The organism is Nocardia sp. CA-290969 (assembly GCF_050936135.1).
GTDB lineage: Bacteria > Actinomycetota > Actinomycetes > Mycobacteriales > Mycobacteriaceae > Nocardia.
Genome location: NZ_JBNJNJ010000001.1, coordinates 2,916,513 through 2,974,183 on the forward strand (window position 1 = coordinate 2,916,513; position 57,671 = coordinate 2,974,183).

Sequence of the window (57,671 nt, forward strand, 5' to 3'; positions counted from 1 at the left end):
CGACGACGATCGCCGTAGCGATCGCAAGTGCCCGCAGCGGTCCGGGTGAAGTACGCGAATCCGATCGAATCGCCGTATCCGGCGACGGAGTGCTCACCACCTGAATATTAATTCAGTTCTCGAGGAGCTCCGGCGATGTCGGGGAAGTCACTCGGCAAACCGGGCCGGCAATGGCCGCCGGCGCGGTGACCAGGCCGGTCACCGGCGCGCAGGCGCGCATGCCTCGTCCGTCGGCAGGAATAGACCCGCGGTTCCGATGGTTGACCCGGCAGCATTCATCGACGTCGACGTGAGGAACCTGCGACAGTGTCCGTGCCACTGAGCATTCTCGATCTGGTCTCCATCCCCGAAGGCTCAACGGCCCGCGACGGCATCGCCGCCTCGATGGACGCGGCCCGCACGGCGGACCGGCTCGGCTACCGGCGGCTCTGGTTCGCCGAGCATCACAACACCGCCAACCTGGCCGCCAGCGCCACAGCGCTGCTGATCGCCCAGGCCGCATCGGTCACCGAGCGGATCCGCGTGGGATCCGGCGGTGTGATGCTCCCCAACCATGCGCCGCTGATGGTTGCCGAGCAGTACGGGACCCTCGCCAGTATGTACGGCGACCGGATCGATCTGGGCCTGGGCCGTGCCCCGGGCACGGATATGATGACCGCTCGTGCGCTGAACAGGTCATCCAGCGAACCGCAGGCCTTCGCCGAGCACATCTTCGATCTGCAGGGCTGGTTCGGCACGGACGGAACGGCCCGCAGCGCCCCGATCGTTTCCGCTGTCTCCGCGGGCACCGAGGTCCCCATCTGGGTCCTGGGTTCGACCGTCAACGGGGCCTCCATCGCCGGGCAGCTCGGCCTGCCTTTCGCCCTCGCCTCGCACTTTGCGCCCGATCAGCTGGACGAGGCCGTCCGGGTCTACCGGGACACGTTTTCCGATTCCGCACCCACCGCACAGATCGCCGAGCCCTACCTGATGGCGGGCATCAATGTCATGGTGGCGCCGACGGACGAGGAAGCCGAGCGCGAGTTCACCACGCTCGGGCAGATGTTCCTCGATATCCGCAGCGGCCGGCGCCGCAAGCTCCAGCCACCGATCGACCCCGAAGAGCTCGCTGCCCAGGGCGGCCGGGATCACTCGATGCTGCGTATCAGGGCAGTCGGCGCGCCGCGGACGGTCGTGCGGGAACTGGCGGAATTCGTCGAGCGCACCGGCGCCGACGAGCTCATCACCGTCACCTACGCCTACGACCCCGCCGTGCGGCAGCGCTCCCTGGAGCTTCTTGCCGGCGAGTGGTTCTGAGCCGTCGGCCGTACCGGAAGTCTCGACAGACCGTCATTTCCCGGGCGCGGGCAAATCACTGCCGCCGCCGGATCATCTCCAGCATGGGGAAGCCGGGCGCCGGGCCACGCGCCCCTGACGTGCCAGGATGAGCGGGCGATACGAGAGGAACGCCGCCGGTCGCCACCGCGGCCGCGCGCCGACGCGTGGAGGCACGATGCGGACACCCGATGACCACGGCGCCCCGGACCTGTCGGTCGGCCCGCTCGTCCGGGCGACGGACCAGGATCCCTGGAAGAAGGTCGCGGCGCAGGCATCGAAAGGCCGGGTGATTTTCCATCCGGCCGCCGCGCAATCCGCGGCCCTGGAATGCGCCGAGGTCATGGGCACGGTGGGCGCGCTGCGGCAGGCGATCAAGGATATGGGCCGCCTGAGCGAACTCAGCCACCTCCCGTCGGGCTGGTATCTGGCGAACCAGCTCAACGGCACGACCAACACCATCGACTCCGTGATGGACAGTTTCCGGACGGTACTGGGCGAAATGCTCGATACCTTCAAATGGGCCGGCCGGAACTACCTCGCTTCCGACGATCGGTCGGCAGCGGAATTCCCCGGCCCGTCCCGGCAGGCCATGCGCGCTGCGCTCGCCGGTATCCGGCCACCGACCGCGTCGGCCGCACCCGAAAAATTTTCCCGGCAACCACCGAACGAGGGTCGCGAACCGGCCACCTTCAGCAAGGGTTCGAATACCGAAGTCACCACCGTGGGGGCCCGTGATGTCACCGATGCCGATGATGCCGGCCAGAAGTCCGGAAAACCGATCGAGGCAAGCGAGCTGGTCCGCCCCGCGAACGTGAACGACAACATGCTCTACTTCGACGATTCCAACCAGGCGCGGCCGAAGTCACTCCAGCAGGAGACGCTGGAAAGTGGTGGCGCCACGGAGAATCCGTATAGTCAGCAGTGGCGTGACCTCTACGATCTGGGTGTCTCGACCCAAAAGGCAGTCAAACCCGTCTACCACCAGGCCGAGATGTGGAAATGGGTGGCCGGTGAAATGGGAAAATCGGTCGAAGGCCTGGCCGTTCGACTGACGAAGGTGCCGGAGGGCGAGTGGGACGGTGCGGGCGCAGAAGCAGCCAAATCGGCTGTGCAGGACTATCACGCACGCGCCCGGGATTTCATCCTCCGGATCGAAGCGTTCAGCGGGAATCTCGATTACGCCTCCCGCTGGCTGAAGAACACCGCCAAGGGAATGCCCGATACTCCGGAACCGCCGGAGAGCTATTACGATCCAGGGCAGTCTTATGCTCATTACGATCCCTATAGTGGCTCGGGTGGATTGACGGGCGGGGGATCGTCGATCCGTACGGCGACCGAGGCAGATATCGCTCGGCAACTCGCCATCCACCGCCAGAACATGGAGAACAACTATGTGGTAGGCGTACAGAACAGCTCGGAATACCTCCCGGCGTTCAACGAACTGCCCGCCGCCACCGCACCCGCTCGGGGTGACACCCCACCTCCTGCGACACTCCCCGCTGGATCGACCACCGGCCCGTCCGGCTCGGGGACCTCCGTCCCGAGCGGCGGCGCGCCGATCGCGCCGGGACGTCCGATGCCGAACGGTGTACCGGATATACCCGCCGGGCCGGCCCCGCTCGGTCCAGGTGCACGAGCCGGCGGTCCTACCGGCGCTTCCGCGGCCCCGCAGACGCCCACGCCCACCGGTGCGCTTCCTCCCACCGGCGGCTCCGCCGCCGGGTCCGCGAATCCTGCCAACCCGTTGGCCGACCTCGCGGGCAAGGGTCTGCAGTCCGCCCGATCAGCCGCGGAAGAGGCGGCAAAGCAGACCTCTCTTCCGGGAGGTATGCCGAGGGTGCCCACGCCCCCTGGCATGCCGCCGGCCGGTGGGCCGCGGCCCGGTGGATTGTCCGCGGGTGGAGCAGCTTCCGGCGGCACCGGAACCGGCGGTTCCAGTCCCGCCGCTCCTGGGTTGCGGAGCAGCCCCGCACTGTTCCCCCGCGCGGCCCTGGAAGGCCCGCTGGCCGGCGCCCGGGCGGCGGCCGCTGGAATGGGACCGACCACACCGATGAACGGCGCCCCCGGCAGTCCCGGCGCGGCCGGCGGGAATCAGGGGCAGCAGGACAAAGATCACGACCGGGCCAAATACCTCAGGTCCAAGAAGCACCTCGACCAGGCACTGGGAGAGGGTCCCACCTTCACCAGATCCATAGTGGGATGACACGTACCTGGAAACTGTCCGACCTCGAATTCGTGGTCGCGTGGGAACGGGATCAGGCCGATCTGCTGCCCGAGCCGTTCGTCTTCACCAGCCGCACCCCGCTCTACGAGGATTTCCTGGCGGAGAAACAGACCGTCCGGGAACAGCTGCGGACCGGTTCGGACCCCGCAGTGGAGCGGGCGCTGGAGATCATTGCCCGGCCCGATATCCGGATCGTCGCGCACGGCTGGACCGGTGATCCCCACGATCCCGCCGGCCGGATCCGGATGCTGGGCGTGCGGCGCGGTAACGCCGGGTACCTGGTCAAACAGTTGCCCGGCGAAACCGTATGGCACAGCAGTGGTTACGTGATCAGCGAAGTGGACCCGCTGGCGTTGTCGGATCTGGTCGCCGCCGAACTTCCGGATTGTGCAGCGGGTGCCCGGGGGGCGACGATACTGTGCTCACCGGCCGCCGATACCACCATGGATTATGACTATGGCCGCTCGGCGGTCACCGGCACCTTCGAGGACTCCGAAGAGGAGCTGGCCGAACAGTTCCGGAACACCCCGGCCACCGGACAGGGCAGGATCACGGTGGTCCAGGGTTGTTCCCGCTTCGGGCCACGGGGGATCTGCCACTATGGGCTCGACTGGCGCGATCTGCGCGAGGACGGGCGCTATGTGATCCCGCTCAGCGATCCGCTCGTCGCCACACCGGCCGACCGCACGCGGCTGTCCGCCGCGATCTCGGACGCGACGGCCGCTGTGGTGGCCGCGATCCGTGACGAACGTCGGTGATCGGGCCCTCGCGATCATCCGCCGGCGACCATGGCGCGCAACTCGGTGAGCACGACATTGCCGTAGTTCCCGCCGACGCCCGCGACGCTGCGGTCGGCGGCCGGCGTAGTTCCTCGGCTTCGTGGCCGGTTGACCATGTCATGGCAGGTCAGTATCTGCTGCGTGGTTTCCCGATGGTCTGCGCAGGAGTTGGTCATCCACGGGGATCCGGGTCGCCGGCCCTCGGTACCCGCGGTAGGGGTTCACCGGCGCCGATGTTTCCGGGGAAGTAGTCCCGGGTGGGGATAGCCTGCGATTTCCCGTCGACCAATGGAGTGCCCGGAGTTCCGCCCGGATGGATGACCATCCCGAAGATCTGCGGGGACCGCCACTTATCCTTTCCGCCGGCCACCCACTGACCGAAACTCATCTCGACGCCGTTATCGACGACCTTCACCTCGGGACCATCCCGGAACACCGCCACCGCATGGGATCCCACCCGGCCGACCCGGTAGGGAGCCCGATAGCCGACCGTGGCCACCACGGCGTCACCGGTTGTCCGCACCCGCTCGAAAAGCGCACCCGGATCGGGCCAGCCGCCGGGCTCCCAATCGGCACCGACGACCTCCGGCGCCCGCTCGCCGTCGATCCCCGAATACCTCGCCACCGGAGCCGGAAGCCCCTCCGGAACCGCCAGCCCCAGCGCCGCATAAGCCACATCCCGAGCCCGGTAGACGCAGAGGAGATCGGTCCGGTCCAAATCGGGTTCCGTATCGGGTGACCGGTATGCGGCGAGGTCGCCGACCGGTTCCGTAGTGGCGAGCAGACGGTCGATATCGCTGTCGAAACCGGCGGCCAAGGCCTTGTCGATCCTGGCGAGGTCGGCCGTCCAGTGTTCTTCCCCGGCGGGCGGAAGGTAAGACCTGGACCGCCGCACATGTTCCGTGGCCCGCAGATCGAGTGTCTCGGCGAGATCGCAAAGCCCGGCTTCGCGGGTCGACCACTGTATCCGGTACTCGGCGAATTCGAGCAGCTTCTCCGGCAGGGTGGGCTGATCGGCCGAACCGCGGCGCGGACGCGCGCCCGCACTCGTGCGGAGCGCCGCCACATCGGTGATCTCCACGCCGGCCAGCTCCGGATATTCGGATTCGGCTGCGGTGTCACGGTATTCGATGAATCGCCGGTCCGCGAGATCGACCTGTGCACGGGCCCAGGCGATGGCGGATCGCAGCCGGCCGATACCGATGATCCGATCCGTGGCCGTGGCGAATCGTGCCAGCACCGCGAGTTCCGGATCCCGATCGCCCAGCATCACCGCGTCGTGGGTATTGGGATCATGGACCTGACCCAACTGGACAACCAGCGCGGCGACTCGTTCCGGCGTCAGCCAGCGCACCGGAACACCGAGTTTCGGTGCCAGCTCGGCGGCGGCCTTGTCCCGGTGGGCCTGCAGCTCACTCCGGGCGGAGAAGACTCGCTCGTCGCGGCTCGATCCGTCGACCGGGAGCGAAACATCGGATCTCAGCCGCAGCAGCGCTGATTCGCGGGCAAGCCCCTCCAGGCCGGATCCCAGTTTCACCGGTTCACCGAGGAAAATGCCGTATTCGGCGGCCAACTCGAGAATCCGCTCCAGCTGCTCGGCGAATTCGGATCGGAGTTCTTTCAGTTCCCCGGCCAGTTCCGCGCGCAGTTCCTGGTGCGCACTGCCCAGCACCCGATACTCGGTCTGTGCCTGATAGATGACTTCGGCACGGTCGGCGAGTTCGTCGAAGCGCCAGGCGATATTCCGCTGAGCAGACCCGGCGAGCGAGTCCGCGGTGACGGGCGGAATCTGATCTTCCGCCGCGATCCACGCGCGCAAGCTTTCTATTTCGTCGAACTGATCGTCCGAGGCGACCGGAAGGCGCAAGTTGCGGGCATCGTCCAGGTCCTCGAGGAAAGTACTGTCGTCGTCGCGAAGAGTGCCGTCCTCGTCGGGACCCGCGTAACGCACCTGGTAGACAGTCCGATTCAGCCACGGCAGCGCCCGGCATGTCGATTCGGTTCGAATCCGATCTGCCGTTCTACGAAACGGCCAGGGCCACTGTCGCGGTCGGCTGCCCGGCGCTGTATCCCGATGCGCAGTCGGTGACGCGGAGGGCGATACCCGGCCGGCCGTCGTGAGCTCTTGTATCTCAACGGTTCCCGGCAGTCGCGAGGCGATGGCCGCCCGCATCGTCGCGCCGTCGGTGCCGCCGGCCACGATCCGCAACCCGGGGTTCTTCCGCACCGGCGTCCCATGTTCGCGGACCGCCTGCACGGCGATCACTCTCCGGGCCACCGTCTCGGCCGCGCGTTGCCTTCCGGCCTCCCCCGCGGCTTCGGGTCCGAAGCGGAACACCAGCACGGTGGCCACCGGCCGGCCGCCGGCATTCCCCTCGCGCGTGAGCTCCGCCGCCCGGCGCACGGCAGTAGCGAGCCCGCCGGTCAGGACTCTTTTGGCGGATTCGGGCACAGCGGCGATGATCTGTTCGGCGGCGAAGGTCGTATCGCCGAATTCGAGCACGAGCAGTCCGGGATTGTCCGGTCCCGGCAGGTTCAGCAGCCGAACCGGGAACCCGCCCGCCGCGGATTCGGTGGCGACCACCGTATCGAGAAGTCGCTGAATCGCCTGTAGTTCACTCAACCGCGACTGATCCGCGGCGGCGGCCCGCCTCCCTTCCCGACCGATACGACTGCGCAACTCCGCTATTTCCTGTCGCAAGAACCGGCGATTGTGCCGATCGCGATTGGCCGGCGGCACGATATCGAGTTCCCCGAACAATTCGGGACGGGTACGGGCCAGCTCCAGTTGCACAGTGATATCGGCACCCGCCCAGAACGCGGCCACTCGACCCAGCCGGCCCCACGGTCCATCGCTCGCATCCGACTCCGCGGCAGGGGAATCGAAAGCACCTCCCATGACGTTGCGGGCGTCGATCGGGGCACGGTCCGGCTCCCTCCGCGACGCGCCATCGCCGTCGGCGCGGAATTCGGCCGCCCGACCCGGTGGTTGTTCGGTCGACGAGTTGGGACCGGCAGGAATCCGCAGGTCGTCGATATCGTTCAGGCCGAACGCGGTCAGGGCTGCACGCAGCCGGGCCGCGGGATCGGCGGGGTCGGATATCGTATCGCCGGTTTCTCCGCCCAAGCGATGGCGCGGGAAGTCGTACCCCTCGACCCCCACCGGGTAGTCGCCGGCGATGATCGGATGCTCCGGGGTGTAGGCGGGTGCACCGTCCGCGTCGGATTCGGCCGCGAAGACGATCCCGTACAGCCTGCCCTCGCCCGGCATCCAATCCTGCGCCAGCGGCATATCGGTCCGGATGCCGTTGACGAGGGTGTGCACCCAGACCTCGCCGCCGATCCCCGGGTGCAGGACGAACACGTGGGCGTCGGTATCGGTGTCGACCGCACCTGCCACCACGGAGCCCGTCTCGGCGCGGGCGCGCATCTCCGCGAAGTTGCCGAAACCGCCGGTACGCCAGTTCGCCCCGAGATTCGCGGCGAATTCGACTGGACTCGTTCCTTTTTCGCGGACCTGCCGCCCGGCAGCGGTGGCCCCGGAAATCGACGGTATCGATGGTGTGCCGATTCCCAACAGGAGGGATATGAACGCCGTGGCGTCCACCGCGCAGATCTTCGGAATATCCTTCGCTCGGGGGCCCGGTACCGCGCTGCCGTCACCGACGGCGGGGATAGATGGTTCCGCGTCGGCCGGTTCGGCCGCGATGCCCGGGGTGCCCGGATGTTCGGCGATCCGGATCAGTTCGGCCAATCCGGCAGCGATAGCGCGATCCAGCGCGGCGATCTCATCCCGGCGATCGGTCTGCTGGTCCGTTCCGGCGAGGGCGTTACGTTCCTCGGCAAGCCGCTCGAGGTCGCTCGCCTGCTCGTCCAGGCGAGCGAGCAGCAGCTGCGCGACCGCGAAGACATCGGCCGCCGCGGCGGCGGCGTCCAGCCGGGCCTCGTGCGCGTCATCGAGGTCATCCGGGGCATCCTCCGCGCGGAGGTCGGCGAAATAGGCCAACCGGCCGGGTTCGGGGTTGTCGGGGTACCCCCGCAATTCCTTCCAGGCATCGTGGGAATGTTGTTTGGCTTCGGTCCAATGCCGGTGTGCGGTCTCCAGTACTTCGGTAGCTCGTTCGAAGGCCGCGTCCTCGATGGGGGGCGGTAGCGGATCGCCGGGCGCCGCGAAGCGCTGCCGCAACTCTCGCAATGCCTGGCCCAGGCCCGGCGGCTCGGGCAGGGTCGCGATGATCCGCTCGACGGCGGCCAGGCTCGCGTCCATCAGGGCGGTGCGCTGTTCGAACATCAGATCCGCGGCTTCGGCCCGGCGGGCCATAGCGAGCAGTTCGGACGCCTGCAGGTAGGCCACGGCCGGATCACGGAACCGGCGCGGACGTCCGGCGTCGAGGTCCCCGCGCACGTCGCGCGCGGCGACCCGGGCCGCCAGCTCGTCGTCCGAGATCGCATGCCCGAGATAGACGGACATCATTTCGCGGTTCAGCTCGACCGCCTGTTCGAGAGCGGCCAGCCGGGCACTGGTCTGGCGCCGGGCATGGGGGTCGAGACCGAAAACCTCCGGCTGGAGGGGCCGGCCGGCCACCGTCCCGGGATCCGGTGGGCGCTGCAGCTCCCGGCTCGCGGTGAACCAATCCCCGGCTTGCCGATCCAGTTCCGCGGCCAGGTCGCCGAGCATCTCCAGTTCTGCGCGGGTATAGAACCCGGCGGTGTAGTGCGCTTGGGCGGTCGCGAGCGCCCGGCTCAGGGTGATCACCTGCTCGGCCCTGGTGCGCCACCGCTCGAGCTCCGCCACCGCAGTGCGCAGGTTGTCCAACGCGAAGAAATCCAGCTGATCGGGTGAGACGCCGGCGGGGTTGTCCGCGGCATCGCGACGCAACTGGTCCATCCGTACCGGATCGCGCAGATCGCTCTCGGAAACTCCCAGCTGCCGGGCGATTTCGGGGAGCAGCTCACCGTGGAGGCGATCCCATTCCGAACGCCGCAACGATCCCAGCTCCGGGTTGGCGTCCAGGTACGACCCCAGCTGAAATCCCAGCCGCAGCTGCTCCCGCAGACCGGCGGTGAAGAGCTGGAACAGCCCGGGTTCCGGAAAATCGCCGGGCAGTGGCCGGGATCTGTCGACCGAGAACCGCAGGTCGCCCGGCACACCCGGGCCGTCGGCGCCGTCGTCGAGCGCGTCGACCGCCCGGGCCTCCAGAATCGCCGACAGCTCCTCGTACAGGATGCCGATATCGGTTCCCACCCAGAACACCACGGCAGGCGACGGCCCGTCACCGGGATCGGCGGCCATCCTGTCGTAGTGCTCCAGTCCACGCCGCGACGCCGCCGCGAAAACGGACGGATCCGTGGCGCCGGGCGAGATATCGACGACGATCGTGTCCGCCCGTTCGATATTTCCGATAACCACCAGGTCGGAGCCGTCTCCGTGCAAGTCCAGCGAGAGCACCCGGACCGCCGAATCACCGGGCAGCCACGCCGCGGCCCGGTCCATTCGCCGCAACTCGTGCGCCCGCCCACCGGCCCGTTCCGGGTCGGCGGCCGCTTCGGCAGCCAGCTCCCGGTGCAGCAGTATCCGATTCGCCCGGTCGCGGAGATCGCCGGGTATACCGGCCCTTGCGGCGATCAGGTCGGGCTGGGCCTCGGCGACGAGCGCCAGGTCCGGTACGTGGGTGTGCCGCAGCGGCAACACCGGCCCGGTCCCGCCGAGCAGGCGCCGAACTTCGGCTACCTGCGACTGCTCGTCGGCGTTCAGGGGTGCCGGCGCGTAACCCTCCATCACCGTCCAGGGGTCGCCGATATCGGCTGGACGCTCCTGCGGCCCCTCGGCATCCCCGGTGTCCCACGGACTTTCCGCCGCCGGAGGCAGGTCGCCGGGAGCGACACCGGCCGCCGCACGGCGATCCTCCGGCATCGGCCGGATCCGTGCACCGCCCTCCGGCATCGGAAGGCCGAACGCGTCGAATACCGCCCGATACAGCGAATCCACGGGATCGGCCGTCTCGAACACCGCCGGGTCCACCACCTGCAGACCGAACCGCTGCATCGCCCGCACCAGCTCGTACAGCGAATGATGCTCCGGCATCAGGAAACCCAGCACCGCACCCAGGTAGGCGGTATCCGAAACCCCCGGCGGCTTCAACCACACGAAACGCGAAGCGAACCGGCCCGCCGTCCCCGAAATCGCCGAGACCACCGGGAACCCCCGTTCGACCGCGGTCGAGCGGAACCATTCCCCGTCCCGGGCAATATCCACCGCGAGCGAGCCGACAGTCGCCCTGTCCGCCGGTAGCGGCACGGCATACTTGTTCGGATCCAGCCGTTGCGCCTCCTCCGGAGTGACCTCCCGATCCTCGCAGTAGACCCGCACCAAGGCCACCACCGCGTTCCCGTTCGCATCCCGCACCCGGCGGCCGGTCTGGTCGTCGAACTCGTAGAGCGGTAGCGCGAAACGGAACTTCTTGCCGACGGCCTCGAATTCGGCGCGGAGGGCATCCTCGAGCGCGTCCTCGTCGACCCGCCCGTCGGCAGTTCGTGGCAACTCCAGGTCGCCCGGCTCCAGCCGAGTCACTTCGAGCGCGATCAGGGGGCCCGGGATCGCCGCGAACTCTCTGGACGACAACGGCATCCCCAGCAGCTGCCAATCCTGGACCGTCCATACTCGGCGTCCCTGCCAGCGCTCACTGGGAACTCGTTCGTCCGCCTCGCTCGCCGTACGCTCCTCCTGGAATGGCAGTTCCTTGTCGTCGTGCACCGCTTTGTGGGATTCGGAAACCTCGAGCCATTCCACCGTTCCCAGCGGGTCTGCCCCGACGATCCGCGCGCGTATCGCACCCAGCGCGTCGATATCGAGTCCCAGCCGGGCAGCCGTTTCCGCCCAGTCGGCCCGGTTCAGCAGCTCGGTCACACCGTGGTCGAGCGTCGGTCCCGCCGGTGGATCGATCTCCGCGCTGTACCACATCGCATACTGCACGGCGCACATCAGTTCCCGGACATTGCCGGTCGCCACCAGCTCGTCCAACGACACCGACCGCGGCACCTGCCCGTGCCCCTTGGTTCCCCCGACCGCGTAGAACGCGTCCTCGACCCGCTCGATCTGCTCCGGCGTCCGGTCCGGCGCATGCATCTCGATCAGCACCGCACGCAGGCGCTCCAGCACGGCCACCGCGGCCTGCCTGACCTCCGGATCGTGATACAACGCCCGCGCGAGCTCGACCTCTTCACGCACCCGCCGAACCCGCCACCCGGGCTCACCGGAATTCGGCGCAGCAGAATCGGCCGGCAGCTCGCTCCCACCATCGTCGGCGAGCCGGATCTCCTTTCCGGCGGCGCGGTCCGGTCGAGTCGATACCGGGCGCCGCGGAGCATCGGCCACCGGTCGTGGAACCGAAGGCACGGTGTTCTCGGAGGGCGTTGCCGGCGGCAGCTTCAGCGGCTGTCCGGCGGTACGCACGGCCTCGAGCACCGGCCCGAGCAGGTGGTCCAAGCCCGCTTCTATCCCGGCCGACCGCCCGTCCTCGCCGTGTTCGATACCCGAAGCGTCCGCGGCGCGCGCCTGGAAGTACCGCCCTGCCAGGTCCTCCACCTGCCCGGCGAGCTCCACCAGGGCGGTTTCGCGGGCAGCCAGGATCTGCCGGGTTTCGGCGTAACCGATCAGCAGATCGAGTTGCCCCGAAATCGCTCTGTGTTCGTCTGCCGCGAGCCCGGGGACAGATTTCGGATCCAGTCGCCCGCGTAGTTCCCGCAGCCGGTCCAGGTCGGTCGGCTCCTGGGTGAAGTCGTAGTCACCGACACCCCACGCGTCGCGTGCCAAATCCCGGAAACCACGGGATTGCTTATCCAGCACAGCCAACTGGGCCCGGGTCCAGACCGTGGCGCCGTGCAGCAGTGCGAGGCCTTCGGCGCGTGTCGTATCGGCCAGGTGGGCCGCACCGGCGGCCAGCTCACGGTCGAGGCGACGCAACCGGTCGGCTTCGAGATGCCCGGCGCCGGCCGGACGACTCAGCCGCTCGGCGAGCACCGCGACATGCTCCGGCGTCAGCAGTTCCGGCGGATAGCCGATAAGCGCGGCGAGTTGCCCGGCCAGGAGGTCACGGTCCCGGCGGAGTTGCTCCAGCCGATCGGCGAATGCGGCCACGTTCCGGTGCGCCCACCCGTCCGGCGGCATATCCGGAGGCGCGAAATCCGCGAGCCGCCGCGTGAACTCATGGGCGAGCCGCTGGGTTACCGGCCCGAGCACCCGGCCCGGCGCGAAATCGCCGAGCTGCCAGATGTATCCGCGTTCAGCGGCCCACTCCAAGGTCTCGCGGGCTCGGTTCGCGAGTTCGTCTCGAAGCCCATCCACCTCGTGGGGCCGGGACACCCGCCCCGCCGAGTTGTGCCCACGAAGGGTGGCCGCCTCGGCCTCGAAGATCCTGGCGGCGAGCGTCTCCAGCTCGACGACACGGCGCATGAGAACGGGATCGTCACCCAGTTTGCCCGCGCGGCCGCCCCAGTATTCCATCAGCGCCTGCGCCACGGCCTTCAGCGCCTCGATCTTGTCCAGATCCGCCACGAGTTCGGCTGATTGCGTGTCATCTTCGGACCCGAGGGAAGGTACCGGGGTCGTGCCTGTCACGAGGACCGCGTCCCGCAGGAAGATGAGGTCGAGTTCGAACGTCCGGCCGCCGTGACTTCCGATCGGCCCCGGTGATTCTTGCTTGCGAACGAACGGACGAAACTCCGGCTGTTTTCGTGGCGACCGTTTCTGCGCCGGTACGGTATTCCGATCTTCGGCCGACCGGCTCACCACGGCCGGTTCGGTGAATCGGCGGGCGACTTCCACCCCGATCTCGCGTCCGTCACCCCGATGCACGATCGCGAACCGGGGCTGCGGCAGCTCCGGCGACCGCAGGCCACGGGCCGCGGCGACGGTGGCGATCCGGCCCACCACCTGCTCGACAACCATTTCCGTGTCGGCAGATCCGGGGCGCAGGACGACCGTGACACCGGTCGGGCGCCCACCGGCATTGGCTTCGAGGGTGAATGCCGCCGCCGCACGCACCGCACGCCGCGCCGCCGCCGAGTCCACGGTATGGCCGGGCACGTAGGTGATCACCTGTTCGGCGGCGATATCGGCCGCGACCCCGAATTCGAGCATCAGCGGGCCGCGCTGCCCGGGCTGCGGGAAGGCCAGCAGCCGCGCCCGGAAACCCGACTTGCGCATGAGCGGATCGGCGAGGTCGCGGACCAGGTCACGGACAGTCAGCAATTCGGCGATATGCGCCTCGATTTCCGCACGCCCGTCGGCGGCGAGCGACAGTGCCCGGAGCTCGGCCAGCTGCTCGGTGAGGATCCGCCGATTGCACAGATCGCGGGTGTGCGCCGGGACGATATCGGACTGCCCTGCCACTTCGGGGAATTCGGTGGACAGCGCCTCACGGAACTCCGCCGACGCACCGTCGAGAAACGTGACAGTCCGCCGAATCCGGTTCCGGACCTCGGCGGAATCGGTGGTATCCGTCGATACCCGCAGATCCGCGAGATCGAGCCCCGCCGCGGCGAGCTCTTCGTGGACCAGGCGGCGCCGAGCCTGGCTTCCGGCATCGCGGTCCCATCCGGCCGATTCGCCGGCCAGCCGATGCCGGGGATAATTCTCACCGGCGACACCGGCGGGCTGGTCACCCTCGCGGATCCGGTGCCGTGGCGTATAGGACACCACACCGTCCGGGCCCACCTCGGTATCCAGCACGATCCCGTAGAGCCGGCCCGGCGGGGGTGTCCATTCGCCTACCGGCGCATCGAGGCGGACCCCGTTCTCGAGGATGTGTACCCAGACCCGATCGTCGGCCCAACGGTGCAGGACGAACGCGTGGGCCGCGGAATCGGTATCGACCCCGCCCAGCACCACCGCGCCCTCCGCGGCCACATCGCGCATCTCGTCGATATCGGCGAAACCGCCGGGGCTCCAATTCGCCCGGTATCGCGCGGCGATAGCGCGGGGATCGGTGCCGTTGGCACGGATACCGCGGCTTGCGGCATTGGTGCCGAATACCGAGGGCAGTGGCGGACCGGCGCGGTTCAGCAGCAGATCGACGAAGGACTGTGCGTCCACCGCGCAGATCTTCGGGAAGGCCGCGGTGGGAGGTGCGGGGGTGGCGCTGCCGTCACCGACCGCCGGAGCCGGCCCGGCCGGCGGTGGTGGCGGCGGCGGCGGTGTGCGCCGAACGATCCCGTCCGTGGGGCCGGTCGGTGCCGGTCGGTAACCACCCTGGTCACCGGCCATCTCCAGCAGTTCGCTGAGCCCTTGATGCACTGTGCTGTCGGCAACGGCGCTGCGATCGTGGATATCGGCCAGCTCCGCGACAGCCTCCACCAGCCGGTGGGCGGCCAGGAAATCGCGGCCGATGAGCAGGTTCTCCAGCTCCGGTGCCAGTGCGGCGACTTCCTCGGTGGTGGGATCGTCCGGGAGCGTATCCGGTGAGACGGCGTGCAACCGCTGTGTTCGCTCGGCAAGCAGACATTCGGACGCCACCACCTGGTCGGCCGGATCACGCAGCCGCATTGATGACATACCGGCCGCGGCCCACAATTGCCCGACTACCGCCGACTGCGCGGTCAGCGCGTCACCGAGCTCCTGGCGGGTGCGCGCCCACGGCTCGAGTGCCGCGGCCCGGGCCTGCATCCGGCGGCGCATGCCCTGGTATCGGCCGAACTCGTCGGCGGCCGCGACCAGCCGGTCCAAGAGTTGATTTCGTGAATCGTCGAGACCGTCCGGGCCCCGTAGTTCGCGCAGCACGGCGGGTTCGGACAATCGGCCGACCCGTTCGGCCTCGGCAGGATAGGCCCGGGCCAGTGCGGTCCAGGCGTCGAGGTAGCGCTGTTTGGCTGCCACCCATTGCTCCTGGATATCGCGCTCCACGCCGAGAATCCGGTTGAACTCGGCGGCGGTGGCGAGCCGCTCCGGCGTTTCCCCGGTCGCGGACTCCGGATCGGGTACCTGCAGGTGCAGCCGCCGCAACTGCGGACCCAGCACCTGGACCGGCGCCGCTTGCCGGGCTTGCGCGAGCGCGACCAGCGCGGCCAGGCTCGCATCGTTGAAATCGCCGAGCTGCGCAAGTTGCAAATCCTCGGTGTCGATCCGATCGGCCAGCGCGCGCAGGCGGGTCGTTTGCAGATAGTCGAGGGCGACCTTCGTGAACTGGTAGGTCTCCCCCGGATCCGCGACGTCGGCCGTGTCCTGCGATCCCAGCAGGCCGAGTCCGACCGCGAATTCCAAATCCTCGTCCGAATAGCCTGCCGACTTTTCGTCCAGGTAGAAGGCCAGCTCTGCCTTGGCTCGGGCCGCCCGGGCATCGAGCTCGTTCAGCTGCGTGCCGGTCCAGCGGCGAACTCCCGGATCCAAACCGAAATCGGGCGGGGAAATCCGTTGTCCGGCTATGGTTCCGGGGTCGGATACCGCGGAATCGAATTGTTCGGCACGCGCCATCCACGCCCCGACCGCCTCGTCCAGCCGCCGGGACAGCCCCGACAACAGATCGAACTCTGCCCTGATATCGGCACCGATCTCGAATTGCTCCCACGCCTGGCCGAGCGCCGCGCTCAGCGCACTCACCTGAGAGATCCGGGTATCCCACTGGTCGTACTCGGCAAGCGCCCTGTGCACATTGCGCAGCACCACGAACTGTTGCTGGTCGGCGGGAACGACGGTCTCGCCGGAGGTATCGGCAAGCCACTGTTTGTGCAGGAGCGGATCATCGAGATCGGCCTCGGTGACACCGCGCTGCCGAGCCACCCGGCGCAGCTCCCTGGTGTATGCCGCCGCCAGCGCCTCCCGCATCTCCCCGTCCGGGAGTTCACCGTACAGGCGACTCAAGGTACCCGCGATCTGCATGCGCTGCTCGAGGCCGAGGTAGATCAACCGGGCCAGATGAGACCCCGGGTCCGACGGCAACGGTTCCAGCTTCTCGCGGGCGAACTCCTGAGGACCGAACAGAACATGGTCGATTTCCGGGATATTCGGGCCACCAGCACTCTGGGCATGGACCCGGCTGTCGCATATACCGGCCAGCTGCGCACGCCACACCTCGAGATCGGCGCCCACCCAGAACAGCGTGGCGACCGGTTCGGTGCGACCGGGACCGGCGATCAACTTCTCGTGCTCATGTAGGGCGCGCCCGGCCATAGCCGTGAACGCCGCCGGATCGGCCCGCGTGTGCCGAGACACCACGCGGATCCGCGCCGCGTTCTCGATATCACCGATCGCGACGATATCGGCGCCGTCCATCCCGTGGTCGGTCCGGTCCAGGGAGAGCACGGCGACCCGCGGAGCTTCGGGCAGTCGCTGCGCCGCCCGGGTCAGCCGCCGCAGTTCGGCACTCTTGCCGACGGCCGCCTCAGGGAAGGGAGTATCCGCGCCCGTACCCGAGTCACGCTGCAACAGAAGGATATTCGCCAGGTGCCGGATGTCGGCGGACACACCGGAGAGGCCGGCGATCAGGCCGGGTTCGGTGTCGGCGAGCTGCACGAGCACCCCCTGTCCGTACCGCTGCACCAGCGTCCGCACCGCATCGGCATCCGGGGCCGGCCAGAGTTGCCCGAACTCCACCAGAGCGGCGGCCACCGACCCCTCCGCGACCGTCTCGAGCGACCCATCCGGTCGCCAGGTGGCGGTCGAGAGCGGGTCCCCGATATCCGGATCACCGTCGACATAGTCGCCGACTCCCGGGACCGACCCGACAGCCTCGGCCGCGTCCACCGCCGCACCCCGGCCCACCAGCAGCACCCGGGGCCGCTGCCCGGACCCCGGCTCGCCGGCCCCCATCATGTGTCGAACCACGCCCGCCCGCATGATCCGTTCGGCCATATCGTCGGCATCGGCCCGCGCCCGGCCACCGTCGACGCGGTAGCGGAGGTCGAGGGTGAGGTGATCCTCCGACGGGGCGCAATCCAGGACGACGATCATCGCGGCGGAGTCGTCCGGCTCCAGACCGCGCAAGTACTCCCCGATATCACCGGCGATTTCACCGCTGCCGGCACCGGGGTCGACCCGCGACCGATACCAGATCACCGTCTCCGCCGATACCGGATCGCCCAGCGCCCACGATATCTGCGCCTGTCCGCGCGAGGTCCATCCCGGCACCTCGAACACATCGGGCCTGTGCCGCGCCGCGAGGAATCGCGCCCCAGGGGTGAACCCGTGGTTGCGGGCCATGACATCGAGCAGGCCGGTGACATCGTCGGCCAATCCCTCGGCAAACCGGAGACCGCCCAGTTCGGCCTGATCCTCCGGATCACCCGCCGACAGCTCATGGATCCTGTCCCGCAGAATCCTCCGTGCCGCTGCCGCATCCAGCCAGCCGATTTCTGCAAGCCCGCGACCGATACCCGGATAGTGCCGGACAAGTTCGTCGACCCGACCGTGTTCACCGGCCCATGCCCACAGCGCGGCCAGCGCGGTACCGCGCTCCCGGGCGAGCCGTTCCGGCGTCATCCGGTCCGGCCCGACGGGCTCGAGATCGATATCCAGCCCCTGATGACGGGCCAGCACCACCGAGACCGCTCGATGCAATTCCGGTGGAAGACCGTCCGCTGCGGAACTTCCCGCAACAGCGCCCTCGGCACCGGCGGGGAAATCTTTGCCCCTGACCTCGTCCAGATCACCCACCGGCACCCTGGACTCGTGAGCCACCTCGGCCGACGCCGCGCCGGACTCCGCCGCCGCACCGGCCGAATCAGCGGGTCCCCGCCCCTCCGGAACCGGAGATGTGCCTGCCGAGGATTCCGGCTCCTTCGCATCGCCGACATCCCGGCGGCGCTCGCCACCACCCCCCGGGTCCTCGGGCAAGGTGATCGTGACAACCTGACGCGAACCGGAATCGATCATCGGCCGTGACGTGCGACGGGCTCGGTCCGGATCTGTGGCGGGCTGTGCCGAGCCGGTAGCCGACACCGTGGCCGAGTTCCCGAGGAATGCCGCGATGCGCGCGGTCAGTTCCTCGGGGGTCGAAGCTGTCATGCCCTCGAAGTAGCCGGCGAGCGTATCGGAGGTGTTTCCGATCGGCTCTCCCTGATACTCGCGATCGGTGTGGTTCTCGTAGGCCTCGACCACCGCGTCGTCGGCATCGGCGATATCGGCCAGGCTGCCGGCACCGACCGGAGCGGGTACCCGCCAGCCGCCGGCGCTGTCGGGTTCGAGGTGGATCGACAGATATGCCGGGCCGACGGCGAACACTTCCAGGCGATGGTGTTCCGGGCGATGTGCCCCGGCCGGATCGACCGGCAGCGGCACCTTGCGGGTGTGCAGGTCATAGGCCATTGTCACCGGATGGGTATCGTCGAATACCTCGCCGCGCAGCGTCTGCTCCGCGCGCGCCCGCCGGAAACCGATTTCGACAAACCCTCGGCGCAGGGTGCCCGCGGGCAGCGGGTTCCCGTCATCCTCGGTATGGAACGCGTCCGGTCCGAGTTGGTGCAGCCACTCACCGAAACCGAGGTCCGTGCGCTGATCCCGGCGCAGGCGCAGGTAATGCTCCACGAGCCGGTCGACCGCGGCGAACCCGGTCGGCTCCCGGTACCGCCCCTCGGCCTCGGCCGCGGACAGTGGCCGCAGATTCAGCTCGCTGCCGGCACCGAGGGTGGCTTCCCAATATCCGATCTCGTGGGACCCGTCCCACAGCACATCGGCGTAGTCGCCGCCCGACAATGACAACTCACGGAGTACCCGGTAATGCTCGCCAGGCCGCGCGATCACACGCAGATAGGGCAGCGAGTCCGGGCGATGGTGCTCCACCAGGATGTTGTCGGAGGCGATCTGCGGCCCGCCACCGGCCCGGCCGGGCCGCGCATCCGGTCCGATATCGTTGCGGATCTCCTTGAACCGATCCTGCACAGCGCGCCAGATGTGGTGATCGCCCGCTCCACGCACGGCTGCTGAACCCTCGGAAACGGCAGCCGGCTCGACGGTCTGCGCGCGGGGCCCACCCCACGCGGGGTCGTCGAGCTGATCGACCGCATCCGCCACGTCCAGCAATACCGCGGCCAGCTCCGATTCCGGGATATCCGAGCTTTCCTTGCTCAGGAAATCCTGCACCGCTCGATACGCAAGGATCTCCGGTGCCGGAAGGTCCGGGTTCTGCGGTTGTGCCTGCACGGCCTCCGCATGCGCCGCGGTATAGATCTCCTCCAGAACGCCTTCGACCACGAACACGCCGCGCGCCCGCTTGGCCTGCAGACCGGCGACGGCGTCGGCAAGCCACTCGGGAGAGCCCTGAATTGCGGCGTCCGAGCTGTCGGCTCGCGATTCCGGAGTCGCGGGCTCCCCTGTGGGGTGTCCGTGTTCGCTTTCCCGGAGTGCCACGTAATGAGCGCTGAGATCGCGGCCATCGATGCGCGGCCCCAGTATGTCGAGCGACAGCCGCACCGCACGCATACCGGCACGGTGCGCGGCCGCGTGGCACATCGGGCGACATCGACTCCACTGTTCGTAGAACTTCCACGCGACGGCGAAGGCGCGTTCGTACGCTTCGGTGTAGGCCTGTGCGAGCGGATCGTAGGGGTCGGCAGCTGCCTCGATCGTGCGGTAGGACGGGAGACCGAGTCTCTCGTACTCGACGTCGGCGATCAGGTCCGCGCGATACGACAATGCATACGCGTCGGCCAGCAGATCCAGCATCCGGTCGACGGATCCGGCACGATCGGCGCTCGACGGATCCAGTGCGAGTTGTCCACCGGCAAGCTGATCGGCCATCCGCGCCGCGACGATGAGGATTCGGCCGTGCCGATGAGGGTCACCACCGGCATCCAGGGTGACCGTGTTGCGCACCGGGTCGTATCCGACCGCCGGCCCCTGCTCGATTCGGCGCCCCTCGGCATACTCCACCCGGGCGTCGGGTCCGGAGCCGAGTTCGATGGCCACACCGTGCCGCCCGAGGATTTCGATCGCCCAGGCTCCGATACCGGTTTCCTTCTCTCGCCACGGCATCGACGTCGAGTACTGGTCGAGCTGAGGGGGGATCGTCAGGCGGGAGACAGCGGGCTGCTGCGGAGGTGCCTGAGGGTGCACCGGGAGACCGCCGCGGCCTGGGTCGCCGCCCTCATCAGAGCCCTGGGTAGCGTCGGGCTCCGGACGTTCTTCCGCCCGCAATTCCGGCGGCAGTTCCCCGGCCAAGCGATAGACGAACGGCGTGCCCAGCGAGGTGCTTCGCCCGGCAACTTCCACAACCCCCTTCTCGCCCAATACTTTCAGTCCCAGCCGGACAGTGTCATCCGATACCCCGAGTACGGAACACAGTTCGGACACAGTCATCGGACGATCGGCCAGAAGACGGGCGATCCGGGCCTGCCGGTCTGCCGGCCGGTTCGACAGCGGCACCTCGGCGTGCTCTGTCAGCCCGCCGGCGACAAGGGGTGCCTTGTCCCAGGCGTCCGATAGCAGGCGGTAGCGGGTCCGCGCACCGTCCGCTACCGTCTCCACGATTCTCAGATCCAGCAGTATTCGAAGCGGTTCGTGAAGTCTTTGGGACGCGGCGCGGGTCAGGCGCTTCAAATCCGAGAGAGTACATTCCCCGTGCTCATCCAAAGCCGCGACGATTCGCCTCTGCAATGTGGTGAGCGGCCGATCGGTTGCCTCGGCCTCGGTTTTCCCGGAATAATGGACGGGCTCGGGAGTCTGTGCTGCCGGAGCGATATCGCGCTCGTCGAATCGACGATCCTCCTGAGACTCCGTGCGAGTTGACGGCTGATTGTCTTCCTGGCCCGGCGGCCTCTCGGGCGCCGAATCTCGGAGGATCCGATCGGCCACCGAATCGGTGATCCGGTCGAGCCATTCCCCGACCGTCATTCCATCGGGCGCGGCCGCGATGCCCTTCTCGGCCTGGGCATAGACCTGCTCGCGGGCGGGGCGAAGGACGACTACCCGCGTGGTATCCAGCTTCAGCTTCAGCCGCCGGCGGATTCGCTCGTCGAAGAGAGACATCTGCCGAGCGAGCCGGGCGGTGAACTGCGCCGTCGTGTCCTGACCGATACGCCCCTTCACCAGGGCCATATCCGGGCCGGATTCGAACAGCCTTTCCGCTGCTTCCCAATCGGCTTCGGCTATACCGAGAGCCCGGTACAGGGCTTCGCGAAACTCAGGGCGGACCGCGGCCTGCGCCCTCTTGGTGGCTTCTTCCAGTGTCCGGATCGTGCGGGCCGCGACGCCGAGCAGATCTGCGAGTTCCTGCTGGGACATCGGTCGCGAATTATCGCTGGGCAACCGAGCCGCCCAGCGACAGGCGGCGCTATAGCTGCCGAAGGAGGTATGTGCCGCGGAAGATGTGCTGAACGAATCCGGTTGTCCACCCGCGAACTTCCATACAATCAGATCCCACAGTGGTCGTGGCAGCGACACCAGCTCGAATATCCCGGCGACAACATCGATCCGACCGCGGCTCGTGTTCTCGAGCATGTGTGTCGCGTCCGCATGGAAACCGGCCAGGAGATCCACTTGGGTCTGTGTGGTGAAACCGCTGGCCCGGCGCAGGTCGGCGACGAGAGTTCCCAGGTTGGGGTAGGTAGATAAATCGGTGCGGAGGCTGCGGTGCGTGGACCCGAAGCTCCGGATGTGCTCGAGCAGCGCTTCGAGCTGTGTGATGTCCAGGCCCACATCACTTTGGTCGGTGATCCCGCGGATCGCCCGCGCGACGATATGGGGCGGGGAGCTCTCGATGCGCTCACGGAGATCTGCCCGGCCCGCGAACGCAGCGCGGCTATCGCGCAGCAGGCGCGCCTTCAGGGCTGCTGCGGCCGGGGTGGTGCGGATGGCCTCGGCGCACGCCATGTCGAAGTCCTGTTCCGGATCCGCACCGAGTTCGCGACCGAGAGCAGCATCGAGGGCACTGTGCAGGGTGTCGATGGTGAGGACGTAGGCGAGCCACGGATCACCCTCGGGGTAATTGCGCTCGAACTTCCCGTAGACCTCCGGGACGAAATGGGCCAGCAACCGCGCGAGGGCGAGCTGATCGCCCTGATGCGCCGCCCGCAGCAGTTCGCCCACATCGACGGCCGCTTCTGGTTGTCCGCCGGTGGACTCCACTGCCGGCACGTCACGAGCACGTCGGTCGCCGAGGGCATCGTCAGCTGCCGAGTCGCCGCCGCGGCCGGCGCTGTCTGCGGTTGCGCTCCGACGGCCTGCCTCGACGACAACCCGTGGCGCCAGCCGGCCCGTCCGGACGCAAGCCAGTGCCAAGAGGCTGATAACGGCTGGGCCGTCCTCGATTTCGCCGCGCAATGCCATGGCGAGCGCTTCGTCCACGGGAACGCGTATCTGCCCCATCCCGATCTCATCGGATTCGCCCGCATCCAGACGGGGGATCCCGTACAGGTTCCGGGCCAGGTAGATGCGGTGATGCTCGTCGGTGACTCCAGGAAGCGGCTCCACAGTCAGGAGCTCGCTCCACTGCAGGGCGGCGAGCCCGGCTTCCTCGGCAAGTTCGCGCCGGGCACCCGTCAGCGGGTCCTCACCCGCTTTGTCGAGCATGCCGGCAGGCAGCTGGTAGATCCAGCGACCCAGCGGCGCCCGATACTGGCGGACCAGGACAACCTCATCGGTACGTTCATCCCACGGCATCGCGAGCACCGTTTGATGACGGGTGATGACGTCCTGGGTCACCACGTCCCCGTCCGGTGTGTGCAGTTCCAGCCGGCGCACCTCGTTGAACGGGCTCGACCACACCGTCTCCTCGGCGCCGCGCTGCAGCGGCTGCGCACCGAAGATCCGGGTGCTGTCGACCGGCGGCGCGCCCGATGCTGCGGGCAGCGGATTCAGCGGCGGGTCCGTGGCCGGGCGCAGCCGGATATCGCCCGATATCTCACCCACCAAGGCCAAGACCCCTACCGCTGCCGCGGTGTCCACGAGCGCCGCGCCCGCAATCAGGGAGACGGCCTCTGTCAGTGGGATCCGCAGCATCTCCGGTCGCGGGTCACCACCCTCGAGATCATCGACGTCCCGGGCCACCAGGACGCGGGTGACAGCATTCGAACTGCCACCGCTGCGCACTACATCCGACACCAACGACAAGGCCGCGCCGGTCTCCAGCCCGTACTCGGCAAGGACACGACGTGCAATCACCGACACATCACCGTCGGCGGCGACCACGCCGTTGGGCAGTTCGAGGACCACATCGTCGACCGCCGCCCGGAAGCGGGGGCTGAGCACAACACGACCCTGCCGGTCGACCGGAAGGACGGCCACCGTGGCAGGCACATCCAGCACATCGCGGGGATGGACGGTCCCATCGGGCATGCGAACCCGATATTTCATCATGCGGAACCCGGACCCGCGGTGAGCCACCGCGGTCGACACCACGTCGAACTCCGCCGCTTCACCGGCCGACTCGGAGGTAGCTGCGACGTGTGGGCCGGGCCGAATGCCGGGGTCGTTCTCCGGCCGCTCCTCGCTGCGGCCCGCGCCCGAACGTATCGCACCGAATCGGTGCACATAGTCCTCGCGTTGACCACGCATCGGCACCAAGCCTGTCACCGTCATCAGGCCGTATTCCCAATCGGAATGCCCGCTCTTCAGGCGCGAATTGGCGCGGCGGTGCCGCTCTTCCCATGGCTCGTGCGGATACTGTTCGGCGAACGCTATTTCGCCGATCTCGTGCTCGATCAGCCGTATATCGCCGGCCTTCAGTACGGCAGGGTCCACCTCGTCGGAGTTCCAGTCACCGAGGATCATTCGGTAAATACCCTCGACGATCTGGAAATCGCAGTCGAAATGACCGTAGTGGGCGGCTCCGTCAGCGGTCTCGAACCGATGCTGGTCCACGAAAACATACGTCAGGACCTGTTCGATATCCGCACGTGTGAACGGCGGCTGCCCCTCCTTGCGCTTCACGCCGGCGAGGTTCGCGACGATTTCTTGGAGCTCGGCCTCCGGACTCCCCGCCATCCAGAGGCGAATCAGCCGGTACTGCTCTTGGGACCAGGCGTACCACAGGGACGGATCGGAGGGTTTCTTGCTGATCACCTCCGCGAGGCGGCCGATATCGCCCGGATCCACCAGGTGCGCGGTTTTCGGTGTCCACTCCACATCGTCGGGCCGTGCGGGCACCCAGGGCTCCTCAGCCGCCCCGTCGTCGGCCGTACTGTCATCGGCCGCTCCGACGTCAACTGCACCGTCACCGGCCGACGCGGCATTGTCCGCTACGGTGTCGGCCGCCGCACTGTCGCCCGCTCCGGTCTCGACCGGGAGAAGGCTATCGGACAAGTCCGGTCGCTCCCGGAAGAATCTCGCGGCGACCGCGGCGAGGTCCTCGGGCTTCGCGAGCACCCGGACCAGGTCGGCAACCCAGGGTTCGAGATCCCTCGGCCGCCAGCTCTGCCTGGTCAGTGCGCGTGCGAATTTGCGGGGCGGAATGCCGATCAGCTCGGCCACCTGATGCTGGGCGATTCCCCGGTCGAGACGGCAGGCAAGGAGGTAGCTGCCGAGCGTATTGTGCGCGCCGTGGGTGGCGCTGAAGGATTCCAGCCCGTCGATGAATCTCCGTGCGAAAAGATTTCGATCCGACTGCGGGACATCCAGCGCGAGCAGTATTTTCCGCCAGCGCCCGGCAGTGATTTCTCGACTGCTCATTTGCGCCGCCACGATGAGGGCTTCCGAAATTTCCGGGTCGGCGACCATGTCGGCGAAGACTTTCGCGGACAATCCCCTGGCGGTGAGCAGTGCGACGAGGACGTCGCCGGGCGAATTGTGTGCCGCCACCTTCGTACTGCGAGTCCGGGGAACGAGGGAGTCGACTACGCGAACTCCGGGCGGCGGCTCGGCCAGGCCGTATGTGCTCGACGACCCGCCGCTCCTGTGTTCGACGAAGCCCTGGGTTTCCAGCCGTCGCAGCGCTTTCAGCGTCAGGTTTTTCGACGCACCGGTCTGCGCCGCCGCGTCTTCTACACTTCTCGGTCCATGGCGCAGGAGCTCCAGCAGATTCCATTCGGCAGACGTCACAAGCAGGTCGACCGCGGGGGCTTCACGTCCGTGGCGACCCGATACGGCGCCGCCCGGCTCCGAGGCTTCGCCGGCGGGTCCGGAGTCGTCGGCACCCGAGCGGATCGGGCCGTAGGTGGCCAAACCCAGTTCGCGGTCGCGGCGTTCTTGAACGGACAGTGCGGCGATCCAATCGGATCCATTGTTCGGAAGCGCATTCTCTGCGCCGCGATGAATATCGCGCCAGGGCGCGGTGGGACGCGCGAGCTGGTCCGTCCGTGGGTCCCGCTCGATCTCGAACAGTTCGTGCTCGAGTAATGCCGCCGTGCTCGGATTCCAGCGCCCCGCGATGAGCTCATACAACGCTTCGAGAAGCTGGAAATCGGGGTCGAGATGGTCCTCGTACAGTTCGTCGTCATCGTTGTGCAGCAGATGCTTCGACAGGAAAATGTGAGTGAAGATGCTCGAGATCTGCTCGTGCGTGTACGAGGTGCCGTCGTGGCGTACCACCGCGGCCGCGGTGAGGGTGCCGACGATCGCGTCGATATCGGCCCGGTCGTCCGGGTTCGCGCGCATCCGGTCGCGGATGAGCTCGTACTGCCGCTCCGCCCAGGCCTGCCACAGGTGCGGCTCCTCCGGTTTCACCCGATCGTCGAGTGCGAAGTCGAGCCATCCCCGCTGCGGCGGTGGCTCGACGCCGGGGCGGGACAGCAGTTCACCCAGTTCCGCTTCGGCCGCGCGGAGAGTGTCCATATCGGCCCGCAGATAGGCCGAATCAGCCTTGGCTTGCGTGGAATAGCAGGACAGCCAGTGCGCACCGAGACCAGTCGGCGTCTGATGGTGGTCCAGATCCAGCGTGCGCCGGTATTTCGCCGCGAATTCTGCCGCGCGCATCCTGATTTCGCCGGCCAATGTCATCGCGTGATCATGGAGGGACTTACCCGGCTCGGGGCCGATCCGATCCTTGTTCACCTGGCTGTCTGCCAAGGCCACCAGATAGTCGATACCGGCACGGCAGGCACGCTGATACGTCTCATACACCTGCTGCCGCCGGGCGATCGACACCAGCGGATCCCGGGCGGGATCGGCACGGAGCCGCTCGGCCCTATCGGCCGCGGACTCCAGTGTGCCGAGGACCTGCATCAGCGGATTCACGATCCGGGCCGGGCCGCCGCGGCCGGTGAGGTCATCGATCCGGATCTCCGCGCCGATGGACAGCACCGTGTCCAGCGCGGCGTTCATCCGGGTCGTGGAGAACTCCGACACCGTATCGTTCGCGTCGTCGATCTCCTTGTCGGTCAGGCTGCCCGGAGTGGTCCTGAGCGCGCCGGAATCCCCTCCGGCCAGCATCATCTCGGCGCGAAGCCGCGCCATATCCTGTTCGGCGGCGCGATACTCGAACCGGGCATGCGCGGTATCGATCCGGTCCTTCGCTATCCGATTGCCGTGCAGCCGATCGGCGAGCCCGGGGCCGAGCAGGTCGTGTTCCTCGGTCAAGTGCTCCTGAATGACCGCAGCCAAGGCTGGAACGCTTTGCTGTTCCCCCTGAATCGCGCCTCGTTCGATGGCGATCCGCCGCAGCGTCTCCTCGGCCGCCGCCTTCCGGGACTCGGCCTGCGCCAGTGCGTCCAGCCAGGCGGACCGGAACTTGTCCATCGCCGGGCCGGGGTCGCGTCCCAGCCGCACCATTTCGGACGCTCCGGCAACCAGGTAATCGCGCTCGGCGCGGGCGGCCAGGCGTCCTACCTCATCGCTGAGGGCGTGGCGGTGCAGTTCGGTGCGGGCGTTCCAGCCGGGTGGGGCTGCCTCGTCCGGGCTGCTGCCCTCTTCCCGGTGCAGGGGCCAGATCGCTCGCCAGTCCGCCAGCCGCGACAGCAGCTCGGGTAAGGTTCCCGAGTCGTCCAATCGGAGCGCTGCGGCGATATTCCCCACATCGCGAAGGGCCAGGCCACGACGCACGGCTGTAACCGATCCCGCCTCCTGCTCCAAGGACTCCACCTGGTCGAGCGAGGACCGTAGCACCAGCCGATCCACACTCCACCCCACATCAGGCTGGGGGATGTCACCGTCGGAGCCTTCGGCCATCGGGCGGGCGAGATCGGCCCAGCCTCGGTGGTATTCGATCGCGGCACCGAGCATCGTCTGGCGGATCGCAGTCAGCACCGCGGGCTGCCACAGGGGGTGACCATAGTGGGCCATTCCCGCCAACTCGTCCAAGGCCTTCTCGATCTCCGCCCGGAGAACAAGCATATTGTCGCGCAGAGCTTTCGCCTGCTCCGGCTCCGGCTTCATCAGATGGAGGTCTTGCAGCTGATCCGCTATTCGCAGCAGGTCACCGCGAGCGCCCTCGAGCCTTTGCCAGGCCACCTGCCGGGCGACCTCACGCACGTTGCGCAGAGTGCTCTCGGCCGCGGTGAGCGCGACGTCATCACCGCGCGACCTGGCCAGTTTCGCTTCGGCCGTCGCGTATTCGAGCGCGGAATTGATCGCTGTACGACGTATCCGGCGAAAGTCCGCGAGTTTGCGATGGGTCTGCAGCTCGATCAATCCAGTGGGGATCTCGGCCTCGGGATCGTCGAGGCAGCGCAGTTCATCGACTATCCGGAACCCACAGTCATCGATATCCAGACTCACCTCGTCGACAAGGCGCTTCACCCCCGACGGTTCCGATCCGTCGACCTCGGCTCCCAGCTCCCGGGCGCGGCGGACGCTCTCACGGTAGGCGTCCAGTGCCCGCCGCCGCTGTGCATTCAGGATTTCTTCGTTCGCGGCGGTGACCGCGGCGAAGGCATTACCGGGTTCCGATGAGTCATGATCGACTCCCAGTTCCCGCGCCCGGCGCGCGTTCGCGCGATAAGCGTCCAGAGCCTGCCGCCGATGCGCGTGCTGGGCTTCTTCGTCGGCGGCGATGTTCGCGTCGCCGCCGTGGGTATCCGGTTTCGCCGCAGAGTCGTCACGACCACCGGTTTCGCCGGTCGAGGCGACGGTGGCCGGATCACCGAATTCGGCGGCCGCGACGGTCTCCGGCACGTAGTCTGCGGGGCGACGGAAATACACGACGACCGAGGTTCGTTCGCCCGGGGCGAACCGCGGCTCGACAGAGGCAATCTCGATCTCGGTGAACCCGTACTCGGCGGCGATCCGGCCCGTAGCGGTCATGGCCGCGGCCTCCTCCTCGGAGAAGCCATCCTGTACCGCGGCGTTGAAAGTGTCCAGGTTGTCGAACAAACCGCTGTCGGCCGTCCACTGGTCGCGCAACGCAACCACCTGGTCGCCCAGCGCCCGCGCGAGATCGGCGGCCATCACCCGGCCGCTGGGGGTGTGGTCCCCGGCCAGCATCTGGACCGACAACTCGCCGTTCGGACTCACCTCGCCGAAGACGCCGTACTTGGCATCATCTCCGTAATTGTTGAGGTACACCGACGGTATTCCAGGCAGGCGCCCGGATTCGATTGTCCGGCCCGGGCCGTGGGAGGCGTCCCATTCGACGCCGTGCAGTTCTTCGTGAGTGTGTCCGCCCTGCACCGGCCGGTGACCGGCGATGAACTGCATGATCAGCGCATGGGCGGCACGGTCACGCAGTCGTAGCAGTGCCTGCGGATCCGCCCCGGGACCGGCAAGCTCCGGATTCTTCCGTACGGTCTCCCGTTCGAACCATTCCGCGAACGCCCGGACGCGGGATTCCTGCGGGGTCATCGATGGTGCCGGGCCGGGCAACCGGCCGATCCTCGCCGCCTCCCGCAGTTCGGCCCGGACGGTGATTTCCCGCTGGAGCGCCCATCCATCGATATCCAGCATTTCGGCGTTGTACCGGGCGCGGCCGCCCGCGCCACGATAGCGATCCCGATCCTGATTCAGCGGGCCGCCGGCCTTGGCGCGATCACCTGCTCGCTCGGCATGAACGACGCAGCCCGCAACGCGCGCCGCCGCTTCGATATACCCGGCGCCGGCATCCACGACGATCCGGTTCAGGCCGGGTTCGAAACGCACTCCCGGCTCGGAGTCCACGACAATCCGCAGACCCCGTTCCCGCAGGGTGGCCAGTGCCTGAGTACCGGCGTCGGTCAGCTCCAGCAGCGACTCGATCACCAAAACCCGGGATTCGACGGCCTCGGACACCGAATTCTGCGGTTGGACGCCGTTCACCCGAGCCGGCCGGGGGACGTCGAATTCACCGGACCGGCGCTCGATCACGCCGTCCTCGGATACGGTGACGGTGAAATTCCGGACCCGCGCATCACGATGGTTCAGGATCTCGGCCAGTCCAGGGGTCGAACGCACTACCTGTTCGTGCTCGCCCGGCGCGGCCACCACCAGAATCTCGTTGTCTGCCAGGACCGCGATCCGATCCCCGAACAGCCGGACCGGGCCGGATTCGCCGGCGGTCAGATCGTCACGGAACTGCCTGGCCGCCGCGACGTCCAGTTCCGACCACAATGTCCAGACCCGCGCCGCGGCATTGGTCTCCTCGTCGAGGAGATCAACGATGCGCCGCAGGTTGTGCTCCAGCCGCCGCAATGAGACCACACGGCCTGAAGAAGCTGTATGCCAGTCGTTTTCGACCTTTCCGAGTTCCGTGCCGACAACCCGCAGCAGACCGTCGATCGGCTTCCGCCGCTGATCCCGGCCCGGCTCCCCGTGATACATATCCAGTAGCGCCTGGGCCACCGTGAGATCGAACTCTCGGCCGTCCAGCCACTCCCGCCCCTCCGGCGAGAGCTCTTCCCCGGCGCGGGCAGTGGTCGTTTCGGTCCACCGCGCGGACAGTTCGAGCCGGGCGGCCGCGGCATCCCGCTCCAGGTCCGGCAGCGGTCCCCCGGCCAGCTCCGGTACATAGGCCAGCACTGTGCGGGTGGCCCGAGTCAGCTCCGCAGCGTGGGTGCGCTGCTGCGCTCCGGCGGCACGCAGGCGGGCCGCCGCGGCCCGGAAGTCCCCGGCGACCTTCTCGTCCGCCGGGACATAGTAGGTACCGGTGCGGACCGACCGCACCGAGTCCCAGTACTCGCCGTGCCGCTGCCTGCCGGTCCGGCCGAGATCCTCCGCGCGGCCCAGCCGCGTGGCCAGGTGTTCCACCGCGATCCTATGTGCGACGCGTCGAGCAGAATCCGGTTCCTGCGCACCCAGGGCCGTGAATGCGCGTTCGAACGAGATCCGATACAGGTCTCGGTTGGGGTCCGGGGTGAAATGCCGGTAGCCGAGTGCGCGGAGCTCCTCCTCCAGCCGGTAGCGGGCGCCCGCTACCGTCGCCTCCTGTAGTAGGGCCGTCGCCACATATTCGTCGCGGTCCGCGTAGTCGTCCGGGTCGACCGCCGGCGTGTGCGGGTCGAGAGCGATCGTGGTCCGCTGGATTTCACCGGCAACCTCCAGCACCCATTCGACCGGGTCGGCTACAGCGGTGACATTGTGCGGCATTCCGTGCGCTTCGAAGAACTCCAGGATCTCCCGGCCGGAGCGGGTGCGGTGCAGTAATTCCATCGCGCCGAACGGGAATTCGATCCGATAGGGCCCGAACCAGGCGGTGCGTAACAGGGCGTCCTCGGCGGTGCCGGGTATATCGGAGGTTTCGTGTTCGACAGCGGGTGCGAAGAACACCCACGGTTGCCCGGAATCGTAGCGCGGCGTCGCGACCCGCTGCTGTTCCTCGTCCTCGGCAACCTGTCGCGACTCGATCGAATCGGAACGCAGCTGAGCCATATCCAGCAGGACAGCTTGAATGCGGACGTCGAGCCGGTCCAGCAGGCGCTCGGCCTCGTCGTCCGGATTCGATATCAGGCATCGGCGAATGTTGTCGACCAGTGCGGATTCCCCGAGGATGTCGAGATCCCACAGCCTGTGGTTGAAATCGACGCCGAGCCGCTCGCTCGTCCGTAACCATGCCGCGCGCGCGGCGGTGCCGAAATCGACGCCGAGCCGCGCACCGAGCCGCAGCAGTTCTTTGCGCACAGCGGTCAGACGGGACTGGGCCGCGGTGTTCGCAGCGACCGTCAGCTCTTTCATCTGGGCAATCGCCGTTTCGAACGGCGAATGGGTACCCGGTTCGGGGTAGTCGGTGTCGGTCACCTGTGCACCGGCGCGGGCCCAGGCATGATCGACGAGGACCCGGCCCAGAGACCACTCGATCCGATCCAGCTCCTCGTGGAGTGCGGCCGTATCCAGCGCCCCGGACCTGTCCCGGTGCGCCTGCTCGAGCAGCTTGTCGCGGCGCACCTCGAACCAGCTCCGAATCCCGGCGACCGCCGCCCGTACCTCTCCGGCCTCGGCCTCCGGTTCGGGAAGGTGACCTGCCGGGTAACCGATACTCACCGCGAAAGCGTTGAGCGCGCGGACGACGGCCGCCGCACGTTCGGTGGCCACCAGCTGGATCTGCCCCTCGACCCATTCCCGGTGGCCGGAGAGCGTGGAGTCACCCGGGGCCGACCGGGCAGTGGCGGGGTCGCGGACGGCTGCCAGCTCGGTGGTGAGACGGTTCGAGGTCTCGGTGGCGGCGAGATAGTCCGAGAACTGGACGAGGACTTCCAGGCGGCGGTTCAGGACCTGGTCCAGCTCCCATTGCTCCGCACGATGGGCATCGCGAGTGCCGGCCAATTCCGCGATCCGCCAGGTCTCGTCCGGATCGCCGGATCCGCCGGTGAGGGTTGCGCGCAGGCGGCGAGCCTCGGCCTCGAGTACGTTCACGGTTTGGGCGGTGCGCATGCGGACCTGGTCGATCCCGTCGAGGTCGGCAGCAGGCACCAGCCCGGCTTCGGCCGCGTAATCACGCAGGGCTTTCTGCGCCGCAATCCCCCGCTCCTGCATCAGCTTCCACGACTCGGCCCATGTCGCGGAGTACTCCCGCATCACACCGTTCCACTGGTGCAGCACCCCCCGGCGTGTCTGCTTCACGTCGAGCTCAGCAGGGTGCTTCGGGTCCTGTTCCGCACGGTCGTCGGGGTCGTGCTCACGCCAGTGGGCCCACATCGTATCGGCCTGCGCCAGCAGATGACGGCGGTACGCCTCGGCGAAGCGCTCCCGCAGCTCATCTCTGCGGGCCAGGTAGAACAGTGTTGCGCGTTCTTTCCAGGCGAACAGCGCCGGAACGATGTCATCACCAGCGGCTTCGGCTGCGGTGCCGAATTCGCCGTCGAGTGGGTCCGCATCGGGCTGTCCGTCGATCGGGTCGAGATCGTCGTACAGCACGGCGATCAGTTCGCCGAAATCGGAGGGGCCGAGACTGCCGTGTTTCAGCTTCCGATGGATCCCACGAATATCGGTTTCGGCCACTGTTGCGGCGCGGGCGGCAGCCTGCGCCAGTTCCTCTCGCAGATCGTCCACGGTCTCGCCGAGGCGATCGGGCGGGGCATCGACAAATCCCGACCTGTCCCGGTCGAGGCCGGGCAGGCCCTCGACGGCGCGGTGGAAATCGACACATCCGCTGTGATATTCGATCGCCGCATCGAACAGCTCCCACAGGTGTGCCCTGGTATCCGCCGCGGCGCCCGCCGGATCACGCCGCTCCAGATGCATTGTGACCGCATCGACCAGCTGCTCGCCGATCAGCCGCAGTCTGTCCTGATCACCATCCGAGGACAGCAATTCCATAGCCGCGTCGACCGGGACCCGTGTTTCGGCGCCCACCTCGGGCCCCTGAGGATCGGCATCCCCTTCCCGCAGGTGGTCGACGAGTCCGCAGAGCCGTTCCAAACCGCCACGGGCCCGCTCCCGGGCTACCTCCTGCCAGAGCCGCTGCCACTGACGGAATTCGCTGTCGGCGACTTGCTCGCGCGCGGCATCATCCCAGATCGCCAGCTGCAGTTCGGCGGCGCAATAGTCCGCCGTCGCCTCGATGGTCCTGCGGCGCCACCGCAGTGTGTCGTACAGGTCGCTGCGGGCCTTCCGGTTTGCCCAGCCATCGACGACCGTGTCGACGCCGTCATCGGCGACCGTGGAGATATCGGTGTCCGGCATCGGGGCCGCGAGCTCATCGCGCCAATCTCTGATCCGCAGATCGAACTCCGCAAGCAGACGCTGTGCCGCCCCGGTCAGGCCGGTAAGCCCGTCCTCGGCACCCCGGACATCCATTCCGAGGAAATCCCCGGCATCGTCCAGTTCCTGCAGAGCGTAACGCTGCCGGTTCCGCTCCAACAGCAGGTTTGCCGCTACCAGCGGATCGTGTTCGGCGGGACGTGGGATATCCGGACTGTCCGGGTCATCGGGCCCGACCGGGCCTGTGTCGCCGTCCGACTCGGACTCCGAGCCCTCTCCATCGCCGGCACCGGACCACAGTCGGTAGCCGCGCGCCTCGTCGGCTCTGCTTCGCTGCTCCGCCGAGTCGGCGGGGAGCTCACCCACCCAGTCGAACCGCGCATTCGCGGCATCGTGGCGGGATCTGTGGTCGCCCTCCGCACCCAGCGACCGCTCCAGCAACTCGTGCTCGACGAGGCGGATATCGCTGGCACGCAACTCATCCGAGACCCGCTCACCCGTGATCAGGCGCAGGATCGCCTCCATGATCTGGAAATCGGCATCGAAACGCCGGCGGGTGATCCTTCCGGAGTTCTCATCGAGCAGATCATGCTCATCCAAGAACAGATAACGCAGCACCGGCACGAGTTCGGACTCGACGTCGAAACCGACCCGACCCCGATCCCGTTCGGTCCTGGACAGAGTGTGTCCGATCGCCGCCGCCACACCGCGCGGGTCACGCTCCAACTCCGTACGGACGACGTCGTACAAGGTGTTGGCCCACTCATCGCGCCGGTCGAACTCCACCGGTGCCACCAACTCATAACCGCTCGTGATCTCACCCGACCGCACCGAATCGGCCACCTCATCGGCCACTTCTTCGAGCCACTGCCGCATCCGGATACCGTGCCGGGCTTCGAACAGACGAGTGTGGGCCCTGAATTCTAGTGCAGCCCAGCCCTGATCGACATCGATCCGGGTCCCACTGAGACGATCACGAAGGTCACCTTCGAAGCGTCGTAGTTGCTGGTTGAGGATATCTGTATTACCGAGGTGGGTCGCCGTTTTCACCAGCTCCACGGCAGAACCATCCCTCCGCAACCCCTCTGCCGCTGCACGCTGGGTTTCGGTGAGGCCGAGATCGGGGTCGGTGTAAAGTTTCTGCAGGAATACAGTGGTAGGCAGCGCCTTATCGGCTTCGATCTGCTCGAGGGCTATCTGTGTGACATCCAAACGCTTGGCGAAAGCCGACGGTGTGAGCCCCAGATGATGACGACACGCGATCACGGCGCTACCGATTCTGGAATGCGCGGCAGGATCGATGTCGAACGAATCGAAGCGTCCCGGAAAGAACCTCAGCGCGGCGATACTCGAATCGTTGCCGGAAATACCCAGGCCGCGCATCAGTTTGAACCAGCTGCCATCGAGCTTATCCCGCCGCGACGGACGATTCTCCGCTCGGTACACGGTCTGCTTAGAAACGCCGGCGATACGTGCGAGCCCGGCTTGAGTCAGACCGTTGACAGCACGGCGGGCGACGAGGAGGCTATGGAGAGCGCGATGCTGTCGCGGGTGTGGGCTGAACGAATCCAATCCTGCCAGGAACTCTTGCGCAAAAAGATCTCGATACCAATCCGGGACACCGAGTCCCCCGAACAGTTTCCACCATATCTCCGGCAAGGTTGCGATCACACCGCGCTCCGCCCGGCGAATCGAGTTGTGACCAACATGTGCGTGTGCTGCGAGTTGCAGCACATCCATCCCAGTGGTCTCGCGGTAGAACTTCAGCCATCGGCCCGAATTTCCCGTGAATCGCAGATCGATGATGGCGAAGAGCCACTCCTGTGCAGGAACATCGTCGGGGGCATCGAGGACCCGGGCACGAATCTCCGATCGCAGGGATTCCACAACACTCTTCTCGGCCGATTCCATATGCAGGGCTATTCGTGCACGGATGGCGTTGTCGAACTGCTGCAACTGGTGGCCGAAGTGGTCGGTGAGATGGCTATTATCCTCCCGCGCAGCTGCTTTCAGGGATGCAATTGCCGGCTTTGAATCGTTCGGAAGTGGGTCGGCCACGTTCTCGGGCCGCTCCTCGGCCAAGCCATAGACGTAATGCCCCGCGGTATCGTTGTTCACCTGCACGACACCGCGGTCTCGCAATTCCCTGAGTGTTCGATGCACCGTAGTTCTGGAAACGCCGAGCAACTCCTCCAACTGGCGCGCGGTGAACGTTCCGTGTGTGAGGAAATCAAGAATCCGTCCGCGTGTACTGATATCAGCACCGGAAACATGCGCCCGGAAATCCCTCAGCTGGCCGGGAAGAAATCGGCGAACTATCTCATCGGCCAACTCCGGCGGAAGGTGGAGCACCTCGAATATGTTTCTCAATTCCTCCAGAGTAGGAGTACGGCCGAGTTTCTCGATCCTCCGGCTTGTGTCTTTGGTGAGCCCCGCGACCATATCGAGCTGATGATTGCTGGTGAACCCGGCGGCCGATCGAAGATCGAGGAGCAGGCTCGCTATGTCGTGGTAGTCGTCGAGGCGGCGGACCGGGTTACGCAGAGTTGTCAAGTCCGGGCCCGACAGTGCCCCCAAGAGGATTTTGATGGTCGAGAGGTCGAAAAGTTCCGACTGGCCCCGGTCCAGCCGAAGCTTCACGACAGTAGCCGCGTTCGACGGTACGGTGAGCGCACGGAAATACGCGCGCCGGTCTCCTGGCCCACTGCGCGCGAGCGCCTTGACGACCCGGGTCAGAAGCGGCGCCGGCGTGCGATCGACCAAACCGTGCAGATGAGGTAGTGACTCGGTATGAGCCAGCAGCTGCGGCCTGATGATGACGTGACCGATGAAGGCGTCCGTCGTGGCCTTATCCAGGATTTCGCGATAGCGGCCGACCTGCTGGCTCTCGTGCTCAGGCACCTCGAGGGAATAGCGCCAGGTTCGCTGGGCATGAGCCAGGGCCTCCGCGGTGATGATGTGCGCAACCCAGGAATCGTTCTCCACCGGCCCGAGCCACGGGCGCGCGGCACGCAGCCGACCCAGTTCGGCCAGCACCTTCCCGTGGATGCCTGGACCGAGTGCGCGGCGCAGTTCACCTGCGGCGATAGCGAACTCGCTGCCGTGGCCGCGGGCACGGCGTAGAAGATCGGGGGCAGGGCTCGGCTCGGGCGCCCCGGAAACGACCTCGGTTAGGCCTGAATCATCCCCTTCTCCGGCCAGTGGCCCTCGGTCCGATGCCGCCCCATGATCCGGGCCGCCGCCGAGGCCACCATCCCGTGTGAGGCCCCGTTCTGGTCCTCGAAGTGCTTGGTCCGCTTGTTGATGGTCAAGCGCTCCCCCATCGCTTCGGTCCCCCCGAACCGATACTCGATTTCCTCCGCGCCGTCCTGAACCAGGCCGTAGTACACCAGCAGTGCCATCAGTTCCTCCTTCGTCCTCAGCAGCGTCCCGCTGGGGCGCTACGCTTGAATTACCCCGTTCTCCGGCCAGGTCCCCTCGGTTCTCACCTGTCCCAGGGTCCTGGCTGCCGTATCGTGCACGGTCCCCCTCGTCCGGCCGTCCTGGTCCTGGAACGCCCAGGTCGTCTTGTCGATCGTGAGCCGCTGATCCAACTGATCGCGCTTCCTCCCGAATTCGTACCGGACCTGCGCCGGATCGCCCTGGATCTTGCGGAAGAACACCAGCAGTGCCATCGGAATCACCCTTTCCCAGATCTCTTTCCGAACTGTCGTCCGAAGCCCCCCGCTCGGCTTCGAGGTCCATCGTCGGCTCGGCCGGCCCCGAATAGTCCTCCAGGGTAGGATCGTCTACTTCACCGGGATCGCCCGCGCTCACGGCCGGATCGGGAGAACTGCCGCTGACATCCGAGCCAGGGCGGGGGGTGCGGTCTTTCGGTGGGGATTCGAGGGGGGTGTCGTAGTCGTAGACGATGGGGTCGACCGGGTAGCCCTGGGGATCGAGTTCTATTCCGTGGACGAGCCAGGGGGCGGGTTCGTACGTGGCGGGATCGAATTCGGTATCGGTGTCGAAGGTCGGGTCCAGGAGGCGGAGGGCGCCGTTGTCGTTGACGACGAAGAAAGCGTGCGCGGTATCGCTGTAGCGGGCTGTTGTGGTGACCCACATCCCGCGGCCGTGACCGGCGCGGCCGGCGGTGGAAGGGTCTCCCTCGATCGGACGGGTCAGCAGGTCCGCGACGGCGTGTAGTCCCGGACGCCGCCTGCCGCGGAACACATTGTGTCCCTGTGCCATCTGAGACATGACCTGTACCGGGACAACGTCGTCGATATCGTTCCCCGGCAGCAGCGGGGCGGCGGCCGGGTCTTCGGGGTGATTGTGAACGACCGGCGGCCGGCCCTCGCGGTAGGGGGCGTACCAGGTGTTGATCGCCCCGCCGGACATCCGCACACATCCGCCGGCCACGGTCTGCGCCCGGTCTCGGCCGTCCCGGTCGGAGCCCGAGGCCACCCGCCGCTCGGCCTCGAAAGCCATGGCCAGTTCGAGAGGCCCCGGATAGCCCTCCGGGACGTAACCGTCGAGTTCACCGGGATAATCCAGGGGCATGGCCGCAGCGGGAGCTTCGCGGACGGCCGCGAAATCAGCCGCTGCGCTGTAGAACTCGTGAATGGCACGGTCGGCGGTGCGGGCGATCTCGTCGAGTTCCGCGCTATTGCGGGAGGACGACCGATCGGCGAGCCAGTCCCGGATATCCCCACCGAGGTCGACGAAGGTCATCAGCGTTCTGGGGGCCGGCGGGAGTTCCGCTTCGCACACACCGATCGCGATGGCCACGTTTTCCAGCTCGGTGTATGCCGCCCGTCCGCGTTCGATGGCGAGGCGGAGCACCGCGGTCCCGGATTTCTCGGATTCTTCCAGCGCCTGCTCGAGCAAGCGATCGTCCTCGGACGACGCTCCGGCGTGGAACGGCAGCTCCCCGCGCATACGCTCGAGGTCGACCCCGGCGCGGTCGATTCTGAACCTCAGGTAACGAGTGGTGAATTCGTCCAGTCCGGGGCGCTGTTGTTCGGCCAGCAGGGCGGATCGCCGGGCGATGAATTCCTCGATAGCGGTCCATACCGTGGCGATTTCCCGCATGGCGCGATCGAAGCCGGGATCATCGCCCTTCGTGCGGGCCAATTCGGCTTCGGCGCAGCGGATTCGGAGGCCCGCCCAGAACGTGTCGCGCTGTACGAGGTAGCGGCGTTCGTCGCGGACCCGGGCACGACGGCGCGTCCATCCGGATTCGCTCTCCGCGTCATGCTCGACAGCTTCGGCCTCGGCGGCAGACCACTCCCCGATCAGATCCACCAGCCGCCACGGACCCGGGCTACCACCGTCAGGTGTGCCCGTGATCAACGTCAAGCCGTCGGCGAGCCTCCGCACTGCCCTCTCCGCCGCCAGTTGCCGTGTCGCATCCAGCGCGCTGAGACTGGCCCCGGGCCTGGCAACACCCACGTTCGGGTCTGCGTCGGGGGCCTGCCCGGTGGGGTGGGCGCGCCACAGGTGCAGCGCCTCCCGGTATACCGTTTGCCAGAACCGGGCCTGGTCACCGGCCCGATCGGCGGTGTCGAACGCACGATAGTGGTCACCGATGGACACGGAGTCGTCCAGGAAATCTGCGAACAGATCCGGGCGCGCCCAGGCACGGCTGCGCGATCGCTGCTCCTCGACCGGGCGCGCGTCCACCACCCTGTCCTGGATTCCCTGCACGATCTCGGACGGTTGTTCCCCGGTGATTCCGTATTTCCGGCCGAGGTCCGACAAGAGCCGCTCAACAGTGCGTGCGTCGAGTGCGACGTACTGCTCAGGCGTGTACTTGCGTCCCTCCGTCCGGTCATGACCGGGGGCTTCACCGCGGAGCTCTATTTCGGATTTCCGAGCCGAACGATATTTGTCGAAAGCTTCTCGAGCCTCGCTGGACAAGTCCGTATAGCGGTCCTCGAGGCGCTGTTGCCGCGCGCGGACGAGGGATTGTTCCGGATCGATGACAGGACGCTCGACAGCCCGGTCGGCCCCGGCGGCAGCCGCGATCTGCCGTTGGACAAGGCTTGCGAGTTCGGCCACATCATCTGTCTCCGGGGAGATCCCGAGTTCGCCGCAAATCCGGCGCAGGATGCCGCGACTCACCCCCTGCCTGGCACGGGCCTTCGCGATACCCGCCGCGGTCAGCTCCTCCAGCAGCTGGGCATCGGTCCGCCCCGCGTCGAGTACGACAAGATCCCGAGATGGTTCGTAACGACTCGGCCGGGATCCGAAGCTGGTCTTCCGCCGATCGAGGAACTGCTCCCGAGGGTCGTCGGGCGGCAGCTGGTCCCGAAGTTCGTCCACTCTGGTCGCGGTGTACTCATCGACCAGATGCGGGTGCCAGCCGCCCACGGACGGCACGTCGTCGTTGGGTAGCGGATCCTCGATCTCCCGGTAGAACACCGCACCGTCGTCGAGAAGGTCGATCTCCCAATAGCGGATCCGCGTACCCTCCGGCGGTTCGTCCACTGCCGTCCGGAGCCACTGGTGATCCCCGGGTTTCGCGACAATCCACATTTCTCCCGATTCGCCGGGGACGATCGCCACCTGCTCCCGGTGCACTGTGGCGCCTTCGATACTGCCGGTCCATTCGGTGAGCAGCTTGTTCGCGACGCTCCGGACTGCCCCGTCATATCGGCTGTCCGCAGCGGCCGTGGCCTCCTCATAGTCGGCGAGCAGATCCCGGATGTGCCGCAGATCCAGTTCCCGGCGGCGCAACCGGGCCAGTTCCGGCTGACCGATGTCCCGGCCGTGCTCGGCGATCTCCGACTCCACCCGCTGCTGCGCCACCGCCAGCCGGTCGCGGAGCATGTTCCGTTCGTCGGCGCTGTCCGGGATCCGCGGGTCGACGTCCGATCCGGGCAGGCCGGCGACCTTCTCGGCGAATGTAGTCGCGCGGTTCAGGGCGTTGCGGCGGAGCACAGTCCGTTCCCACGCACTCGATCGCATGGTGGCATGGGTGGCGGGTTCTGCCGGAACATAGCGAGTCCAGCCGGAGACGGTCCGGTCGGCGGTGGAGACGAGCCGTAGCTGCTGTTCCAGCCAGTGCCGCAGTTCCGTCGCGGACCTCGCCGGGTAGCCCACGTGATCGGGGACCGGATTCCGGAGGGTGCGCACGAGGTCCTCGACCAGGGCCCGGGTTTCCTCGTCGCCGAGATCCGGTGGGAGGCCGTGGGCGCGCAGACAATCGGCGAAGGTCGCGTGGTCCCGAAGCGGGTCGCACAGTTCGTCGTCGATGACCATCCGGTACAGGTTGTCGCCCAGTTCCGCAATGGCGCGCTCGTGGGCGCGAGCGCGCAGCTCGGGGCCGGGCGGGGTGATTGTGTGCCGTTTCGATTCGGCCAGAGCACGGCCGAAGAACTCGTGGTACTTCCTCTCGGCGGCGCGTCGCTGCGCCTCGCGAGTGCTGTCTCCGCTCTCCCCGAGTGCGGCGAACTCCGCACCGGTTGCGTCGAGCGGACGCGCGCCCGGCGCCCCGACCTCCCGGGCTTGAGCTGCGATCAGGAACCGGGCACCCCAGATCCGAGCCTGGTCGGCGGCCTGCGCCCGCAGATTCGCCAGCGGCGCCATCTCGTGCACCCGGGCCGCCGCTGCCCGCCCCGAGGCCGCCAGATCCTCCGCGGCCGCCGATTCGGCCAGTCGTTCGACCGCTTCCGCCGCCGGCACATCCCCTTCGGCGGCCCGCTCGACAATATCGGCGGAGTACTTCTTCTCCTTCGCGGGATGCCGTTCGCCCTCACGGATTGTGTGGTACAGCTCCTTGCCCGCGGGAAGTTGCCGCAGCAGGTCCAGAGTGCGGTCGACCGCGCCCGGCAGCCCTTCGGCAGGCGGCAGGCCATGCTCGGTGGCAGCCGCTGAGTGGGAATCGGCCAGCGCTCGCGCGCGTTCGGCGTCAAAGCGGGTTTCCTGCCAGGGTGCCAGCCGGTCGGCCTCGGCGTGGGCGCGTTCCAGGTCCCATCCCGCGAAAAGACCTAGCGATTCATAGAATTCGTGGCGGAGGAATTCCACGTCGGAGCGTCGCTGCGCGATCTGCTCGGCGGGGGTCAGGTCGATACCCCATTCGTCCGTCTCATAGGTATTCCGGACGAGCCGGTCCCAGACGGTGACCATATCCGGGTGGCTCTGTGCCAGGCGGGGCCCGTCTTCCGGGAGCCCGGTATCGGGATCGAGTCGCTGATCCTCGTTCCCGAAGATGTGGTTCTTGATGTCTCCGAGGTTGCCGAGGATCTCGGCGGTATCCGCACCCGGGAAGATCCGCTTGCCCCGCTCATCACGCGCCTCGCGGATAGTGCGGGCGATGGCGGCGATATCGTGAGGATCGTTCCTGATGCGTTCGAAATCGGCATCGGCTTCCGCTTGCACCTCGGCATCCATCGGGAAGTCGCGGAGCGCGCCGAAAATGGGCAGCCGCAGCTCGGAGGCATCCGATTCCTCGGGGTCGTCGGCGTGCAGGATGCCCAGTTCCCAGGTCGCGTCGGAGTGTTCGTTCAGTATGCCGACGATAACACCGCGCACGAAATCCGGATCGGGTCCGTCCGCAATATCCAATGCCCGTCGGGCTTTCTGCTCGCGAATCCACTTCGACACGGTGGCCGCGGCGGCTCGCACCGTCGCACCGCTCTCCGGCAACCCCAATTCCCGCTGCACGGCGCGGATATCTTTCAGTGCACTTGCGCGCCGGTTCTCCGTGTCCGCGGACAGCACGTCCCAGAGTTCACTCGCCGCCCTCTCATAGGAATCCGCCAGGCTCTCATGGGGACCCGCGCCGGCGATATCCGCATGCTTGTCCGCCAACGCCGAATTCGCGTGGCGCAATAAGTATTTCGCTTCACGCAGGAGTTGGTACCGATCCGAGTACGTCTGGCGGTATGCGATCCGCCCCATCGCTTCCGCGCGGTTGCTCGCGGATTTCTCCAGCTCGGCGTCGAGTTTCGCGAGCTCGGCGTCGAGCCGGTCCACGCACGCCTGCGCCCGCTCGACGATATCGCCGGCTCCGGCGAGCTCGAGTTCTTCCTCGATGCGCTCCAATTCCCCGTCGATATACGCCAGGTTCGCCGCGGTGATCCCTTGGATGTGATGCCAGGTATCGACGGCACCAGCCATCACCTGGCTCGGCCGTAGATCGGACAAGGGCAAGACCCGGCCGTCCCCGAGCTCTTCGAGGAATTTCACCGACACGGCCGTGTATTCGACATTCGGATCGGGTTGGCGCACAGACCGATCCACTTCCGACCATTGGAGGGCGAATTTCGCCCGCCCTGCCGCCTGTTCGGCCCGATGCGACAGCTCATGTAGCAGGTGCCGGCGAACAGGTGGGACACCGGCCCGTATCGCTTCCTCCAAGGTGCGGCGCCCACGGTCCGCGAGGTTCGTGAGCTCCTTGACGGTATCCGTGACCTGGTAGAGAAATGACGACCTCGCGGCAACGATCGAGTCATAACGTGGCCCGGACCCGGCGTCGTGAGGATCCGTGTCATGGTCTTGCAACCAGCCCCGGTTGCGCACGGCGGCATCCAGCCGAATGTAGGACCAGGAGTCGACCGAATCCAAGGAAGCTACGAGGGGAGCGATCGGATCTGGCCGGTATTCCACACCCCCGGCGTAGGGCAGATCTCCCCGGAGCCGGTCGAGATCGACCTCGATACGGCAGTTCTCATTGTGCACTACAGCCGCCTCGAAACCGAGCTCGGCCAGCCGGGTAACTCTACGGGCCAGCGTGCGCCGGGCGAAACGTCCACCCCCCAGGCGATTGATATCCTGCTGCGCGATACCGAACCGCGCCGATCCCCGACTGTTCTCGATATCGGCCTCTGCCTTGATTTTCGCCGTGGTGACGTAGATCTGGGTGCCGATCTCTACCGAGATCCGCCGACACAGGACATCAATCTCGGAGTCGGCGAATCCGCGCTCACGCACGACGTCACCGCCGAAAACCTCGGTCGCGACAATGAGCAGCACATCCTGGAGCTTGGCTCGCCGGATGCCGACCGCTGTCCGGAAATCCTTCCAAGCGGTCTGAGCCTCGGTCAGGAATTCAGCAGCGCGTTCCGGTTTCCCTGCGAGCAGCTCCGATTCGGCTCGTGCGCAGAAAGCCCGGAACATCAGCTGATCGAGCTCACGACGGTGCCAGTACAACTCGGACGCACTCCGCCAAGACATGAGATCGTCCCAGGGCAGCGGGCCGACACGCTGCGCGTTCGAAGCCGCCGACTCGATCTCTTCGGCCTGCTCGTCCAGCAGTCTTCGATACGCGGCGGCTTTGGCGGCCACTCCGCGCCGCGGGGTTCCCGCGGGGTGACCGGCTTTCGCGCTACGACCGGCTTTTTCGATGCGGCGCATCAGCGACCTCATATCGCCGACGGCACCTGCCCGGCGAGTATCGATCAGTTCCGCCAATTCGCCGGACAGTCGACCCGCCATTTCGCGAGCGGCTTTCCCGTCGACCGCACGCGCGAGTGGATGTGGCCCCACGATCGTCGGCGACCATACGCGCCAGTGATCGTAGATCTCGGACAACGCCCGATAATGCTCGCGCAGCAACCACAACGTGACGCGCATTGCACGATGCCGCAGCTCGCGCCGCGCCGATGCCTGCTCCACTTCGGAGAGATCCGAATACATCATTTCGATCGTGGGGAATTCGCTGATCTTCCGGCGGCTCGCATCCATGAGCACGTAGCTTTCGAGTTCGCCGGACCAGGCGCGAATATGGGCGAGTAGAGAGGCGGGGTCCTCTCGCAAGCCGCTGTGGCCCCTGCGCATGTCGAAGAACCTGCCGGAGATCTTCGCCGCCAGCACCCACGCCCGGCGCTGTGCTGTGTGGGCACGTTCGCTCTGCAGCGCGTGCCCGAACAGCCGGAAGGCTTCTTCCACCGCGCCCTCGGAGGCTCGGTCGTCACCGGCGCGGCGCGTGTCCCGGGCGAGCGCGCGATAGTAGTCCCGTGTCGCGTGAACGACCGGCGCCCGGCCGCCGGCAACTTTCTCAGAACGCTCTCGCACCACTGTGACGAACTCGTCGCGCTCGTCGGGGTCGCCGAAATCACGGTTCGCGAAGTCCGTCTCACTGGTGGTGACGGGTTCGTCCAGCTCTCGGCTCGCCAACGCCCATTCCCGGAATGCCTGCGCCACAGCTGACGAGCTCAGGTCATCGGCGAGGTCGAGGTACTGCGCCACCGCTGATTTCGCATCCCGGGGGCCATCCTCCACCGCTGAATGGCCGGCGGCCGGATAGTGCCCGGGCCGCCAATCCATGACTGTGTGTACCGGCGTGTAGGTACCGCCCTTCGCGGTGTGGACGGCCATGGACCGGATTTCGGCCAGCACCCGGTCGAGGAACTCGATATCGGACAGCCGCTGCCGGTCATCCGGGTAATCATCGGCGGCCAGTCGCAGCCAGGTGGTCACTGTTCCCAGGCCGGTGGCGGAGACGAACAGGTATCTCTTGATCTCGCGAAGATCGTCCAGGACGAATCCGATCTCGCTCCCGTCCGCGCGCCGGACCTCGGCGGCCGCGAAACCGGCGATCGTATCCGCGACGGCCTCGACATCACCTGTGAACTGTCCGATCACCTCGCTTAACGCCGCGGCGATATCCTGCTCATATACAGGGCCTTTCGGGACCCACCCGGTATCGGCGGTCCCGAGGATATGACCATCCCGCTGCCGGGGATCCGCCAGCACAGACAACAGCGACAGTTCGTTCTCGGCGGCGGTGAACTCATCTGCCACCGACTCGCCGACCTTCCCCGACCGCATTTCCACCAATGCGGCACCACGTCGCTCCACCGCGGATCCGTACAGCACCGCCAGCACCTGATTCACCTGCGCGGTAGCCATTTCCAGGTCGGCCTCGATACCAGCGGCAATTGCCATCTCGCGCCGGGCCTGGTAGCAGCCCAGGAGTATGTAGTACGTGTCACGGCGGATACCGGCGACAACCCCGGCCGGAGTGCCCGGACGCTCGACTGCCGCGTCCAGCCGCCGCATGACATCGGATTCCCAGGTATCGATATGCCACGAGCCTGTTACCTCCTCATCGGAGGTTCGGAGCTCCGGGCCGGCTTCGAGGTCCGCTAGGCGCTGCGTGATTCGCTGCAGATCGGTGGCATGGGGTGTCGCGTGTTCGCGGGCGGCCGATTCCGAGCGACGTGCCACCTTTTCCGCCTCGAACATCAGCGCCGACTCGACTGAGCCGGGGCGCTCGCCGAGGCGGTGGTCGTGGAGATCGCCGGGACGGGTGAGGTCCATGCCGAGGCCGGGATAGTCGGTGATGGCCGCGGTGTCGGCCATCACGACATATATGTCGTGAACCGCCCGCTCGAGGGAGCGGGCGATCTCGCGGAGCATCGCCCGGCGCGCGGGGCCGATATCGGGATCGTGCTGTTCCTCGAGCCTGCTCCGCAGTTCGGTGAGGGTTTCTTCGAAGAGCACACGCTCCGGCGGTGGCAGCATCGACTCCGCCCACTGGCTGTTTCGCAGTTCGGTGCGAGCCTCGTGGTCGGGTACCCCCAATTCGGGCAGAATCGTTCCGGGTCGACGCAGACCGAGTGTCACCGCGATCGCGTCCACGGCGGCCATGGCCTGCCTGCCACGCAACCGTATCGTCGTCAACGCGCCCTGGCACGGCGGCTCGGCATCTTTCACGGCGGCATACAGACGAACACCGTCGCCCACCGGTTGACCGTCGAATCCGGCGGCGGGCAATTCCAACCGCATCTGACCGAGGTCGATGTGGGCGCCCGCGGCTCGGAAGCTCGCGTACTCGGCGTGGAAACGGGCATGGTCATAGTAGGAGGGCAGGCCGGTGGCGGGTTCCGTGTCATAGGGGCCTGGGGTCGGTCGCGGATCGAGTGATTCGCAGTATTCGTCGATCAATTCGACGGCCTGCGACCACCCCGGGGCGACATCGTCCATGGCCTGGTCGAATCCCGCGTAGTCGCCGCGCATCCGAGCCGATTCCGCACGAGCGGAATGGATTCGGAGTTGCCCCCACAGACTGTCGCGGCGCACCCGGTAACGCCGGTAGGCCCGCAGCCGGGCCAGCCGTCGCCGCGCTTCGGAGTCGCTACTCGCGTCCTCGACAATGGCCTTCGCCTCGCCGGCTTGCCATGTTTCGATGAGATTCACCAGATCCGGCACCTGGCGGCTGATCTCGAGGAGGTCGGTGCCCGGCGCAACGATCTCGTCCGGGATCAGCCCCAGGCCGGAAGCGGTTCGTCGCAGCTTTGCCAGACCCGAGCCGGCGCGCTCGGTCTCCCGGGCGTCGAGTTCGCGGGAGACATCCGTGCCCTCGTAGGCACTCCACAGCTCATAGGTGGCGCGCCAGACCCCATGCCGGTACCGGTCTCGCTCGTCCCACTGATCGTGCGGCTCCCAGTGGAGTGCGTTGGTGGCGACCCTGGAATTCGTTCGCGCGAACACCAGATTGTCGAGGAAGCGGTTGAACCAGTCGCTATCGATCGTATAGGGTTCGCGTACCTCACTTTCCGGCCATCGCTCCATTCTCTCGAAACTGTCGTCGATGGCGGCCTTGACATCATCCGGTAACAGCCTGTCGCGGAACAGAAACCTCAGCCCGATGTTCTCGATGCGCTTCTCCAGCTCGGGCGTGCCGGGGGGCATTTCGTCGAGCTGCTCCACCGCAGGATCGGGAGTGCGACCGCGCAGGCGCATTTCTTCTATGTGGGCGACGGAGTAGACAAAGGAAGCCGCCGCGGACCGGTGCGCGAAAGCGATGAGTCCGTCATGAATGCGCTGCTGCCCCACCCGGTTCCGGGACTGCTCGGGGTCGACAAGCGGTCGCTCGTACGGAGCCTCCTCGCGGGCGAGCGCGGCCTCGATCCGTTGCCGGACGAGTTCGTCGAGCCGGACGATATCTGTGATATCGGCGGGAATCGCGAGAGCGTCGGCGATCTCGCGCATGATGTCCAGGCTGCGCCGCTGCCGATTCTGCGTGGCTTCGATCGCCGCATTCGTGAGGTTCGGCAGCAGCCGCTCCGGCCATGAGTAATCCCGGTCGTTCTCGAACGGCTCCCAGGAATCCGGGTCGTTCTCGAATGCGTCCCGGGCTGCCTGCCAGCCGGCGATCTCGTCCGCCGCGGCGTGCGCGCCGAAGTACGGGAGGTCGCCGTTCTCCCAGCGCAGGGCGATCTCCCGTGCGAAAAGATCGTCTTCCATGAGGGATTCTTCGACCACCTCACGAGCGAACAGCATCAGGTCCAGGGCATGCTGTTTCGTCCCGTAGGGACCGTCGTAGTCGCCTTCCATCAGGCGGCGGACGGCCTCGTACACGGCCAGGATGGGGGTGAACCTGCGCCGGACCGGTTCGGTCGACGTATCGTCGAGCAGCCAATGTTCGTCTGTGATGAGGTAGTCGAGGATTTCGTCGATCTGCCCGCGTCGGAAGGGTTTCGGCGCGACGCCCGCCGCGGGCTCCTCCTCGGAGTTGTAGTTGTCGTAGAAGAATTCCCGGTTGTTCTCGAAGATGCCCGTGGAAACCTCGACCAGGTTCCGCCGAAGCCATTCGTAGCCACTCGCGGCGGCTTCCGCTTCGTGCGCGGTCGATGCCGGTCCGATCTCGCCGCCGCCGCCGGCGAAGCCGGAGCCCTCGGCCGGAGTGGTACCGATATGGATGCTCTCCCCGTGCTCACTGATCGGTTCGAGGGCCTCGAGTTCGCCGGATGTCAAGCGGGCCGGGTTCCCCTCGGCATCCACCGGCAGCCCGTGGGCATCGGTAAGGATCGCCCAGACGCCGGTGACCTCCCCACTCCGATATCCGATCAGCTCCGCATCGATCAACGGATTCAGTTCACCGTCTATCGCGAAGGGCACACCGTGGAAATCTCCGGCCGGGTCATCGACCAGCACCGTGCCGTTCTCGTTCCGGAACCGGTAGGCATGCGCGCCGAGACCGAGCTCGTCCTCCTGCGCATACCGTTCGACGACCACCGCCGAACAGCCGTCGCCCAGCGACTCCACCGCGTCATGAACCGCCCACAGGCTGTTCCGGTACTCACCCGCCTCCTGATAGGCCCGCAGCCGCCCGTGCTCGCCCGCCCCCTCTTTCTCCGGCCCGAACGCCTCCCTGGGCCCGAGATCCTCCACCCTCCGGCCGTACAGCCGGAGCTCGGCCTCGAACTTCCGCTGCACACCGAGGTCACTTCGCCCGTAGAGCTTCCGTCCCTGCTCGTCCCGCTCGTCGGCCCAATCCGGAAGTTTGTCCCCCTCGGGCCGGACCTTGTCGACCTCCTCCGCGACCCACTCGGCACAGCCCCCCGGCTCCACCTCCAGATCCGGCCCGCTGCCATCCACCCCGCCGGTCGGCACCGGCGCGCTGCCATCGGGGGAATACCCCACAGTGCCGGCGCCACGGCCCACGACCGTCTGAAGCGCCGAACCCTCCGCGCCCGCGGAACGCGTGGCGAAACCTCCGGACCGGCCATCTGTAGGGAATAGCCCCGAACCTCGGAGCAGGGTCTTCGGTTCCTCGGCGAGTGCCGCTCTCCCATCACTCGGAGCGACAGATCCGTCGCCTACCGGCTCCCAGCTCGGCTCAGCAGCCGATCGAGATCCGGCAGCCGCGCCTGTGCGGACGTCGGCGGATTCTGCGGCGACGGGATCTTCGGGAGCGATCGGCGCCGGTTCCTGCGGCGAACCCGGCGATTCCTGGTCCGGTGTGGGGGACCAGGCGTAGGCGTAGGTTCGGGGCTCGTGGTTGGGCCCGAGACGAGCCACACCGTCCGGGGAGAGGGCGGCCCAGACGGTTTCGCGGCCCCGGCCGTGACCATCCAGCGCGTCCGGGGCAGCCGCGGACCCGCCATCCTCCCGGGTGAAGCGAGGACCGAAGTACTCGAGTAGCCATGGGGGCGCACCGACCTGGTCCCCGGCCCCGACCCGCCGGAGATCGTCGACGGCGGCCTGCCGTTCGTCCGCGGTCCCGGCCGCCTCCAGGCGCCGCCGGGCCTCTTGCTCGGCCGCCGCAAATGCGCTGTCGGCCAGAACTTCGAGCTCGGCGAGCTTGTCGATATCGCCGTGGAGATGGGCCAGATCCAGTTGTACGAGCAGCGCGTTGATCAAGAGCTGATCGGCCTGACGGTGCTCGCGCTTCGCACCTCGCAAATCGGCCATTTTGCCGATGTCATCGGCCAGGACGACCGGATCACCGAACTCGAAGATATCGTTCATCATGGCCAGCACATGGAGTTCGCCGAGGTCCGGCTGCGATTCCATGAACCGCTCGAGCTCGGCCCGCAGCCGATCGGCTGCGGCCTCGGCCGCTGTGCCGCGCGGTGTGATCGTCACATTTTCGAGGCTGTCGAGGTCGGCCAGCCCCCGCACATAGTCGTAGGCAGTCCACCGGATCGCCCGCTCGATCCGGTAGGCCTCCGCCCGCAGCGCCCAGAACCGCGCCGGCTCCAGATCACGGAATTCACCGCTACCCCGGCGGTTTTCGTAATGCGTCCGGAACCACTCGGTGAGTACCCCGGCAGCATCGACCACCGACACCGGGTCTGCGCCGGTGAGATCTGCGGGGAGCTCATCGGGATATCCGATCGCGGCCGCGATATCCGCGAATCGCCGGCGCGCCGTCTGCCGCTGCCGGTGCTCGGCGTTCGCCCGCACGGGATAGCGTGCATCCCAGGCCGCCCGCACGGCCTTGTCCAGCGGTGTTCCGCCGGGCTCGGGCCAGAAACCCGGGTCCCGGACGATATTGACCGAACCCGGCAGTTCTGCTTCCAGCAGAGCCAGCTCTACCTCGGCGCAATGCACTGCGTATTCCGCCTGAGCGAGGTTCTTGCGGGTCCGGTCGAGGTCGTCCAGTTGCGCCCAGAGCACACGGGGCGTTGTGCGAGTTCCGGTCAGCGCGCTCTCGCTGCCCACGCTGCTCGCGTTTCCGGGACCCGCGTTCAGATAGGCCCCCACCCCGGCCCGCAGGCCGGCCTCCCGGACCTCCAGCGTCTGCCGGAACTCCTCTGCCAGACCGTCCGATTCACCGAGCGGGTCCAGCCCGGCGATCTTGCGCATACGGAGGTTCGCGGCGTGCAGGGCCTTGCGGGCGTTGAGGTAGGCCGTCGACCATTCCGTTTTGTAGTCGGCCGTGCGGGTGCGGGCGGCGTGGTCCTGATCGGACAGCTCGAATGCGGTGATCTGGGCGATGAGATCGCCGCGCCGCAACCGCAGCAGCGCACGTTCGACACGGTCTACATGGGCCATCCTGCGCCGATGAGGGTCGCCGGTGGCTACGGCGGTGTCGTGTCCGGCGAGCGCGAGAGCGCGACGTTCGGTCGCTATCCATGTCGTGAGGCGGCCGTCGAGGTGCCGGGGGTCGTCGAGCGCGGCCACGGCCACGCGCCTCGCCTCGGGATCCCCCTCGGTCCGTTCCCGGATCTCGGCTTCCAGGTCCAGCCCGGCGTAATTCGTCAGGTCTCGCAGATCGGCCACGATCCGCTGACGACGCTCGGCCACCACAGCCTCGACCGCCTGGCGTATGCCGGCTACCCGGCCGCTGTGGAATTCCGGGCTCCCGGCCGCACCGACGGCCGCCTGCCGCACACCGGCCCGCGCCGCACGCTCCTGGTTCGAGTGGTATTCGATGGCGGCTTCGAACATATCCGCCGCGGCACGGAAGCGGGCGGCACGTCGTTCGACCAGGTACTCGACATCGGTCAAGCCACCCTTGGCCTTGCGATCGTCGCTGTGGTCGATATCGCTGCGATCAGCGGCGGCCATCCGGCCACCGATCGCGGCGAGGAGATCCGGCACCTCGCCGATCTCCGGATCCACCTCGTACTCGGACGCGATCGCCCGCAGCCGATCGTATGCGGCCTCGGCCCGCTCCCGCGTCTTGTCGAGCGCTCCCACCAGCTCGCCCTGGGCAGATCGGGCCGCATCAAAATCGTTTTGCGCCAGGGCTACTTCTGTCAGGAGACCATCAGTGAGCTGATCACGCTCACGCCAGAGCTCGCGCAGCTGATACCGGGGAACCCGCAGGACCCGGTTCACCAGGTCGGACCCGGACGACAGCGTGCCCTGCCTCCGGATCTCGGCCTCACGCTCCTGGATCTCCGCGTCCAGCTCCCGGATGCGGGTGATGCGACTCGGTCCGGCGTCCGCATCGCGATCCGATCCGCCGGGCTCGATCAGCTGGCCGCCGGACTGCTCGGGCAGGTACCGGGGATCGGTGTTCGCCGAGGGGAGCAGGTCTCGCAGCCGGTGTTCCCAATCGGCTTCGCCGTTCGCCTCCCCATGCATGATCTCGAACGGGGGCAGCTTTTCCCATGCCGAGAACCACCGTGCCTCGAACCGCTGCTCGGCCACCTCGTGCCTGAGCAATCCCACATGACTCATCAAGGTGTCACGGTCCAAGGGATAGCCGAGCGAGAGATCGCGCCACGCCTCGGCGATCAGGTGGCTGGCCCGGAACCTCGCGACGACGGGCTCACCGGTTCGCTCATCGATGAGATTGTGCTCGGTGAAGTACAAGTGGTTCTTGATCGCGCCCACGGTGTCCACATCGGACACTTCCAGTATGTGCGCGACGTCCTCGGGCGAGAGTCCATGCGCGCCGGGGTCCGCCGCGATCCCGGCGAGATACGTGGCGATCCGCCCCACGTCGGTATCGTCCGCGCGTGCCGCGTCGTACCGCGTTTCGGCCCAGGATTCCCAGGTCGACGGATCCGATCCCTTGTCCGGTATGCGCGGGGCCGTATCGCCGCGTAGCGCAGTACCGACGAGGCGCATCGCGGTACCCGGGGAGAGGTTATCGGGATTGCGGAACACCATCCGGCCCACGGCCAATCCGGCGGCGCCGGATTCCCGGACGGCCGCGACGACCTGTTCCATCGGTATGGTCCAGTTCGATCCGCCCGCGAACACCACCGGGACCTGCGAGGAGGCGACCACCGCCCGCATCGCGGCGAGGTTGGGCGTTCCGCCGAGGGGCCCCAGCTCGGTGTCCACTGTCCCGTCGGGCCACTTCGGGATGCTCGTTTTCACGATATCCGCGCCCAGAAGCACCGCCTGACTCACGGCCGTGAGGACGTGGTCGAGGTTGTCCGGCGAGATACCGGGGCCACGTGGGTAACTCATGATGATCAGCGGAATATCGGCCTCGGACAATGCCCTGCCGAGCTCCGCGACCTCGGCTTCCTGCTCCGCGTTGCCGAGCGATCCGACATTCACATGGACACTCACCGCGTCCACGTCGAGGCGCTTCGCCTCCCTGAGGATGCTTTCGGCAGAGCCGAGGAGCACCTTGTGATTCGGATCGGCGCGGACCAGTCCGTCACGGCCGACATCCTCGCCGATGACGGGCCCACCGGTCACGTGCAGGACCAGTCCGTCCGCACTTGTCCGATCGAACCGTGACGCATTACCGCGATGCAGAAACACGCCGTTCGCACCGTTCTCGTGAACGGCACGGATGAGCGGGCTGAATTCCTTGGCGTCCCGCACGACAGGGCCGTCGGTGAGAGCGTGGTCCAGCGCCACGATGACACATGTTCCGTCGTCGTCGAACAGTCCGGTCAATCGACGCCAATAGTCAGAACCCCTGTCGGTGGAATACTTCAGACCCTCCCACCTCGACTGCAGCAGCTGCCGGATAGTTTCTCCGCCGCTCGGCACGAGAAGCTGCTCAGGTGTTGCCGATTCCGGGCCGGTTGGTTCCGGAACCGGAGTGACTTCCGATGTGGCGGCATCCGGGAGCTCCGGCGGCGCCGGCCGCGCCACCTCGCCCGCGGACCGCGCGTCCACGGCCAGCAGCGCGGTCTCGAGCCGCCGGGCTATCCGGAGCAGGTGGAGCGGGCGCTGATCCCCCGTGAACCGGTACCCGAGATCACGGCGGATGACCCGCTCGAGCGCGACGACCAGTTCATGGGGATCTCCGTCGAGGAGCTCCCGGAACCTGCGTTCGGTGAAGTTCCTCGAGACTCCGGGCGCCCAATGCGCCCGCAACCGGTCGAATTCGGTGCGTAGCCGGTTGATCTCCTGCTCGATCGCGTGGCGGTGCCCGGCCGGATTCGCGAATGCTTCGGCGAGCTGCCGGGCACGGCCGGGCTGCACCGCGCAGCCGGTGTCGTCCAGCAGGATGGCCCGCACCTCGCCCGCCGATCGAGCTGCCGCATCGAAGGTGTACGCGGTGCCGCGCACCCTGCCTTCCGGCTCTTCGGTCCACAACCGGCCGTCGATATTTCGAACGACGTAGACCTTGTCCGCGGGTTCGGCTACCACGGCCGTCGAGCCGGGCCCGAGATCCAGCAGTTCCCGGCCGAGTGCAGTGTAGGCATCGCGATATCCCTGGTCCGACGTGCCGAACCGGTGCAGCGAACCACGGAACGCTCGCGCCAGCCCACGTTCATCGCGCTCCGGCCCGGAATTCCCGGCCGGCAGTTCCATATCGATATCGGAGTAGAGCTCCCGGACCCGTGCCACTACCTGTTCGGCCTGTTCGTCTACCGAGAGCGTGGTGTGGCGGTGCGGCGGCGCCGCGTCCCCCTCGGCGGCATCGAACGCCGCATCACCCAGTTCGAGATGAGGCCGGGCCGGGTCGATACCGGCGAACCACAGGTGATCTCGCAGCATGGTCAGGAAGTCACCGAAATTCCGGTCTGCGGAGACTGTTTCGGCCAGATACCGGTGTAGTGCGTAGTTTGTTGCCACCGCGATCGCCTGCGGACCGTTCACCTGTCTGGGGCGGCGCCAGTGATACACCTCCCTGAGGCCGGAATCGACCTCGGACGGGTTGTTCTCATCCACTGCCCGCAGATCCCGGAGCGCCTGCACGACCTCCGGTCCACCCGTCGCGGGCAGGTCGAGATCCCTGGCCCGCAGAACTACATCGCGCTCGCCCGCCGCCCGCTCGCGTCCACCCGGAATATTGTCCAGCGATCGAAGAAGGTCGACCACCTGCGCGCCGTAGGGCAACTGGAGTAGTTCCAATTCCCGAAGCCGCTGCCTGATATCGACCCCCGGTATCGCCGAGAACCCCACCCCGGGGCAGTCCGGCACCGGCTGCACACCCACCGGAACCTCGGGCAGGAACCCGTCCGGATGTGCCGTCCGGAACTCGGCGATCTCCCGCAGAGTCTGTCCCAGCGCCACCGGGTCCGCGAACGGTATCGCCAATGTCACGGCACCGGTCGCGGTCTCGCGCTGATCGAATACCCCTCTTCCCCTGGCAAACCCGGCCAGTTTTTCGCTCAGGGCAGCGATCCGGTCCGGAGTGCCGGAAACCCACAGGTGATAGCGCGGGCCGAGATCCGCGCGCCACAGGTGTGGTTCGACCAGATCCACTGCTTCGGGGACACCCGACTCGACGGCTGCGTGATACGCCCGCTCGGCCTCCGCCTCGAATGTCACTCGGGAGGACGCCACCTCCGCCGGCAGCGGCGCGGCCAGGCGGGACATTACGTCTTGTGAGACGGTGCGGAGGAAGTCACGCAACGGTTCGGTCCACGTATTCACTTCCGCGGCGGATAAACCGAAACTCTCGACAGCTTCGATCGAATAGTAGGCAAGCTCGACGATCTGATCCGGAACCGCCAGGCTCGCATCCAGCGCGATCGTCGATCGTATCCGCCGGAGGGCTGTGCTCTGTGGATCTCGGAGATAATCGACGGAAAAGCCCGTGTACAAAGGCTTTCGGTACACGATCGAGATATCGAACCTGTCGAGAAGCTCGAGCATCGTCCGGCCCGATTCGTGGTGGCGCAACGCGTCCAGGAGCGGGCCCCCTGTCATCCGCATGGTCCAGTCCTCGACCGCGGCGTCATCCAGGCCGGAATCCGCGAGGGCATCGGTCAAGTAGCCGGTCAGCGCGGACATCTGCTCCGGCAGCTCGAGACTGGCATCCAGCACGATCTGCTTCTGCTGCCCATAACCCGACGGCTCGCCCGGATCGTCGATCTCCTCGACGCGATAGCCGGGCGTATCCAGCAGATCATGCACGATCGTGATGTCGAGGAGACCGAGCAGTTCGAGGACATCCCGGCCGGATTCGTCGATAGCCAACGCCTCCAGGAAGGCGTCCTCATCCGAGAGTTCCACCGCCTGCTCTTGGTCATCCGACGTTCCCGCACCGACCGGAGATGTAGAAATTTCCGTGCCACCGGCCACTTCCGGCACGATCAAGGCCCGGACATCGATGTACTCCCAGGTGTCGACGGGGATGACATCGTGCAGCAGCACCCCCGAGCCGTTCCGGCCCGCGGTAATCTCCTCTACCCGGAATATGCCGCGCACGTTCTGCACCAGATGAATACGGAGATTTCCCTGATCGTCCGCGCTGGTGCGCGACCGGTCGAACACCACCGCCGCAGCATTGTGGTGCCGGAGCTTCTCGCCGAGCTCACGGTAGGCGTCACGGAATCCGCCTCTCGCCTCACCGCATCGGACGAACTCGGCGCCGAAGGCGGCCGCGACGGTATCCTCGAGACCGTCCGGGCCCGGATCATCGTGCGGCACCGTGAGGTCGACCCCCAGCTGTCCCGCCCACGCGGCGATATCGACCAGCGGTGTCCGGTCCCGCACCCTCCCCGGACTACCGATCGAGGTTCCCATCGCACCGAGCCGAATAACCGCACCGTCGGCGCCCAGCCGCACGATCTGCTCGGAAAGCTTCGGCTCCGCCAACTCCGCAGGGCTACCGTCCGCATCGACCGCCTGGCCCACGCCGTCGTGCAGAATCGCGAAAACACCGTTCACATCCGGGAATCGGTCGGCGATCAACCCCGCGGAGACAAGTTCGTCGAAACGGCGGCCGTGGATTGCCGGATCGGCCGGATCATCGACAACCACACCACCGTACTGGTCGAGAACCAGACCGAAGACGTGTCCGCCGTAGCCCTGCGCGTCCTCGGTCTCGCGTCGTACCACCACCACAGCGGATTCCGCCCGATGCTGTCCGTCCCCCAGCAACGTCCGGATCTCCCCGAGGGCCGACACGGTGTTCTCGCCCGTCCCGTACTCGCGCAGTACAGCCTGATACGACCGCTGCACGGCAATCTCGCTCTGGCCCGGCAACTCATCCGACTCGTCGAACTCCGGGACCAGCTTGTCATCGACCCGGCCCCTGTTGACCCGCTCCCATTGCAGCACCGCACAATGTCCCCGCAAAGCGTCCGGACCGCCCTCGACGGTGTCCACTCCTTCGGCGGGCACCGCCGCAGTCCCGTCGAGCCCGCCGGTATCAGCATCTTCGGGAGCGGTCGGCGCCGGCTCCTGCGACGGATCCGGCGACTCCTGGCCCGATGTGAGGTTCGGGGTGTCGATCCCGGACTCAGGGAAGGGGCCGAGAAGCCCCTCGCTTTCCGGGGTCAGGTCGAGCCGGACGATTTCCCGGGGCTGGTTGCCGAGACCGTCCACAACGTTCGGGGCGGTCTGCTGCGAACCCTGGCCGTCCGGGACGGCGGCGGATGCGCCGTCCTCGGCGGTGAAGCGGGAGCCGAAGTACTCGAACGGCCATCGGCTCGCATCGACCTGATCCGCGGCCCCGACCCGCCGGAGATCGTCGAGGGCTGCCTGCCGTTCGGCTTCGGATCCTGCTGTCTCTGCGGCCGCCAGGCGTTGCCGGGCCTCCTGCTCGGCCGCCAGATACGCCTTTTCGACCAGAGCCTCGAGTTCTTCGAGCTTCTCGATATCGCCGTTCAGCTGGGCCTGATCCATCAGTACGTTTATTGCGTTGATCGCGACCTGATCGACATGACGGTGCCGTTCCTTCGTCCCGTGCGCATCGGCGTACTCGCCGATCTTCTCGGCCAGGGCGACCGGGTCGCCGAATTCCGAGATATCGTCGATCTTGGAAACCCGGGCAAGAAATTCCAGGTTGTCGGGGAACCACTGCGATTCCATCAGCTGCTCGAGTTCGGCCCGCAGTTGATCGGCCTCGGCCTCGGCCTGTTTGCCGATCGGTCCGATCTCCACATTCGCGAGGATGTCGCTATCGGCCATCGCTCGCATGAAATCATAGGCGGTCCACAGGATCGACCGTTCGATCCGGTACGCTTCCAAGCTCAGCGCCCATTGGCGCGCATGCTCACCGCTGGCCGTGTATTCGTTCGTAGTTGTGCGGTCTTTGACATGCTTTCGGAACCACACGATGAGATGCACGGCAGGGATGACCCGCATCGTGTCCGCGCTGACGAAATCGGTGGGGAGTTCATCGGGGTATCCGATGGCGATGGCGATTTCCGCCAATCGTCGAGGCGCCTGCGACCGCCGGTCGATGACCGTCCGGTACACCTCCCTGCGCGCACTGTCTGCCCGCCCCAGGGTCTGCTCCAGAGGTGTGCCGCCGGCCTCTATTCCCCCGAACTGCGGATCCCAGACCTTGTTCACCGAACCCGGCAGCTCTGCCTCCAGCAGCGCGAGATCGACCTCGGCACACTGCACTTCGTATTCCGCCTGGGCAAAGAGCCGGCGGGTCCGCTCGATCTCGTCCAGCTGCATC

General features: G+C 67.1%; 6 protein-coding genes (2 of these 6 cut by a window edge). 3 read left to right on the forward strand and 3 right to left on the reverse strand.

Annotation, left to right across the window (positions count from 1 at the left end; genetic code table 11):
• Positions 1–97: the beginning of a metallophosphoesterase gene (locus ACQEVO_RS13545; RefSeq protein WP_432912901.1), read on the reverse strand. 1,118 nt of this gene lie to the left of the window's left edge; 97 of the gene's 1,215 nt are visible here — the first part of the coding sequence; it begins with the start codon at positions 95–97; its stop codon lies beyond the left edge, outside the window.
• Between the two features lie 209 nt (positions 98–306).
• On the opposite strand from ACQEVO_RS13545, the gene ACQEVO_RS13550 reads away from it, so the two are divergent.
• The 3 genes from ACQEVO_RS13550 (at position 307) to ACQEVO_RS13560 (ending at position 4,299) form a co-directional block, all read left to right on the forward strand.
• A complete protein-coding gene (locus ACQEVO_RS13550; RefSeq protein ID WP_432912903.1) occupies positions 307–1,296 on the forward strand; it encodes an LLM class flavin-dependent oxidoreductase in 990 nt (329 codons plus the stop codon).
• Between the two features lie 196 nt (positions 1,297–1,492).
• Positions 1,493–3,520 carry a hypothetical protein gene (locus tag ACQEVO_RS13555; protein ID WP_432912905.1) on the forward strand — a complete coding sequence of 676 codons (2,028 nt, stop codon included), beginning with the start codon at positions 1,493–1,495 and terminating at the stop codon, positions 3,518–3,520.
• Positions 3,517–4,299, forward strand: coding sequence for an ESX secretion-associated protein EspG (locus tag ACQEVO_RS13560; RefSeq protein ID WP_432912907.1), 783 nt, complete (start codon positions 3,517–3,519; stop codon positions 4,297–4,299). Before ACQEVO_RS13555 ends, ACQEVO_RS13560 begins: the two co-directional genes overlap by 4 nt.
• A gap of 14 nt (positions 4,300–4,313) precedes the next feature.
• Here ACQEVO_RS13560 and ACQEVO_RS13565 read toward each other — a convergent pair whose 3' ends face one another.
• Entirely contained in the window at positions 4,314–4,496 is a 183-nt protein-coding gene (locus ACQEVO_RS13565; RefSeq protein ID WP_432912909.1) for a hypothetical protein, read from the reverse strand.
• Positions 4,493–57,671 carry the 3' portion of an NUDIX domain-containing protein gene (locus ACQEVO_RS13570; RefSeq protein WP_432912910.1) on the reverse strand. The gene runs 7,697 nt beyond the window's last position, so the window shows 53,179 of its 60,876 coding nt (coding positions 7,698–60,876); the start codon falls outside the window, past its right edge; its stop codon occupies positions 4,493–4,495. Before ACQEVO_RS13570 ends, ACQEVO_RS13565 begins: the two co-directional genes overlap by 4 nt.

Coding starts and splice junctions, on each gene's coding strand:
- ACQEVO_RS13560 (WP_432912907.1), top strand. CDS start 3,517: ATGACACGTACCTGGAAACTGTCCGACCTCGAATTCGTGGTCGCGTGG.
- ACQEVO_RS13565 (WP_432912909.1), bottom strand. CDS start 4,496: ATGACCAACTCCTGCGCAGACCATCGGGAAACCACGCAGCAGATACTG.
- ACQEVO_RS13555 (WP_432912905.1), top strand. CDS start 1,493: ATGCGGACACCCGATGACCACGGCGCCCCGGACCTGTCGGTCGGCCCG.